This window comes from Liberiplasma polymorphum (assembly GCF_043951795.1).
Taxonomy (GTDB): domain Bacteria; phylum Bacillota_I; class Bacilli_A; order Izemoplasmatales; family Izemoplasmataceae; genus Liberiplasma; species Liberiplasma polymorphum.
In genome coordinates this window covers 1-57671 of sequence record NZ_JBIOAG010000010.1, presented here as the reverse complement: position 1 = coordinate 57671, position 57671 = coordinate 1, and the positions used below count along the sequence as shown (strand labels likewise).

The following is a 57671-nucleotide window of genomic DNA, read 5'->3' as shown; positions in this document are numbered from 1 at the left end:
AAAGTACTTCCTGGATGAGAAGACATTAGATAAGGCACTAAGTATTGATTTTTATCAAACTTCTTATTTAATAGATTGTATTTTTGGACAAAGGAATCATATAATGTTTGCGAAGGTTTTCCCATTAATTTTAATACATCATCATCAATGTGTTCTGGCGCTATTTTTAATTGACCAGAAATATGATGTTTAACTAAATCTTCAAAAAAGGCTGGGTTTTTATCATACATTAGATAATCATAACGAATACCAGAACGAACGAACACTTTCTTAACAGTCGGAATTGTTCTTAAATCTTGCAAAATATCTAAGTATTTATCATGAGAGACTTCAAGTTTTTCACAAGGGGTGTAGCCGATACAATCTTTATGGGTACAAACACCGTGTTTAACTTGTTTTTGGCAACTCATCTCATAAAAGTTTGCCGTAGGGCCACCAACATCATGAATATAACCTTTAAAATCTTTATCCATAGTAATTAAATGCGCTTCTTTTAAAAGAGATGGTTTACTTCTTGATTGAATGGTTCTACCTTGATGAAATGTTAAAGCACAAAAATTACACCCACCAAAACAACCACGGTTTGAAATCAGACTAAGTTTAACTTCTTCAATCGCAGGGATTGCCTCAGTATAAGAAGGATGGGGTGCACGTTGAAAGGGTAAATCATACGTTTGATCCATTTCTTCTTGAGAAAGCGCAAAGGCTGGTTGGTTTTGAATGACAATGTGTCTATTGTAATGTTCAACAAGTATTTTAGCAGTATGAGCATCGGTTTGTTTATATTGTAGTTGAAAACTTTTAACATAAGCTTTCTTATTTTCTAACACTTCATCATAACTGGGTAAAGTTATCGAATCAGTTGGTATTAATGCAGCATCTTTAGTTTTCCAAACTGTATTTCTTAAGAAGATAATATCCGATATATTTAAGCCTGATGCTAAGTAATCAGCTACTTCTACAATCGTTTTTTCAGCCATTCCATAAACAAGTAAATCCGCGCCAGAATCCAGTAATATAGAGCGTCTTACCGTATTATCCCAATAATCGTAATGAGAAAGCCTTCTTAATGATGCCTCAATCCCACCAATAATAATGGGAATATTACCAAACAATTCTCTTATTTTTTTACTATACTTAATTGTTGCACGATCAGGACGTTTATCATTTCTTCCCCCTGGTGTGTAAGCATCTTGTTTACGTCTTTTTTTTGCAACGGTGTAATGATTCACCATAGAATCAATATTACCAGCAGTGACTAAGAAACCATATTTAGGCGTACCAAGCATTAAAAAATCATTTGAGTCATTCATATTTGGTTGGGCAATAATTGCAACATTATAATTAAAGCGTTGTAGTGTTCGTGCAATTATGGCATGACCAAAAGAAGGATGATCAATATACGCATCCCCTGTAACTATAATAAAATCTGCTTGTTCAAATCCTTGTGCTTGCATTTCTTCTTTCGTCATTGCTATAAAACTGTTCATGATAATCACCTTTAGGCATTATAGCATAAAAATGAGTTATGCTCTAGAAAATCTTTTATATAGAACCTTTATTAAAACCGTATTATCCTTTATAATAGTTTGTGTAATTAAAGACTTAAACCAGGAGTTAACGATGATTGATTTTAGAAGTGACACGGTCACAAAACCAACTAATGCTATGAAAGAGGCAATGATGCATGCTAGTGTTGGTGATGATGTCTATGAAGATGACCTTACCATTAAACACTTAGAACAAGCTGCAGCAGATAAATTAGGAAAAGAAGCGGCTTTATTTGTTCCAAGTGGAACGATGGGGAATCAAATAGCCATTATGACACATACCAATCGTGGCGATGAAATTATTATTGGTGCACACTCACATATTAAAAACTATGAAGTTGGTGCTGCAGCAGTCCTTGCGGGTGTAAGTTATCACTTAGTGAATGAAACAAAAGGCATGATGGATATAAACGCAATTAAAGAAGGCATACGTGGAGAAGACATTCATTTTCCTAAAACCAGTTTAATTTGTATGGAAAATGCGCATGGTAGTGGTGTTGTAGGTTCGTTAGAATATATGAAAGAAGTGTATAACCTCGCTACTAAAAACGGTATTTATGTTCATCTTGATGGGGCACGAATTTTTAATGCAGCTACGCATCTTAATGTAGATGTCAAACTAATGGCTCAGTATGCAGATTCCATTATGTTTTGTTTATCAAAAGGGCTTGCAAGTCCAATAGGGAGTATATTAGTAGGGACTAAGGCTTTTATTTTAAAAGCTAGAAAATACCGAAAAATGCTCGGAGGCGGAATGCGACAAGTTGGCGTTTTAGGTGCACCTGGGTTAATTGCTTTAAATGAGATGACTAAACGTTTAAAAACCGATCATGATCATGCATTATATTTAGCGGATGAACTTGAAAAAATAGAGGGATTCAAAGTAAATAAAGAAGCATTAGATATCAATATGGTTTTTGTAAAAAGCACATATGATTTAAAAGTATTATCAGAGAAAATGCGTAAACATGATGTGCTTTTAGGTGGTTATAAAGGCGAATATATGCGTCTTGTTTGTCATAACGATATTACAAAGCCTATGATTGACACATTTATCCAATTATTAAATAAACTCATTAAATAAAGAAATTTTTAATCTATTACTGGAGGATAGTAATTATGACCGTAAAAAAACATTTACCCGCACAATTTAATGACCGTATAGCCGGATTTTCACTAGAGATGATGACAATTTTTTTCGCTATTTTAGTCGTTATTTTTAACTTATGGCATCCTTTAATTGAAGTCATGGTAGTAGTAGGATCTTTTTACGTAGCAACTTTACTACCAATGCATTTTTATAAAGGGCAAAGTTTTGGAAAAAAATGGACCCGTATTAGAATTGTTAATCTACAAAACGAACCCATTTCACTTAAAACGGCTTACTTAAGAGAATTTACAAAATGGGTACTTGGATTTATCACAATCGGAATTTATTTCATTGTTGCTTTTATAATTTTTAATAAACGTCTTGATAGAAGAACACCGCATGACCTACTATATAAAACACAAGTAGTTTTGGTTGATGATGTACTAGTTTAAAAACTTCTAAACGAAGTTTTTTCTTATACCAAAGATTTTATCTTGGATGATTTAACGAATTAGCATAAAATTACTTATGTATTTAATATATATAATACGTACCACCACACACTTAATTATATTTAAAGGAGAAAACACCATGATAGCATTTGCTAAATTAAGCGATTTTGAACAAATATTAAATTTTGTTATAAGACTAAATAAAGAAGTATCTTTTAATAGTGGGTATATGAGTTTAGATGAATCTAGCTTGCGAACTGATATCTATAATGCCATAGAAACTAAACAAGTATATGTATCTAAAGACGATGTAATTAATGGGATTATCTTTTTCCATGAAAACAAAGAACATCAAACATACGATGTAGCTGGCCCCTATGTAAAACAAGCGAACATATCCATTGGGTTGCAGTTAATTAATCACCTAATTAGTCAATTAAAAACCGGCTATCATTTACAGTTCTTCTTTAACGATAAAAGTGTTTACTATAAAGAACTAATGCAAATGACTCAGGCTATCTATAAAGGAAATGAATTCATTTTAAACCTAAGAAAACACAATTTTAAAAAAGTAAATCAATCAGTTGAAGTTACTACGTTAAACCCTGAATTCAAAGAAGCTGTTAAAGTCATGCATGATACAATATTTCCAGGTGTTTATATAACTGGTGAAGATGTTGTCCGAAGTGACCTCAGTAAAACGGTTTATGTGTTAATTGAAGAAAAGGTACCAATTGGATATGCACTCATTAAAGTAAAGAAAAATAAAGCCATGTTAGAAGTGTTTGCAATTACGCATGAAAAAAGAGGGAATAAATTATCAAAACCGTTTATCTCAGAAGTTATAGCATGCACCTATAAAGACATAACAGTCGATATGATTCAACTGGTTGTTGAAAATATTAATGCGCGTGCACTGAAAGTTTATTTAGATATGGGATTTGAAATTGATGTTGAAAATTCAACATTTGATATTCTAATAAAATAAAGCACACATTCCGGTGTGCTTTTTGCTTTTTAATAGACTAAAAAAGGCTTTAAACCTTAAAGTAAAGATGCTATAATAAAAACGTTATATCAAGCATAATCAGGAGGTTGGCATGGACATATTTAAAAAGTGCTATGATTTTAAACAAGCTGAAGAAGCAATCGAGTTAGGGATTTATCCATATTTTCATGCGTTAGAATCTAAACAAGATATTGAAGTTACCATGGAAGGCGCTAGAAAAATCATGATTGGTTCTAATAACTACTTAGGATTAACAGGTGATGCGCGTGTGATTGATGCAACAGTTAAAGCTGTTAAAGAATTTGGGAGTGGTGTATCAGGCTCGCGTTTTTTAAATGGAACTTTAACAACACATTTAACATTAGAAAAAGACTTAGCTGCCTTTTTAAATAAAGAGTCTTGCTTAATCTTTTCAACGGGTTTCCAAAGTAATTTAGGAATCATTAGTGCTGTTGCAGGGAGAAAAGACATTATTTTTTGTGACCGTGAAAACCATGCAAGTATTTATGATGGTACGAGGTTGAGTTATGCAGAAATGCTTAGATATAAGCATAATGATATGAAAGATTTAGAAAAACAATTAAAAAATGCTGATCCAAATAAAGGTAAAATCATCATTACTGATGGGGTGTTTAGTATGAGTGGTGATGTATGTAATTTACCGGAAATTGTTAGACTAGCAAAACTATATAATGCGCGTGTAATGGTCGATGATGCCCATGGATTTGGTGTTTTAGGCAAAGGCGGAAGAGGCACTGCATCGCACTTTGATTTAGAAGATGACGTCGATATTATTATGGGAACATTCTCAAAATCACTTGCAAGTTTAGGCGGATATATGGTTGCTAAACGTGAAATTGTCGAATTTGTTAAGCACAAAGCTAGACCATTTATTTTTAGTGCTGCCATTACCCCATCAAATGTAGCCGCAGCTCAAAAAGCATTAGATATTATAAAAGAAGAACCCCAAAGGGTTCAAAATTTATTAGATATAACCAATTATATGCGTAAACTATTAAAAGGATATAACATAGAAATTATGGATAATGATGTATCCCCTATTATTCCGATATATACTTACACGCCCATGCGGACATTAATTGCTTGTAAGTTACTTTATGAACACGGAGTTTATGTAAATCCTGTCTTACCACCTGCAGCACCAGAGGGTCTTTGTTTAATTAGAACTAGTTATACAGCAACCCATACAAAAGCACTAATGGATGAAGCCGCTGCCATTATCGCTAACGTTATGGAGATGATTCCTGAAAATGAAGAAGAAGTCATCGCAAAGTTTTTAAATGGCTAAAACCTATATTGTAACAGGAGCTTCTAGCGGTATTGGATATTTGCTTGCTAAAACGCTAACTGCAGCGAACCATCAAGTCATTGGGTGTTCGAGAAACCTTCCTAATGAAGCTTACGACTGGGAACATTTTAGTTGTGATTTATCAGATCCAAAAAGTATTAAGGCCTTTAGTGAGATTATTCATGAAAAATATGAATCAATCCATGGCATTATTCACGTGGCTGGTTATGGCATCGGAAATGCCATAGAGTATACAACGTTTGACGAAGCACTAAACTTATTTAAAGTTAATGTACTCGGAGCATCAGAACTTTCTAGACTCTGCTTAAATAAGTTAAGACAAACACAAATAAGTAAAATTATTTTCATAGGTTCGGTTGCTGGAGATATCACAATTCCTTTTCAAGGGTATTACTCAATGACAAAAGCTGCCTTAACCCATATGTCTAATGCTTTAAGAATGGAATTAAAACCTTTTAAAATAGATGTATCCATTGTTTTACCAGGAGATACTAAAACTGATTTTCCTACTAGAAGAGTTAGTAACTTAAATGAAGATCCGCTTTATAAAAACAGAATAAAACATTCGATTGAACGTATGACTTATGATGAATTAAATGGTATGCACCCAAAACATGTAGTAAAAGTTATTTGTAAGCAACTGAAAAAAAAGCGTATGAAAGCCAAAGTTACAGTAGGGATTAAATATAAAATCATAACCTTTTTATTTCACCTATTACCTTATAAATTTAAATACTGGATTATTTATAAACTCTACGCAAAATAGCCTGCTTAGGCTATTTTTTTTATAAATATAGTTTTTTATTGTACAAAGGTTTAAACTTTACAGGTTTTAGTGTATTATTTTCTTAAAGAGATTTACGAAGAAGGTGTCGATATGCATTTTACTCCGATTTACTTAATCTTGATTCCTATTTTAAGCAGTTTGATTATTTATTTAGTCAAAAATAAGTTTGTTAATTATATTGCTTTAATCTCGCAAACACTTCTAACTATACTTGCTATTTTATATTACACCACCTATCAAGTCCCTGGTGGCATAGATGCCCCTTTAGTACAAATCGGTGGCTGGGCAACGCGTGTAGGAATTAGTTTACGTGTAGATTCTCTTAGTATGTCATTCATCTTTTTAACTTTATTTAGTTGGTGGATGGTTTTAATCTACATTTTTGATCGAAAAAAACATGATTACAATTTGCTTTTCTTTTTAATATTCTTACAAGGTGTCTTTTTAGGAATTGTTCAAACCAATGACTTATTTAATATGTTTGTATTTGTTGAATTAACGACGATTATTGTAACCATTTTAATCGCTTATAATAAAACGGGTGCTTCATTTAGAGCGGCCATTTATTACTTATTATTAAATACATCTGGTGTATTGGCGTTTTTAATCGGGATTATCTTAGTTTATAATGTTTTTGGAACCATTAACATTCAGATAATTACTGAAAACATGGAACTATATAAAGACTATACAGTCATAAAATATGCCTTTGCATTAATGCTTGCTGGTGTTAGTGTTAAAGCGGCATTATTTCCGGTATTTACCTGGTTACCTAAAGCACACGGGACGGCTAAAAGTTCAATCAGTGCTTTGTTGAGTGGATTAATTGTAAAGGGTGGACTTTATTTATTTATCCGTATTAATCAAATGTTTGCTGCTGCAGAGTTTAATTACCAAGATTTCTTTTTTGTCATTGGTGCAGTAACAGCACTACTGGGTATTATTTTCGCAATTTCACAAAAAGATTTAAAACAAATGCTAGCCTATTCAACCATTAGTCAAGTTGGACTGATCATGGTTGGATTATCCAGTCAAGATCCTCAAGTATTTTATGGTGGTGTTTATCATATATTTAACCATGCGCTTTTTAAGATATTACTCTTCTTAAGTGTTGGGGTTATTATCAAAGTCTTTAGTTCTAAAAAAATCGACGAAATTAGAGGAATGTTTAGGACTATGCCGTTAATTAGTATCGCCATGATTATCGGAATGTTAGCAATTACTGGCGCACCACTTCTTAATGGCTTCATCAGTAAATCGATTATTATCTATGGTTTTAGAGGCACCAACATAAAATATTGGACACTATTTATCGCAAATATTGGAACAGCAACCTTGTTTATGAAAATGGCAGTGATCTTTTTTGGAAAAAAACAAGTTTCTTACCGTATGCATCATTGGAGTTATGACATTGTTTTATCCACTTTAGCACTTGCTTGTATTTTGCTAGGGAATTTATATATTCCAATTGCAAGAGGATTCTTCGGTGTAGATTTAAGTGCGATTAGAGCGTTTAGTCTAGGGGCATTATTTGATTATGCGCTAGTCTTGCTAATTGCTTTTTTACTTAATTATTTCTTTATTAAAAAAGATTACGCGCCCCTTAAAGCTTTGAGAAATTTCCAATTATCATTTGAGCACGCTAATTATATTTTTATTGGTTATATTGCCTTGCTTACTGCATATTTTGTACTAATATAAATCAACGGTTTACTGTTTTTATAGGTTTAGTATTCTTAAGAAAAATATATAAAGCTTATAAATTTGAAGTTGTTATTTTAAGTATTAAAAAAAATGAATCCAAATTCGGATTCATTTTTTAATTTATTTTTTTGGAAACCAAGGAACAAACTTGTTCGTCTTTTTAGCATAGGATTGAAAGGCTTCGTTGTCCTTATATTTCTTTTCAAGTAAAGGAACCCCAGATACAAATAGCAATAATAAGGTAATGAGTATCGGTCCAACAATACCGTAGAAAAGAACAGGTTCCAACATAGAAATTGAAGTAATAAATATCCCAAACCATAGGAGGCTTTCACCAAAGTAATTTGGATGTCGTGTATATTTCCATAAGCCACTTTGCATAATTTTGCCTTTATTATTAGGATCTTTTTTAAACGTTTTTAACTGAGCATCACCAACTGCTTCAAATAAGATTCCAGTTAGCCAAACTAAAATCCCAGTAATTAAAATAATGATAGAATATGTTTCGCTTTGAAAATAAAAACTAAATGCAATCGGTAACGATATAATATACAACAAGATTCCTTGTAAAATAAAAACTTTTAAATAAGCTTGAATTAAAGCAGACCTACCCCATTTTTTACGCATCGCTACATAACGATAGTCTTCACCTTTTTTATGGTTACGTAAAAAGATATAAAAACATAATCTCAAGCCCCAGATACTAACTAGAACTAATATAATCAAAGGCACTAAAAATAGTGTTTCATTAAGTTGATATTGATAGACAAAACTAGATATACCAATCACAATAAACCCAAGACCCCAAGCAACATCAGCTAAACTGTTATCTTTTTTAAGTTGTGCCAACACATAAAAAACCGTAAAAAATACCCACAAAACAACTGCGTTAAATAAAAACATTAGTTAAATACCCCCATATAGATTAAGTAAGTAAACACACTTACAACAGCACCTAAGGTTGTCCCCCAAATTAAATCGATAATCGTAATAAATATAGGCCAATCCTTGAGTGTTGCAAGATTTGTTAAGTCATAGGTTGCATAGGTAATAAATCCAAATAAAGCTCCTAGTAATAAGGCTTGTGTCCATAATCCTTTATCGACAGCTGGCATGATTGCGAAAAATACCAAACCACCAATAAATATTAAGTAAAAAATAATTGCCGCTATCCAGTTTACGTTTGATTTTAATAAATGCCCAAGATATTGATTATATAGATTTTTAGCTACAACGCCTAACCAAAGTAAATCAATCGCAAAAAATACAATAAACGCGATGCCATAAAGTTTTAAAAATACTGCCATTAGTCCACTTCCTTTCTTAAATACATTTTAACACGATTCTTTAAAAGCCTTGTTAAATAAACAATTAAATAACATAAGTTTTTCTTAGTATTTTACTTTTTTTTGATATAATAAATATGACAATAAAGGAGTAATGCATATGAAGCGATTATATTTTCTTTTAAAAACACGTATGATGATGCCAATCATTTTCATTGTTTTATTTGCCATGGCATTTATGTTTGATGATGTTACAACTATTTATCAGGGTTACATCAATATATTAAGAAGTCCAAGTGTCTTAATCAGTGATTATTTACATATCGGTGGACTAGGGGCAACATTATTTAATGTTGCAACAATTATGCTTATTAATATATTGATGTTACGCTATTTAAAACTAAAAATGACAGGGCCTATTTTTGCAGGACTACTCACCATTGCAGGATTTTCTTTTTTTGGTAAAAATATATTTAATACAATCCCTATTTATATTGGGATCTATTTACACGCTAGACATCAAAAATTAGAATTTAAGTCTTTTATCATCGTTGTTTTATTTTCAACAGGGATTTCTCCAATTGTAAGCTTTTTAATTTTCGGAACCAATTGGCCATATTATGTTGGTGTACCAGCAGGGATTGTAGTTGGGATGTTTACTGGGTATATTCTACCAGTGTTGTCTGCACACACAATTCGCTTTCATAAAGGGTATAATCTATATAATATCGGATTTGCGATGGGCATCTTATCGATGCTTTATGCGGCAATGTTAACAAGTTTATTTAAGTTTGATTTATTTAGATTTGATTCAACAACAAGCGAAGCGTATCATCTTGAGTTATATATATTAGTTGTTATCATATCTAGCATTTTCATAATTAGTGGGTTTTTAAATGATTCACAAGTTTACAAAAAATACCCAATCATATTAAAGAGTACTGGGCGTTTAGTTTCTGATTTTATCCGTGATGCTGGAAAAGATATTACGATGGTTAACGTTGGTGTAATGGGATTTATATCATTAATAGCAATTACTGCTTTAGGCATTCAAATAAACGGGGCTGTTATGGGTGGGATATTAACAGTTATGGGGTTTGGGGCATTTGGAAAACACCCAAGAAATTCAATCCCAGTCATGTTAGGAGCTACCATTTGGTATCTTATTGTTAGAGAAACAACAGGTGAAGTCGGTGTCGGCTTAGCCATTGCGATATTATTTGTTACTGCAGTTGCACCGATTGCCGGTAGACATGGTGTATTGTTTGGAATCATCGCTGGGTTTGTTCACATCGTCCTTACCCCATATACTTACGTATTCCAAGGGGGATTTGACTTGTACAACAATGGATTTGCTGCAGGATTTGTTGCTGCAATACTAATTCCCATATTTGATTTTATCAGAAAAGATAAACTTGAGGAGGATGTCACATGATTAACAAACAAGAAATTAGAATCGTCACAAAAATCATTAGAGAACTAAGTTTATTTTATATGATCCATGGATATAAACAATTTAATATAGATGTAAAATATGAAGATAAAGTTACTTATTTTGTTACAACGATATCGCCACCAAAATCTGATTTTATTGCGCGCATGAAAGAAAAAATTTCTCGAGAGCGAGAAATGGAAGTAGAAACATATGGATGGGAATTAATTGGTGATATAGATTCTAAAAGTGAACTTGAGATTATAGGGTTATTAATTGATGATATGATTGTCCAAGAAAAAGAAGATAAAGTCATCATTACATTAACAAGAATTAACCGATATAAAGGGTAAAAAAACACCATTTTTTATGGTGTTTTTCAATTAAATACGGCATAATTAAAGTAACAAAGATTAAAGAGGTGAAGTAATGAGTATAGCTATTATTTATGCAACAAAAACGGGTGTAACAAAAGATATTGTAACAAAAATAAAAACGAGTAGGCTTGATGTTGAAGTTATCGATTTAGTTCATACCAAGATAGTGGATTTATCAAACTACCACACAGTCATATTCGGTTCAGGAATTCGAATGGGTATGGTGTTATCGCCCATATCTAAATTTATTAAAAAAAATCAAGATAGTTTAATTCAAAAAAATATTGGCTTTTTTGTAAGTGGTGCGGATAGTCATGCTTTAATCTGTGATATTTTAGTAAAGACGATCCCTAAAGAGCTAGTAGAAAACGCTTTGTTTACCATCCATTGTGGCGGTGAGTTTCGATATGAAAGACTCGGACGTTTATCAAAAATGATTATAAAAATGGTTTCTAAACAAAAAGAAAAAACAGAAGATAAAGAAGAAGTTAATATTAATCAAAGCGCGGTTACTAAACTGATAGATGCTGTTAGTAACTTATGAAACGCATTGTAATAAGCTTAAGTATATTTTTCTTAATTATGCTAGTATTTATCATCCCGTTTTCAGTTTTTTTACTACGTGGAATGAACGATGTATTATCAGAAGAAATTACATCTATAGATATTACCTCTCTAGAAGATGGTGTTTATTTAGGAAGTTATACAAAGTATCGTTGGCAAAATACAATCGAAGTAACCATCTTAGATGGACAAATAACAAAGATTACCATAATTGATGATATGCGCATGCCTAATGAACAAGTTCAAACAATATTGTTTGAACGCATTATAGCAGACAACTCGATTGATGTTGATGTTGTAGCCTCAGCAACCGTTTCTAGTAAAGCGTACTTAAAAGCAATTGAGGACGCGCTTAAAGATTAAAAAAAGCAACGCATTAGTTACAATTGCGTTGCTTTTTGTGTGGTTTTAAAATGAACTTTTGCTATTTTTCTTAAAGTCTTTTCACCTTTAGTATCTAAAATGAATTTAGCAAGCTCATCAACTTTTCCTGAGGCTCCTTTTAACAAAGGGACACCAATTTTTTCACTGAGTTGATCTAACTTAGTTATAAAACTATATCGAGCAATTATACTCGCAACAGCGACACTTAAATAATAACTTTCTGCTTTGGTTTGAAAATGCGTTGGCATAATCAGCCCTTTAAAATCTTTAGTATAGTTTTTATACTGGGCTTCAGTACAAAATTGGTCTACAATAATCGGTACTTTTAAACCGATTTTTTTAGTTAAATGTTTATGACATTGTGCATGCAAATGGGCTTTTAACTTATGCGCATTATACCCTTTTTCAATCATTTGATTATATTTTTCATTGTCTAAAATTAACAATGAATAAGGGATTTTTTCTATTAACTGAACTGCGATCTTTTTAATTTCAACGTCTTTGATTAGTTTAGAATCTTTAATTTTCAAGGTTTTAAGCCAAGAAATGTGTTCTTCACCAACATAGGCTGCACAAACAGTTAATGGACCAAAATAGTCACCAACACCCGATTCATCACTACCAATCGATGGCAAGTAATAATCACTATGCATTTCTACTTTAATGGGTTGTTTAAAATCTTCTAATCCAAATTTTTCTTGCCAAAATAAAGCATGTTTCGCGGCAGTTTTACCTTGAAACACAACTTTGTTTGTGTGGTACACTGTAATGGTCAATTCGTTATCAGTAATAACACGTTTAATGTGTGTATTATCTGATGGTTCCGCTTCATTTTTATAGTAATCTAAAAAGAAAAGAACTTGCTCACTAGTTAATGAAAGGACAAAGTTCATAATTTTCACTTCCTTTACTGTATTTTACCATGAAATAGTGTAAAATGATATCGATAAGGAGTTGATTCTATGCGATTTGATATAAAAAAATTAGAATTTGACAAAATCGTTACGATGATAGCGAGTTATGCGGACACTGTTATCGGAAAAGAAAAAGTATTTGAATTGTCTCCAATGACCTTAAAAGAAGACATAGAAAAACATTTACTTGAAACCGATGAAGCAACCGGCTTTATCAAAGAACGTATCACCCCATCATTTGGTGGCATATATGATTTAAGAGAAGCGTTAAAACGCGCAAGAATTCAAGGGCTTTTAGCGATTCGAGATTTTTTAGATATTGCCAGTCATATAGAGGCTTCAAAAAGGATTAAAAAAGAACTCTACAGATTAAGTGAACGGTTAGAGCAACCTGTAAGTTTAGAACAATATGCAGAAGAAATATTTATCTTAAACGAATTAAGAAAAAACATTCTCGATGTCATGAATGAACAAGGTGAAATTTTATCAACTGCCTCAGCATCTTTAAAAAGCATTAGAAGTGATATAGAAGTTACCGAAAAACATATTAGAAGTGCATTAGATTCAGTCTTAAAAAAAGATGCGAAAAAATTAACTGAACAAATTGTAACCATACGATATAATCGTCATGTTGTTCCTGTTAAAATTTCAGAGAAAAACAACTTTAAAGGGACTATTTTAGATTACTCTAGCAGTGGAGAAACGGCCTATATTGAACCAGAAACTGTCAGAGATTTATCCAGTAAAAAACTCCGACTTGAAGCAGACGAGAAAAAAGAAATCGAACGTATTTTATATCAACTCACCTTGCATGTATATGAAAACTATGAAATGTTAACTCAAAATCAAACGATTATCGCCTACTTAGATTTCGTTTTTGCTAAAGCTAAATATGGATACCATACAGAATCCGTTAGACCTAAAATTGGTAAGACGATTCATTTAATTAAAGCACGACATCCGTTAATTTCAAAAGATGAGGTAGTTCCTAACAACATCACCTTTGATGAAAACATTAAAACATTAGTTATTACAGGATCAAATACAGGTGGAAAAACCGTTACACTAAAAACTGTTGGATTGCTAGCTATTATGATGCAAAGTGGGTGTTTAATTCCAACATTACCTGAGAGTAGTCTACCTATATTTAATCAAATTAGAGCAGATATTGGGGATGAACAAAGTATTGAACAATCACTTTCAACTTTTTCTTCTCATATGAGTAATATTGTTAGTATCGTCAATAACGTGACCCCACATAGTTTAATATTACTTGATGAGTTAGGTAGTGGTACTGATCCGAATGAAGGATCAAGCTTAGCTATGAGTATTTTAGATTATCTCGATCAAAAAGATGTGATTGTTTTAGCTACGACGCATTATCCAGAATTAAAAGCGTATGCTTATACAAAACCATCCATTATGAATGCTAGCGTAGAATTTGATGAGGTCTCATTAAAACCAACGTATCGATTACTACTTCGTACACCAGGAGAATCACATGCTTTTTTAATTAGTGATAGACTTGGTTTAAATTCTACGATTATTAAAGCGGCACAAACACGTGTTTTAACAACAAAAACTGAAATTAGTGATCTTATAACCACCCTAAGACAAGAAGGTAAGCGTCTTGATCAACTTATTCAGTCGTATGAAAAACTACTTAAAGAAAATTTAGAAGAACAATCAAAAGTAAGTCAACTAAAACAAACATTACAAGCGGAACGTTCTAAATTAAAAGAAAAACTGGCTTTAGAAAACCAACGTGTGCTAGATAAACTAAAAGAAGAAGCGCTAGAACTCATTCAAAATCTAGAAACATTGAAAACAAAATCTTTTAAAGAACACGAACTTGCAGAACTTAAATATTTAGCTAGAAATCTTACCGCAAAAACTGAAACTGCTAAATCAAAATTAGATCATGTTTATAACGTTGGCGATCAAGTTTACTTAATCAAGTACAATCGTTATGGTGAACTCATTAAAAAGCAAAAAAACAAGCAATGGCTTGTAAAAATGGGGGCACTTAATAGTGTCTTTAAAGAAGAAGATTTCGAATATGCAGAAGATCAAAATCAACAAACTGATAAAAAACCATTATCTAAAGCAAAAGCCATTAAAAAATCTGTCCCACCAGAACTCGATTTAAGAGGCTTGCGTGTGCATGAAGCAGAAGACGCCCTACAAAAATACTTAGATGATTGTGCAGTCGCAAACATGCCTTTTGCCAGTATTATTCACGGTTTTGGGACATTAGCACTTCGAAAAATGGTGCACGATCAAGTTAAATCTCATCCACTAGTTAAACAATTTCGCGATGGTGAAGCTGGAGAAGGTGGACAAGGGGTTACAATTATTTATTTTACTTAATAAACACAGTAGTGCAATTTGATTGTAATCGTGTATAATAATTAGTATAATGAGCGTGTAAATTAATTAAGGAGGAACATATCTTATGTCAAAAGTAGTATTTGCAGACAACACAAATTTAGAAGAACTAGTAAAATCAGAAGCGTTAGTCTTATTAGATTTCTATGCAGACTGGTGCGGACCATGCAAAATGATTGGTCCAGTATTAGAACAAGTAGCAAGTGAAAATCCGGATATTAAAGTTGTTAAAATAAACGTTGATGAAAACATCGGTTTAGCACAACAATATGGTGTTCAAGGCATTCCAGCATTATTTGTTTTAAAAGAAGGCGATGTCGTTGCTCAAAAAGCAGGATTTATGCCTAAAGATGCCCTTGTAAACTGGGTACGTAGTGTTTAAATTGTAATCAAAGCCTAACTCGTTAGGCTTTTTTTCTGCACGAAAACGAATGTTTTGTGACTTTTTATTGAAATAGTGTATAATATACACGGTGAAGAATATGGATGGAATTATTGTAATTAACAAACCACTTGGTTTAAGTAGTCACGACTGTGTTAGTAAACTAAGAAAAATTTATAAAACCAGAAAAATCGGTCATTCAGGTACGCTTGATGTAGAGGCAACTGGTGTCTTAGTTTTAGGCGTGAATAAAGGAACGAAACTCTTAAACTACCTAAATCAAGATGAAAAAACGTATGAGTTCGATGTTTATTTTGGCGTAGAAACTGATACGCTTGATCATACAGGGAAAGTCATAGGCGAAAACCCTATTTTTGATTTATCTAAAATCGATTCAGTAATCCAATCTTTTATTGGTGAATATCTTCAAACGCCACCTGCTTATTCTGCCGTAAAAGTTCAAGGAAGAAAACTCTATGAATATGCACGCAATGAAGAGACTATTCCTTATGTAGACCCTAGAAAAATTAAGGTGTATCATTTTGAACGCCTATCAGACGTTTCAAATACAGACACTTTACCCATAATTTCGTTTAAAGTCCATGCATCAAAAGGACTTTATGTTAGACAGTTAGCACTAGATCTTGCCCAAAAGCTTGATACGGTTGCTCATACGACGCGTATCCACCGCACTCAAGCAGGTGATTACACCTTAGATGATGCGATTAAACTAGATGAGGTTATAGTTGAAACCCCATTAATCAGTATGACCAATGCTTTAAGGAGTCTAGCATCAATTACGTTAGATGAAACGGATTATTTTGCCGTCAAAAACGGTCAAACACTTCCGTTAAACTGTAATGAAGACTTAGTAAAACTCGTTGATAAGCAAAATAACTTGCTCGCAATTTACGAACGTGAACAAGAAACGTATAAAGCAAAAAATGTATTTATGTAAAGAGGTTTAATTATGGAAATTATAAAACTTAATGGTATAAAAATTGCTCCAAACACCGTCGCCGCTATCGGTTTTTTTGATGGTGTCCATTTAGCCCATAAAACATTGATTGAAACAATGAAAAATCATGCAAAAGAACACGCTTTAAAAACAGCTATTATTACATTTGATATTCATCCAAAAAGTGTTTTATTTGATTTAGACTATACTTATATCACACCGATTGAAAGAAAAATAGAAAAAATTGCTACCTTAGGCGTTGATTATCTATATCTAATTGAATTTTCAAAAGATAAAGCGAAGTTATCCCCTGAGGCATTTATTGATACGTATTTAAACGGGCTTCACACGCTCGTGTGTGGGTTTGATTTTAAATTTGGGGTAAGAGCTAGTGGTACGGTTGAAACCCTTAAAAACCACAAAGAATTTAATACCATTGTTGTTGGTGAATTAACATACGAAGGCTACAAGATTGGTAGTACCCATATAAGAGACTTAATACTAAGTGGTCAAGTCAATCATGTTTTAGAAACATTAGGTGATTATTATTCAGTTCGTGGCGAAGTAATCCACGGAGAAAAAAAAGGTAGAGCAATTGGGTATCCCACTGCTAATATCGATACTGGGGATTATTTAATCCCTAAAAAAGGTGTTTATGCTACTAAAACCAAAGTAAATGACATTTGGTATCCTTCAATGTCAAGTATTGGACATAACCCAACTTTAAACTGTAAAACAGATTTGAGTGTAGAAAGTTATCTCTTTGATTTCGACCGTCAAATTTATGGTGAAATCATTGAGATTAAGTTCATAAAAAGACTCCGTGATGAAATTAAATTTAATAGTGTAGAAGCCTTAATCGATCAAATTAAGCAAGATGAAATTGAAACATTAAACATTTTAAAAAATATTGAATAAAACTTGCGTTTATTTTTAAGTATGCTATAATAATAATCGCGCCTAATTCATGGTTTTGCGAGACTCCAACGCACTTCTAAGAATCAGGGTAAAATAAGAAAATAAGGAGGAATAAACATGGCTTTAACTAAAGAAGCAAAACAAGCAATCGTTGAAGAATATCGCTTAAAAGATGGTGACACAGGTTCACCTGAGGTTCAAGTAGCTATTCTTACTAAAGAAATTCTTGAACTTAACGAGCATTTAAAAATTCATCGTCATGATCATGCATCACGTCGTGGATTATTAATGAAAGTTGGACAACGTCGTAACCTAATGAAATATTTAGCGAAAAAAGATGTTGTTCGTTACCAAACACTAGTTAAAAAACTTGGATTAAGACGATAAAAATAAGCGCTCGCGCTTATTTTTTTTTGAAATCAGTGTTTTTCTTTGATAGTCCTTTTAAAATAGGATGATTTGTTTTATAATAGCCGTAGATAAACACGAGAGGATTGATATGTTTTGACAAAAAAAGAGCGAAGAATTAACCAAATAACCACTTTGGCTATCGCGGCACTTATTTTATTAATTTTATTATTGGTGCGTGAACTTTTTTCAAATGCTATAGGGTTGTTTATGAAAGCATTTATAGCGATTTTATTACCATTTTCAATCGCTTTATTCATCAGTTATCTTGTTGCACCAGTGTTTAAGCTATTAGAAAAAAGAATCAAACAAAAAAATCGTTTAATTAATACAGTATTAGTATTTTCTGGGATTACCGTTTTATTAATATTGTTTGGACGATTTGCAGGGTTGTTAATCTATGAACAAGGCATTGCTTTTCTTCAAAATGACTGGCCAAGAATCATAGATTATTTTCAAACTACATTTAATGAAGATTCTATTTTCCATCCAATTTATCTATGGATAGAAGAACGTGTAACATTTGGAGACGGCGAACCAATTACAGTAGATATCTTTAGAATTTTTCAAAGCATAACGACGATTATTATTACGATTGTTTTAGTCCCAGTTTTTTTATTTTTCATTTTAAATGATCGTGAACGTATATTTGAAAGTTTAATATCGGTTATTCCTAAAAAGTACCGTGTTCATGCGATTGAATTAAGTAAACGCGCCAATCAAGTCGTTGAAAACTATTTTAACGGTAGATTTATTAGTATGTTTGTGATGGCAATATTCTTTACGATTGTATTTTTCATATTAGGGTTTAAAGAGCGTAGTGTTTTATTTGGATTTATGTTAGGATTCTTTGACGTTGTACCTTATGTAGGGCCTTTTATTGCTATTATCTTACCTGTTTTATATAGTTTTACAGAACGTGATACACTTATGTTTGGACAATATGCCCCATTAGCGATTTTAATAATTAACATTATTGGTCAAATGATTCAAAATAATATTGCCCAACCTTTATTTATGGCAAAAGAAACAAAAATTCATCCATTATTAGTATTAAGTGCATTTGTATTTTTCGGTTATTTATTTGGCGTTGTTGGATTAATTTTAGCCATCCCAATTACTGGTACGATTAAATCGACCCTTTTATATGTTCGCGAGTTGAACGAGGAAAAATTATTACTAGATAAAGAAGAAATGAAAAAAATCAGGGAGGCAAAAGAATGATAATCATCAAGAATGCACGACTTTATACGATGGAAGATATTTATAATGAGTTAGGTTTTATTGCTATTAAAGATGGAAAAATCCTTGAAGTTGGTAGAGAGTTTAATGCTGAAAATTATGAAGGATATGACATCATTGATGCTGAAGGTAAAATAGTAACGCCGGGGTTAGTAGACCCTCACTGTCATATCGGTGTTATGGAAGAAGCTATCCAATTTGAAGGCAATGATACAAACGAAATGACTAATCCTATTTATCCTGAATTAAGAGGATTAGACAGTGTTTTTCCTAATGATATGGCTTTTGGATATACCTATAAAAGTGGGATTACAAGTGTTGTTACAGGTCCAGGTAGCGCCAATGTTATTGGTGGAACATTTACCGCATTAAAAACGGTTGGAAACACCGTGGATGCGATGGTATTTAAAGAAGAAGTATGTATGAAAATGGCTTTAGGTGAAAATCCAAAACGTGTTTATAGTGGTCAAAAGAAAGCGCCTTCTACCCGCATGGCAAGCGCTGCATTAATGCGTGAATATTTAATGCGTGCAAGAGATTATCATATGCAGCTAAAAGCATTTGAATCAGGTGAAGAAAATGCAACTAAACCAAGTTTCGATATGAAACTACATAGTTTACAACGTGTATTTGATGGCATGCTTGTTAAAATTCATGCACATAGAAGCGATGATATTATGACTGCAATTAGAATTATTAAAGAGTTTAATCTTAATGCAACCATAGAACATGCAACAGAAGCTTACTTAATTGCTGATGCGGTTAAAGAAAGCAAAGTGCCTTTAATTATAGGGCCAACCTTAGGTGCAGCTTCTAAATATGAGTTAGTTAGAAAATCTTTTAAAAGCGCAAAAATTTTAGAGGATCATGATATTTTATTTGCGATTATGACAGATCATCCAGTCATAACCTTAGATACAACATTAGTTCAAGCTGCATTATTTGTAAAAGAAGGACTTTCTGAGAAGAAAGCATTAGAGGCATTAACAATCAATGCCGCAAAACTCAATCAAATTGAAGACCGAGTAGGGTCACTTAAGAAAGGTAAAGATGCCGATATTGTTATATGGGATAATGAATTATTCAACATAATGGTAAGACCAACACTAGTTATGATTGATGGTCAAATCGTGCATAAAATTTAGAAGGTGTAATTTTGGGAGATTTATTAGATAGTATTCATCCAATAGTATTATATATACTTATATTTGTTGTAAAAAGCTTTGAAGTTTCCTTAGCTACTGTACGTATTGTTTTAATTACGAAAGGTGAACGATTAAAAGGGGCTACAATAGGCTTTTTCGAAGTTATTATTTGGGTTGTTATCGCCGCAACGGTATTGACTAATGTTGCAGAAGACCCATTTAAAGTCGTTGTATATGCTGCTGCGTTTGCTTTAGGGAATTTTTCTGGTAGTAAAATTGAAGGTAAAATGGCGCTGGGAACAGTTAATATTGAAGCCATTGTCAAAAAAATTCACGGAAAAAAACTTTCTATTGAACTAAGAGAAATGGGCTTTGCAGTTACAGCAGTTGATGCTTATGGTAGAGACGATCGTAAAGAAATTTTATATATGCATATTCCACGTAAACGAACACAAGAAATTATTGATGTAATTAAGTCCTATCAAAAGGATGTCGTCATAACTGTTAATGACATTCGCCCAGTTTATGGTGGTCATGGAATTTTAAGAAAGTAAAGAGCGACTTTGTCGCTTTTTCTATACATTTACCATGTTTTATGGTATTATAATTAATTGTAGAAAATAGAAGATAAGAGAAAAGAGGAAAAAGAATGAGTGAAGCCAAAAGATTCACATTTGACTTCAATGGGAGAAACCTCGTAGTAGAAATCGGTGAACTAGCAAAACAAGCTACTGCTGCAGCGATTATACGTTATGATAAAACTGCCGTTTTAAGTGTTGCGCAAGCATCAAAAGAACCGTCAGAACTAGATTTCTTTCCATTAATGGTCATGTATACAGAAAAACTGTATGCAGCGGGAAAAATCCCAGGAGGCTTTTTAAAACGAGAAGGACGACCTTCCGAGTTAGAAACATTAACGGCGCGTTTAATTGACCGCCCACTACGTCCATTGTTTCCAGATGGATTTAAGTATGATATTCAAATTATTAACACTGTATTAAGTGGAGACATTAATTGTTCCCCACCAATGACAGCAATGTTTGGTAGTAGTTTAGCTTTAGGGTTAAGCCCAATGCCATTTAAAGGCCCAATCGCAGGTGTTTTAGTAGGGCGTGTTGATGGAGAGTTTGTTGTTAACCCAACCGAAGAACAACTTGTACGTTCAGATATCGATTTAATTGTTGCAGGAACTAAAGATGCAATCAATATGGTTGAAGCTGGCGCAAAACAAGTTTCTGAAAAGGACATGCTTGAAGCAATTATGTATGGTCATGATTGGATTAAAAAACTCGTGGCATTCCAGGAAGAAATTATTGCTGAACTAGGTCAAGAAAAAATTGCATGGGTAAAACCAGAAGAAAACGAAACCGTTGTTTCGTATATAGAAAAAAATGCTGAAAAAGAACTTATTGTAGCTGCTGGGATTCATGATCGTACTGAAAGATCTACAGTAGTTAAAGCGATTCAAGAAAAAGTAATTACAGCACTTGAAGCGCAGTTTTCAGATTTAGATAAAGACGACCGTAAAAAACTTTTAAAAACCGCAAAATCTTTAATGGATGATGTAATTAAAAAAGAAGTCCGTCGTTTAATTATCGAAGAAAAAGTTAGACCTGATGGTCGTGATTTAGCAGAACTTCGTGCATTAAATTCTAAAGTAGATATTTTAGAATTAACACACGGAAGTGCTTTATTTACACGTGGACAAACACAAGCATTAAGTATTACAACACTTGGTGCTTTAGGAGAAAGTCAGTATATTGACGGACTTGGTGAAACTGATAATAAACGTTTCATGCTTCATTATAATTTCCCAGCATACAGTGTTGGAGAAACAGGACGTTACGGTCCACCAGGTAGAAGAGAAGTCGGTCACGGTGCTTTAGGTGAGCGTGCGTTAATTCAGGTTTTACCTAATGAAGAAGATTTTCCTTATACGATTCGTATCGTATCTGAGATTCTTGAAAGCAATGGTTCTACAAGTCAAGCAAGTATTTGTGCGGGTTGTATGAGTTTAATGGCTGCAGGGGTTCCAATTTCTGCACCAGTTGCAGGAATTGCAATGGGATTAATTAGTGATGGAAAAACCTCACGTGTATTAACCGATATTCAAGGGTTAGAAGATCATCTAGGGGACATGGACTTTAAAGTTGCTGGAACTAAAGATGGGATTACTGCCTTACAAATGGATATTAAAATTGATGGATTATCAAGAGATATCCTAGAAGAAGCTTTAGAACAAGCACGTATTGGACGCTTACAAATATTAGAAAACATGTTACAAGCAATTCCAGAAGCGCGTAAAGAAGTATCTAAATATGCGCCTAAAGTTAAAGTCATGCTTATTGATCCTGATAAGATTCGTGATGTTATTGGCCCAGGTGGGAAACAAATTACACAAATTATTGAAAAATGTAATGACGTTAAAATCGATATTGAACAAGATGGTCGTGTTACATTAATGCATATTGAAATGGCACCGATTGAGTGTGCGGTTAAGTTTATCGAAAACATTGTTAGAGTAGCTAAAGTTGGCGAAGTTTACAAAGGTAAAGTTGTACGAATTGAAAAGTTTGGATGCTTTGTTGAGTTATGGAAAGGTACTGACGGATTATGTCACATATCAAAACTTGCTCATGACCGTGTAAACAAAGTTGAAGATATCGTCAAACTTGGTCAATTAATCGATGTTAAAGTTATCGGTATTGATGACAGAGGACGTATAGATTTATCTCATGCTGCAACGATACCTAAACCAGAAAAACAAGAAAAAGCTCCAACTGACAAAAAAGAATAATGATTGACGAACCAACGCTCGTTTGTTATTGTGAACTTGTCACAGAAGATACGATTATAAAAGCAATAAAATCTGGTGCTAAAACACCAGAAGAAATTACGAAAAAAACCCATGCAGGACGTGCATGCGGCTCTTGTATAGAAACAATAGAAATACTTATAGAAAACTCTAAATAACCTTTCGTTTGGGGTAATCGAGCCTATCTTGAATAGGTTAGGAAAGTCCATGCTAGCACAAGCTGGGATGCTTGTAGTGATTGTGATAGCGGAAACCATAACGCTATGCACCTTTATTGGTGACGGCTGAGAAAATACCTGTTAAATGGTATGAGTATCTTTAAAAGTGCCACAGAGACGAGCTTAAGAAGAAATTCTTAAGGTGGAACGGGTAAACCCCGCAAGTTAGAAACCCAAATATTGGTAGGGGCACTTTTCAAGGGGAATTGAACCTAAGAAAAGGCGGAAACGCAGATAAATGATTACCACCGGAAACGGGACAGAACATGGCTTACAAGAACGAGAGGAAAAAAGACGCATTCGTGCGTCTTTTTTAAATGAAAATAATTGAAAAAAAAGTGTAAGTAGTGTAAAATAACTAGAGCGTTTGAAAGGAAGATGACGATGTCAAAACAACTTGATATTGAAGCGATTAAAAGTCGTCAAAAAATGATAAGAAATTTTTCTATCATTGCCCACATTGATCACGGTAAAAGCACACTGGCAGACCGTATTTTAGAACACACTAAATCTGTTACTGCTCGCGAAATGAAAGAACAGTTACTCGATTCTATGGATTTAGAGCGTGAACGTGGGATTACCATTAAATTAAATGCCGTTGAAATTAATTATTTACATACCGATGGCGAACAATATATTTTTCATTTAATCGACACCCCAGGGCATGTCGATTTTACGTATGAAGTATCTAGAAGTTTAGCGGCCTGTGAAGGGGCGCTTTTAGTAGTTGATGCTGCGCAAGGAATTGAAGCTCAAACGCTTGCGAATGTATATTTAGCCATAGATAACAATCTAGAAATTTTACCAGTTATAAATAAAATAGATTTACCCAGTGCAGACATTCCAAAAGTTAAAAAAGATATTGAGGATGTTATTGGCCTAGATGCTAGTGATGCGATATTAGCAAGTGCTAAAGAAGGCATCGGTATTGACGAAATAATGAACCAAGTTATTAAAAAAATCCCTTCACCAAAAGGGGATCCTGAAGCGCCACTTAAAGCACTTATCTTTGATTCTTATTATGACCCTTACAAAGGAATTATTCCTTCAATTAGAATTGTTGAAGGTACCGTTCAAAAAGGAGACGTTATTAAAATGATGTCTACCGGAAAATGTTTCGAAGTGATTGAAGTAGGTGTTACCACCCCTAAACAAGAAAAAAGAGAATATTTGGCTCCAGGTGATGTAGGTTACTTAACCGCAGCCATCCGTTCAGTTGAAGATGTTCGTGTTGGTGATACAATTACCCAACAAAAACCAAGTGCAAAAGAGCCACTACCTGGTTATAGACAACTAAATCCAATGGTGTTTTGCGGATTATATCCAATTGATTCTAATGAGTATGTTGATTTAAGAGAAGCCTTAGAACGGCTAAAACTAAATGATGCCAGCTTAATTTTTGAACCTGAAAATTCTCAAGCTTTAGGCTTTGGATTTAGAACAGGATTTTTAGGCATGTTACATATGGAAATTATTCAAGAACGTATTGAAAGAGAATTCGGTATTAGTCTAATTGCGACTGCACCAAGTGTTATTTACAATGTTTATATGGAAAATGGGGATGTTAAAACCATTGATAACCCTAGTTTATTACCTGAGATGCAGTATATTGATCGAATTGAAGAACCTTATGTAGAAGCTGTACTAATGACCCCTAAAGAATATGTCGGTAATGTGATGGAATTATGTCAAAATAAACGTGGTTTATTCCAAGACATGAAATATTTGGGTGATACACGTGTTCAAATTACCTATCATTTACCATTACTTGAAATCGTTTATGATTTCTTCGATAAATTAAAGTCCTCAACGAAAGGGTATGCCTCATTAGATTATGAATTCTACGGATATAAACCAAGTAAACTTGTAAAAATGGACATTTTGATTAACGGTATTGTCGTAGATGCCCTATCTACGATTGTGCATAAAGATTTTGCCTTTAAAAGAGGAAAAACTATTACTGAAAAACTTAAAGATTTGATTCCTAGACATATGTTTGAAGTGCCTATACAAGCGGCGCTCGGTCATAAAATTATTGCTAGAAGTAGTATAAAAGCAATGCGTAAAAATGTATTAGCTAAGTGTTATGGTGGCGATATAACCCGTAAGAAAAAACTTCTTGAAAAACAAAAAGAAGGTAAGAAGCGTATGAAAAATGTTGGTAATGTTGAAGTACCACAAGAAGCATTCTTATCTGTACTATCCCTCGATGACTAACACGCTTTTTGCGTGTTTTTCTTTCTACAACATTGTGACTGTGATAAAATAATATGTTAAAATAAGAAGGTGTAAGTATGCTTGGTTTATATATTCATATTCCATTTTGTACCGTACTTTGTACATATTGCGATTTTGTTAAAGAAATTGCTAAACCAGAAAAAAAATCAACTTATGTTGATGCGCTTATATATGAGTTAAAACTTTTCACTAAATATTATAAACAATTTGATACCATCTATATTGGTGGTGGGACACCGAGTAGTTTAAGTGATGATGATTTGACAAAATTACTTGGAGCCATTCAAAACGAAATCGATATTAAACATGTGAAAGAGTATACCATTGAATGTAATCCAAATGATTTAACGATAAAAAAAGCAATGATTTTTAAGAAATACGGCATTAACCGTGTTAGTTTAGGTGTTCAAACATTTAATGAAAAACAGTTAAAGTTTTTAAATCGTTTGCATACGAACGAACATGTGTTTAATACAGTTAACATGCTAAAAGCTGTTGGAATTACAAACATTAGTGTTGATCTCATTTTTAGTTTAATTAATCAAACCATTGATGAAGTACTTGAAGATATCACACAAGTTGTAAAACTCGACATCAATCATATCTCTTACTACAGCTTAATCCTTGAAGAACGTACAAGACTCCATCATTTAGTTTCGATAGGTAAAGTTAAAATGAATGAAAATGATTTAGAAGGCTTAATGTATGAAACCATCATTGATAAACTAACTGAACATGGTTATACGCATTATGAAGTTAGTAATTATGCAAAAGATAACCATGAATCCTTACATAATAAAATTTACTGGTTAAACCACGATTATATTGGTATTGGTGCAGGTGCTCATGGTAAAATTCATGAAGAACGATACTATAACATTAGTTCAGTAAAAAAATACATAGAAACAGTTAAAGACCATAAAAGACCTATTGATACTATTTATCCTTATGAAGGGTTGCGTGATGAAATGCTTATGGGATTAAGACTCTTAAAAGGCATCCATGTACCAACAGTAAATGATAAATATGCCATTGATTTATTTAACCGTTATCCAAAACTAACTGACTTTATTGAACAAGGCTACTTACAGTTAAAGTCTGAGTATCTAAGCTTTACACGCAAAGGATTATTATTAGGTAATCATATTTTTGAAATATTTTAAGAGGATAAACTATGTTAAAACAACTGTTAAAAGAATTTGAATATGAACTTAAATCTACGCATCAAATGAGTAAAAACTCTGTTGAAGCGTATTTAGGTGATTTAAAACATTACTTAAAATATCTCGAGTTCAAAGGGATAACTGATCCTAAATTTATTACAAAAGACATTGTTAAAAGCTATTTAATGAATTTAAGGAAACATCAAACTGCCGCAAGTACAGTTAACCGTAAGTTAAGTTCAATGAAAAAGTTTCATCAGTTTTTATTACAAGAAAAACTAGTGGATGATAATATCATCTTATTAATTAATCGTCCTAAAAAAGCGAAAAGATTACCGGATGTTTTATCCCTTGAAGAAATTGAACGCATGATTAAAATCGCATCGGTTAATACGTTGTTAATGAAAAGAAATTTAGCGATGATAGAATTACTTTATGGGTCTGGATTAAGAATTAGTGAACTACTCGATCTTAAAATAAATGACTTACATATTAATATGGGATTTATTAATGTTATTGGAAAAGGTTCTAAAGAACGCATTGTGCCAATCGGTTCTGAAGCGGCCAGCGCTCTTAAAAAATATTTAGAAAGTAGTCGATTAGAACTAAGTAAAAAATCTACACCCTATGTATTTTTAAACCGCTTTGGTGCACCAATTAGTAGGGTAGGATTTTATAAAATCCTAAAAGAAATCGCTAAAGAAGCGCAAATTGCTAAAGATGTAAGTCCACATACCTTGCGTCATAGTTTTGCGACGCACTTATTAGAAAATGGTGTAGATTTAAGATATGTTCAAGAAATGTTAGGACATAGCGATGTATCAACCACAGAAATCTACACCCATATAAATAAAAAACAACTAATTGCTGTGTATGATGCTTTTCATCCACATGCGAAAAAGGAGAAGTGATCCAATGTATAAAAGAATATTTTTGATTGTCATTGATAGTGTTGGAATTGGTGAAATGCCAGATGCAAAAGATTATGGAGATGTTGGCGCAAATACTATTAGGAACATTAGTTTAGCTACAAACGGGATAACACTACCTAATATGGAAGCACTAGGCTATGGAAACTTAACTGAAATTAAAGGCGTGAACCCTGTTTCTAATCCAAAAGGTTACTATACTAAAATGGCTGAAATAAGTGTCGGAAAAGATACTATGACAGGACATTGGGAGTTAATGGGACTTAGAATTGACACCCCATTTCAGACTTTTACAGATACGGGCTTTCCTGAATCTCTCATTAAAGAGTTAGAAGAAAAAACAGGTAGAAAAATTGTTGGAAATAAAGCAAGTAGTGGAACGGTAATTCTAGATGAATATGGTGAGCATCACTTAAAAACGGGTGATTTAATTGTTTATACTAGTGCGGATTCTGTTTTACAGATTGCAGCACATGAAGAAGTTGTTAGTGTAGAAGAACTCTATAAAGCTTGTGAGATTGCTAGAGAACTTACACTTGCTGATGCGTATAAAGTTGGTCGAGTAATTGCTCGTCCATTCCTCGGTGATAGAGTTGGTGAATTTAAACGCACTTCTAATCGCCATGATTACGCATTAAAACCATTTGGAAAAACTACTTTAAATTATTTAGAAGAAGCTGGTTATGATGTGGTATCATTTGGTAAAATTAAAGATATTTATGACGGCGAAGGCATTACTGAAAGTTATAAACAAGACGCAAACAAAGATGGGATGGAAAACTTTACTAACTTTACAGAAAAAGATTTTAAAGGTCTTGCATTCTTAAATCTTGTTGATTTTGATGCGTTATATGGTCATAGAAGAGATCCACAAGGCTATAAAGAAGCACTTGAAGAGTTTGATGCTCAATTAGAAGTCTTAATAGGGAAGTTAAAAGAAGACGATTTATTGATGATTACTGCTGATCACGGAAATGATCCAACTCATGAAGGAACTGATCATACAAGAGAGTATGTACCATTACTAGTTTATAACAAAAAATTAAAAGGTGGCCCTTTAACTCAGCGTGATACCTTTGCAGATATTGGGGCAACCATCTCTGAAAACTTTAATGTAAAACAAACACGTTTAGGCACAAGCTTTTTAAAAGAATTAAAATAAAAAAAATCGCTATTTATAGCGATTTTTTTAATATTTTTGCTCAATTTCAGTTCGTTTTGTTTTGTATTGTTCATGCAATGTTTTATGAATGGCTTTTTGTTTAGTATTTTGAGAAGAACTTGAAGCTTTTAAGAAGCGTTTATAGGCTCTAATTGTTGAATCTAGGTGTTTATTAATACTTTTAATTTTACTGTCAATATGATTAATATGACTTTGGGTTTCTGCCTCAACTTTTTGCAGAATTTTTTTATAATCTGCTTTATGAGTTGTTTCAAGTTGTTTGGCTTTTTGCAACTTAGCTAATAGCCTTTCATCATTTAATGTATTGTTTTTTACTTGAGTGAGTAAATTTTCGGCATTTTTAATTTGAGTTAAGTAATCACTACTTTTTTCTTCAATGATTTCAATAGATTCTAATAATTGTTTTTTAAGACTTTCTATCGTTTCACTATGATTACTATGTGCTAGTTCCATGGCTTCGAATATACGTATTTCTTCTTTAGAGTCTTCTTTAACTAATGATTTTAGTTGTTCGTTAAGTTCTTCAATACGGTTTTTTGGTTTTTCTAATTTTTCAGCTAATTGCGCATCCGCTTCTTTTAAAGCATCATCTAAACGCTCTTGAGCTGTCACATTTGCTTCTGATTCGATATAAGGCACTAAAGTTTCTTCATGTTTTTTCGAGAATAATTCTAATTTATCCTGACTTTGTTGGAGTAGTTCATTGAATGTGTCTATTGTTTTATCACGAAGCTTAACAGCATCTTCAATGGCTTTATCTGCTCGTTTCTGCGAGGCATCAATTTGTTTTGAATAACGAATGATTTGAGGGTCATTGGCTTCGTTTTGATCGATTGTTCCAATTAACCCGTTATAAGTTGCATTAATTTGATCTTCTTGATCTTTTAATTTTTTACGGTCCTTTTGTTCTGTGAATAAAGCCATTCTATAAGCAAGTGTTTCAAGTTTTTGATCACGTTCTTTTATTAATTGATTGCGATCATATAAGTATTTTTGCTTGGCTGTATTTAATTTTTGTTGAGCGTAGCTTATTTCTTGTTCTTTAGAACGTTCAATATTTTCAAGACGGGCTTCAAATTCTTTTTCAGCAAATTTAATTTGCTGCTGAGCAAAGTGAATTTGACTTTCAACCGTCGTTTTAACCATTGCTTCATTAACACCAATCCCAATATTTAAACGTTCAGCTTGACTCTTTGTCAAATCAACTTCACTTTCAAATAAAGATTGAATTTTAATAAGCTGTAACTCGTGTTCTTTCTCAGCAATCTCAACTAATGCATGTTGATAAATTAACTCGTTTTTAGCTTCTTCCTGAGCTCGTATGGTTTCAACTTCAGTAAGCTTTTCATCGGTTACCTTACGTTTTAACAACTGTTTTACGATGTGTTGATGATCAACATTTTCAGTCATAACATCAAAGGCATGGGCTAATTTTAAAGAAAAGATTTCTTCATCAAAGGCTTTTTTTCTTAAGTCTTTTGCAAGCATTAATTGAAGACTTTTAATTTCATTGTTAAGTGGCTGAATGAGTTCTAGTTGCTCAACTTCATTTTTCATAAACGTAATCGTTTGAGAGATGATTAATGATTCAATCGCATCCGCAAACTTTAATAAATCTTTCTTATAGTTTAGTAAGTTTTGATGGAATTTTTTTAAGTCAGTTGCTAGTTGTGTATTTACTTTTTTATCATTTTCCATCGATTTTTGATCTTCGCGTAATTTAAATAAGGAACGCGATTCATTAAACTTAATTTTTTCAATTTCTAATTGATAACGTTGCTTAAATAAGTCTTCTTCATGCTTGAGTTCTAATGCTTTTCGCTGTTTTATTAAGTTATCTTTGTCTTTTTTTGTTTGTGATGCTGCAAGTTGTTTAACTTTTTCTTCATATAAACTTAGATTTTTCTTTTCTAAATCATCATATTTTTTCATTAACGTTTGTAGTTTTTTAATATCTTTTTGCTTTTCAGCCATCATGATGTCGAATTTCATTTGCTTTAAATCTTCTTGTAGCGTTTCACGCATTTGCTTTTCTTCTTTTAAACGTTTTTCATATTTTGCTTTTAATTTTTTAATGGTATCTTTTTCAATCGTAACCATTTGTTCATCAATTTGATTACGTTTTTCAATAAAAATTTCATCAATTGACTTAATTTTTTGTTCTATCTTTTCAACAGCCTTTTGATAAAGCGCTGTAATTTTGTCATTTAAAATATCATCATCGACACTTTGGTAGAAGAAGTGTTGTCTGGACTCAGTTAACTCCTTAAATGCACTATGAAGTTGTTCAAAGAGTGATTGAATGGTATCGTCTTGATTGTAATAACCAGATAGTTTTTTCTCGAGTTCAGCTTCATCAGATAAAAAGACTTTTTCAAGCATGACTTGATTATTATAAAATAATCGCTCAACCCAAGTCATAAGGGTATCTTTAAGCGGAATGAAATAAGAATCACTGAGTTGATCTTCATGCGTTTTTTCTTCTGTGATGATATCAATAATGCGGTTTTTTAAAATTGTTAAATGGGTTTGAACAGGATGATCAATGTGATAACGACTGTCAAAAAGACGCATTGTGTTTAATGCATCAAATATTTGATCTTTTGATTGTAAGAGGTAATTAAACTGCTCAATCGTAGTTTCTTGATCTTTTTGATCGATATCTTGTTTTAAAGAATCAATTGCAGCGTTAATTATTTTTAGACGATCTTGTGTTTCTTGTACACGCTTTATATGACTTTCTTTAACTTTTTGATTGGCTTCATAAACCTCTTTGATGAGTTTTTGTAGGAGTTCGGATTCCTTTTGTAAATCCTCATCAATTAGCAAAGCAAGATCTTTATTCACTTTTGAAAGGGTTGCAATTTCATATTTGTTTTTTGCCATCAAGATCAACCTTTCTTAGTCTCGGTGAATGATATCCTCAATTGTTTTGTCAATTAATTTTTGAACAAAGGATTTAGTATTTGATACGATCGGTTCAACTAATGATAAAGCATCTTGAGTTTTAAATGTATCAGAATGATCATAACTTGAACGGGCTTGAACAAGCGATAATTCTAATTGCTTTATCGCATCAGATATGACTGCGTTAAGCGTAGCTTCTTGAGTACGTAATTGATCAAGAATGTGATTAAACTGTTGACGTTTTAAGCTGGCTTCTTGATCGACTTTTCTTGAGGCTTCTTCAATAAACTGATCAAGTCTTGGTAAACTAGATAAAACCAGTTCTTCAAGTTCTGTGTTTCGTTTATCAAGATTTAATTGAGATTCTTTTAATCGACCTTCTTTAGTACTTTTTAGTTTATCAATATGACTTTGAAGCACACGGCTTTGTGCTTCGTAATTCATTTCATGTTGACTGAAGGCTTCTTGTTTTAAATTTTCTAAATGTTCAATCTCATTTTGATGCATTTTTTGTTCGTAGTTTAGAATATTTTTTGCATCATCTAAACGAGAAAGCAGTTTTTGAACTTTTTGTTTGGTTTGGGCTTCAAGTTGTGTTTGTGATTGTTCAAATTCTTGATCAATCAACACTTTTGCTTCTTTATATTCATATTCAACTTGTTTTTCTTTATCTTTAAAACGTTCTAAGTAATGATTTTTTTGTTCCATGTGTGACTGAATATTTTCTCTTATTAAGGCGATTTCTTTTTCTATAGACTCTAAATCTTTTTGATTGGCTATTGATAATTGTTCTTTAAATTCTTTTACAGACTTTTCATAACTTTCTTTATAAGTTTGTGTTTTATTTTCATAGGGTTTAATTTCATTTTCATAACGTTTTACTTCTTGCTCATAAGCTTTTTGATGATTTTCTTTCGCACGATTAATTAATGTTTCATCATTTTGATATAAAGCCGCAAACAATGCTTTTATTGAAGTGCTTATTTGCTTAGTTAAAGTATTTGCACGTTCTAGTAATAACTCGCAAAGGGGTTTAATAATCACGCGAATACTTTGTAAAGTTGCATTCTTTTCATTTTGAATAAGCGTTTTAGCGTTTTGGATACGCTCTAACGCAACTTGTTTTAATGCATCAGCATCTTTGTCAGCTTTTTGAATTATTTTTTCATAATCGCTATTTTCTTTTTGAATGAGTTGCTGACGTTTACGTTCTGATGCAATTTCAGTTGCATACTGTTTAAGTTTTATCTCATGTATGAAGGTTAAACTTTCTTTATATACTTCATACGATTGCTTAACATATTGCTCAAATGTTTTAATAAACGGTGTGCCAACGATTGGTAGCAGGAGTTTAAAGGATGATTCAGGATTAGATATGGCTTTATCAACATCTAGTAAAGGGCCTTGAACGTAGTTTAAACTATCTTTTAATAATGTAACTCTATGTAAAACTAATTGCTTAATTTCTTTAATGTGTTTTAAGGGTTGTTCGGTTTCTTTTTCTAGTGCTCGGTTGATAAATGCAATTTTTTCTTGATGATTTTTTTTAGCGATTTTAAGAAGGGATTCGGTTTCCTTAATTTGTTCATCTTGTTTTTCTTTAAAACGCTCAATTTCTTGATTTGTATTTAGTTTAAAGCGTTCTTCTAATTTGCGTTTCTTTTCGAGCATTAAGTTAAGGGATAATTTTAATTGCTCGATTTCATAGGTGTGTTGTACGGTAGCTTCTTCAGTTTCGCGTTCTAAATCAATCAAGCTTAGTTGATAATCTTTAGACATTGTTAGTAATTTAATATTTTTTTCTATTTGAAGTTTTTCTTTTTCAAGTTCTTGTCGTGCTTTTGTAAGTTCTATATCACGATTAAAGTGATTTTCTCTTAACGCGAAAACAGCGTCTGAATAGGCGCTTTTTTCTTCGATATCTATTTTATTTAAGTTATATTGGTGTTGACTTAATAAATCTTGATAATTTTGCTCTTCTTTAGCGTAAGTCATATCATTTAAATACGTTTGTTCTTCTAATCTAAGCTCGTGATCAATGATTTTTTTAGTGAGTTCGAAAGTCAGGTTGGCATCTTGAATTTCTAGTTTAATTGAAGCATCTTCTTGTTCAATTTTTATTTTTTGTCTACTGATTTCGATTTCTTTTAAGGGTTCTACAGTATCTAAATAAATCGTTATGTCATCAAGTTCTTGAATTAAAGGTAGGGTATTTTTTGTAAAGTTGATATGGGCTTTAAGTCGTTCGATTTCAAAGGCTTTTATACCATCAAAGACTTCTTTAACTAATAATTTTACCGCAGCCATTTTATTAGCAAATAAAGTGGCTGTTTCTGTTTCAGAGAGTTGTTTGGTTGTTAGAGATATATAGTTTTCGATTGTAGAAAAAATATCCTTAATAGCATTGTGTTGCTCTTTTATTAAGGTTTCATAATCGTTAAAAATTTTGGTTAAACTCGTTTTTTCAAAATCTAGTGAAGACTCTAAATATTTAACTTCTTCATCTAAGAATCGCTCGATGGCGTTTAATTGTTCGATTAGGGTGTTTTTTCTTAATTCTGCAAGTTTTAAACGTGCCTTAATGTCTTTAATTTGTTTAGCATCGAGTGGATCTTGGTCTTTTTTAGGGGCTAGTGCCTTCTCAGTACGTGCAGACTCAAAAATGAAATCTTGTTCAATGGCAGTTAAAGTATCACTAGTATGCCCTTTAATTGTCGTTGAAAATTGTTGTAGATGTTTACCAAACGTAAAAAATGGTGCTTCAATTTGGCTACGTGTTTTAGATAAGAGTGAGTCGACATTTTTAAGCTGAACGTTTAACTCTTTTCTAAACTGATTCATTTTATGGAGAAAATCTTTTTCGTAATTATCTAAATTATTTGATCCTTTTACAAAGGCTTGAGATACTATCTTTTGATAAGCTTCTAAGTTGGTCTCAAATAATTTATGTTGTTCAAACCCTTCACTTTTTAAAGCTTCAAGAGAATCTTCTAAGGTTTTAATGGTTTGTTCGAATTTATTTTTAGTTTCTTCTTGATTTTTGGAGAGATTCTTTTTAAATAGTTGAAGCTTATCTTCATAAATAGAAGTATTAGACAAATATTTTCTTTCAATTTCTTTTAAAGTGAGCTCTTTTTCTTGCTTGAGTGTTTCAAGATCATTTTCTAACATGATGATTGATTTCTTGTGATCTAGTTTCAGTGCTTCTAATTGTTCTTTTAATGTTTTTTTAGAATGAGTTAAATTGTCTAAAGCCTGTTTTTTTTCAGATTCCTGAGTAATTTTTAACTCGTTTCTTTTACGGTCAAAAGAGGCTTCTAATGCACTTTTGTCTTTGACGAATTGACGTTCTTGAGATTCGTATTGTTTTTCTGCAAGGGTCGTGATTTCGTCATAGCGTTTATTCAATTTTTCGATATTTTGATATTCTTTATTTATGTCTTGATTTATCGATTTTTCGATTTCATAACGGGCTTTATCTTGTGGGGCTTTCGACTTGAATAAAGTTTTTAGCATCATATTCCTCCTTTTGTGTAATTTACGTTAGATTTATTTTACCATAGAATATTTATTTAGACAATCAAAGAAGACATGATAAATAAGGGTTTTCTGTTGTAAATGGTACACTTTCGTGTATAATTTTAACTGAGGTGTTAGTATGAGTGAACGATTAGTATCGAGTGAGCGATTAGGTGAAGATATTGAAACGCTTAGTTTAAGACCTAAAACGCTAAGTGAATACATTGGACAAGACCATGTTAAAGAGATGATGGACATTTTTATTCGTGCCGCAAAAAGTCGTAATGAATCTTTAGATCACGTCTTATTATACGGCCCACCAGGGCTTGGCAAAACCACACTAGCTAACATAGTTGCGAATGAAATTGGTGTTGCGATTAAAGTAACGAGTGGGCCGAGTATTGAAAAAAGTGGTGATTTAGCCGTATTACTTACGAGTTTAGAACCTGGTGACATTTTATTTATTGATGAAATTCATCGTTTACCTAGAGTTGTTGAAGAAGTGCTATATCCTGCAATGGAAGATTTTGCCATTGATTTAATTGTTGGTAAAGACGAAACAAGTCGTTCAATTCGTGTGGATTTACCACCGTTTACTTTAATTGGTGCTACAACGCGTTTTGGAGATTTAACAGCGCCTTTAAGAGATCGTTTTGGTGTTGTCCATAAATTAGAATATTATGACCAAGATGCACTTGAAAAAATATGTTCTCGTACCGCACGTATATATGAGGCTGATATTGCTGATGAAAGTATTATTGAAATCGCTAGAAGAAGCCGCGGAACACCACGTATTACAAACCGACTATTCAGACGTATTCGTGATTTCGCAGATGTATTAAATGATGGTATCATTAGTATAGATATTACCAAAATGGCTTTAGATAAACTAGGCATAGACCCATTAGGACTCGATCAAAAAGACTATGATTATTTACGTGGTTTAATTGAAAAATTTAATGGGGGCCCTGTTGGGGTTGAGAGTTTAGCCTCGTCGATTGCAGAAGAAGTCACAACCATCGAAGATGTTTATGAGCCTTTCTTATTGAAACTTGGGTTTATTAAACGTACTCCTAGAGGAAGAGTGGCTACAGATAAAGCGTACAAACATTTAAAAATACCGTATCAAGGTGGTTTGTTTTAATGAAGTTAAAAGATTTTAGTTATAAATTACCAGAAGAATTAGTTGCTCAAAGTCCATTAAAAAATAGAACCGATTCTCGTTTACTTGTAGTTGATAAAACTGAAGGGACTTTAATTGACACTGGATTTAAGCATTTAGAAGATTATTTAGTTAAAGGCGATGTATTGGTTTTAAATGATACAGCGGTTTTACCTGCAAGACTTATTGGTAAAAAAACAGATACTTCAGCGGTCATTGAGATATTGCTTTTAAAACAAGAAAGTGATGACAGCTGGGAATGTTTGGTCAAAAAGTCAAAAAAAATAAAAGTAGGAACAAAAATCACATTTGGAAACGATGATATTGTTGCTGAATGTGTTGAAGTCAAAGAAGAAGGATTAAGACGGTTTAAAATGCACTATGAAGGTGTGTTTTATGAAATATTAGACCGCTTAGGTGAAATGCCTTTACCGCCTTATATTCATGAAAGACTCGTTGAAAAAGAGCGTTACCAAACGGTTTATAGAAAACATAAAGGAAGTGCGGCTGCACCAACTGCAGGACTTCATTTCACAACCGATTATTTAACGCACCTACAAAATAAAGGGATTGAAATCGTTTATGTAACGTTACATGTAGGGCTTGGAACCTTTAGACCGGTAACCGTAGAAGATGTAAAAACCCATAAAATGCATGAAGAATACTATACTGTAACCGAAGAGGCGGCTTTAAAAATTAATCAAGCAAAAAAAACTAACCGCCGCGTGATTGCAGTGGGGACGACTTCACTTAGAACCCTTGAAACTGTGGCAACACAAAAAGGGGTTATTCAGGCACAAAGCGGGTTTAGTGATTTGTTTATATATCCAGGCTTTGAGTTTAAAATTGTAGATAGTTTATTAACAAACTTTCATTTACCTGAATCAACGTTATTAATGCTTGTATCAGCTTTTTCAAGCAAAACCATTATCTTTAATGCCTATCAGTATGCCATTGAAAACAAGTATCGATTTTTTTCATTTGGTGATGCGATGTTTCTAACTAATTTAATAAAAAAAGTGTGAGTTTTAATTAAAATTCACACTTTTATTTTATAAAGATTCAAGTAATAAGTTTACACGTTTACCCTTAATCATGATATAGAAGGGAATAGCCCCAACAATACAGACGAGTAACACTAACATAGATAGACCACTGTATTCTAAAATCATCCCCGCTAGAATATACGATATTGGCATTAAACCAGCACTTAGTGTGCCCATAATCGATAATACACGACCTCTTACATAAGGTTCAACAGATCTTACAATCCCTGTGCTAAATGGAATGTTTAACCACATATTGCCTACAGCGCTTAAAAAGAAAACAGGTAAAAATATACTCATAAACATAGGATAACTCATCCAACTAGATGATACTAAATGCAATAGTAAACTAACCGTTAATAAACCGATACCAGTAATCATCATACCGTGTTTAATGGAAGTTTTAATCGCGACCTTATTGCCTAATGAACCAACCAGTACCCCACCGAGGATCATCCCTGTTGAAAATATTATATGGACAACCGATAAATGCATGGGGGTTTTATTGAGTTCTAAGTTGAATAAATAAGGCAGTGCATTAGCAAATATAGGCGCTGATGCAAAATTAATAAATAGTGCCGCAAACATAAACTGAAGAAGTCCTGTTTTGTTTTTCATATAAGCAAGACCTTCTAAAAAGTCTGTTTTTACTGAGTTTGCGTTTATTTGACCCGTAGGTTTTTTATAATGCGTACGAATAAACATTTCACTAAAAGCACTAATTATGAAACTTATTCCGTTAATAATAAATATCCATTCAATGCCAAGTAATGTATAAAATAATCCAGCAAGCAATACACCAATAATGGTTTGAACACTGCCAATTAAACTAAAGAAAGCATTCGCTTGATTGAGCTCGCTATCTTCTACAACCTCAGGCATTAAAGCACTTGCTGCTGGAAAGAAAAGCGCATTGTTTAGTGCTAGAATGATGGTGATAATGTAAAGTAATAATAACAGATAAGTTTCTTGATTAAACATAAAAATGAATAAGCCACCGCATATAACTGTGATCCCTCGAATATAATCTGTGATGTAGAGGGTTCGCACCTTATTTAAACGGTCTGCTAACACGCCACCTAAAGGGGAAACAATGAGTTCAATAATAGCCCCTAATGCGATATAAATTGCCATTTTTAAAGGAGATGCAGTAAGGGTTAAAATAAACCATCCTACTGCAAAATTGTAAAATGTACTCCCAATACGAGAAACGAAATTTCCCGTAAAAAGTAATGTAAAATTCCTGTTTTTTAGTAAATTAATCATTGTTATTCGATAACGATTTCAACTTTATCGCCGTCGCCACTTTCAATGTCAACGATTTTACCAAGGGTTCCACGTTCGATCATATCAAGTATCATATCAAAGTCGATATCAACATCCATCTCATTTAATTTATCAAACTTCATGAACCCGCCTTTTCTACCGCCACTTTTTAAAGCGACTTTAGCAAACTCAAGCGGAATTTGGACATTTACTTTATCTCCATCGGCACTTAATATACGCACTTTAAACATTTTAAACGCTTCTTTTTTAGCGATTTTGATATGACCTTTAGAATCGCTGTCAATTGCTTTTAAAAGTTCAGCCCCTTCAGATGGGGTAATGATCTTACTGCCAATCATTTCTAATATTTTAAGTTTTTCTTGACTCATAATATTCACCTACTTCAATAATTTTAGAGCTTCTTCAGAAGTAATCTTACCATCTGCAAGTTGCTGTAAAATCTCGTCTTTCTTTGGATTGTTTTCTTCATCATCAACCACGGTATAACCTAAACTAATGATGACTTCATCAAGCATTTTTTTAACCGTTGGATATGAGATGTTTAACTCTTTTTCTAATTGCTTAATACTCCCTTTATTTTTAATAAATAATTCAATAAAGTATAAGTGTTCTTTAGATAAATAGTTAAATTTAGATAGTTGGAACTGTCCACTAATTTCTGTGTGACAATTGGTGCATTCAAGTTTAGTAACAAACAAATCATGTTTACAAATAGGGCATTCGCCAATGACATGTCTTTGCATAATAGCATTCTCCTTTTTTATTTTATTATAATACGAATAACGGCATCGTTTGATTCGACTTTAATTCTAGTCCCTTTAGCATATTTTAGTAGTGCTTTGATTTCATCGAGTGAGATTTCATCTGTGAATTCATGTTTACCATGATGAGAACCAGCCTTCTTACCTGCAATATTTAATCCCCATCTTGCGATAAAAAGAGGTATGGGTAAAGCGAACAATATTTTTAAAAATGTGTTTAATTTTCTTGACTCATTCGGTAGATGGATACGCATTTTAATAAAACGCGCACGCTTAAGTAATTTAGTATTTATCTTAGGAACGAGTAGTTCGTGTGCTTGTGATGCGCTTAATTCGCCATTATAGACCTTTTCGCACACTTGGAGTTGATTCATGTTATCACCTCATATACGTTATCACTTTGATACCCTTATTTTAAATAGTGTCAATAAAAAAGTCAAGCAAAAAGTTAAATAAATTAATTTCAACATTAATAAAATTAATTTTTATGTAAAAAAGAATTAATTCTAACAGAGTTTATATTCTTTCATCTTTGTTTAGAAAACGTTTTATGTATATAGTAATTTTACCTGTTTTAATATATAATAGTTAAGAAATCAATTGGTAAAGTGCAGGGAGATAGGTGACAATATGAGTTTACGCATAGGGATAGATGTAGGGAGTACAACGATAAAGGTTGTTGTAATAGATCAAAATGATAAAATGATTTTTAAATTATATAAACGTCACTTAAGTAGTGTGTCTAAGTCTTTAAACACACTTTTAGATACGTTAAAAGATGAAATTGGTAATCAAAAAGCACATTTTAACTTCACAGGTAGTGCAGGACTAAGATTAGCTAAGTATATTGGCGTACAGTTCACGCAAGAAGTGATTAGTGCAACCACCGCATTAAAACATCATATTGAGGATATTGATGTGTGTATTGAACTTGGTGGAGAGGATGCTAAGATCATCTTTTTTGATGGACTAAACATTGAACAACGTATGAACGGTACGTGTGCGGGTGGTACTGGAGCCTTTATTGATCAAATGGCTTCACTACTTGATACGGATGCAGCGGGCATTAATGCTTATGCAAAAGATTATGAAAAACTTTATGATATTGCCTCCCGTTGTGGGGTATTTGCTAAAACCGATATTCAACCCTTACTTAATCAAGGAGCAAGAAAAGAAGATATATCTGCATCCATTTATCAAGCCATTGTCAATCAGACGATTGCTGGGTTATCACAAGGGAGAAAAATCAAAGGAAAAGTCGCTTTTTTAGGTGGACCCCTTACTTTTTCAAGTGAACTTAGAAAACGATTTATTGAGTTTTTAGATTTAAAAGATGTCTTTATTCCAAAAGATGGAGAAGTCTTTGTTGCATACGGTGCAGCCTTAGAAGCAAAAGGCGAGTTACTTACTATAGAAGAAGTACGTAGTGCGGTGCTTGATTACCGTAAACAGTTTAAAGAAAATTTGCGTAAAACAATGAAACCTTTATTTGAAAACGAACAAGATTATAAACTGTTTAAAGCGCGTCATGATAAAGCGCGTATTGATTCTATTGATCCTTTATCTTATCACGGAAATGCGTATTTAGGGATTGATGCAGGCAGTACAACAACAAAGTTAGTGCTCTTATCAGAAAACAATGAAATCTTGTATCACTATTATTCACACAATAAAGGGAATCCTGTTGCAATGGTAAAAAGTGCCCTCATTCACATGTATGACCAACTCCATGATGGCATTTTGATTCAACATGCCTATTCAACTGGTTATGGTGAGGCCCTCATTCAACATGCATTTCATTTAGATGGTGGTGAAGTAGAAACCATCTGTCATTATGAGGCTGCGAAATATTTTAATAAAGATGTTTCCTTTGTCATTGATATCGGCGGACAAGATATGAAATGCTTTAAAATAGAAAACAATGTTATAACCTCTATTGTGCTTAATGAAGCATGCAGTAGTGGTTGTGGTAGTTTTATTGAAACCTTTGCAGAATCACTTGGTCATGACGTCCAAACATTCGCTGATATGGCTGTTGCCGCAAAACAACCTGTAGATTTAGGCTCAAGATGTACGGTATTTATGAACTCAAGTGTTAAACAAGCCCAATCTGAGGCTGCAAGTTCAAAAGACATTAGTGCAGGACTTGCTGTAAGTGTTGTAAAAAATGCTTTATATAAAGTTATCCGTGCACACGATGTTGAAGAAGAATATGGAAAAAATATTATCGTTCAAGGCGGTACTTTTAAAAACGATGCGGTGTTACGTGCTTTTGAACAAGAAACAAATATAGAAGTTACAAGACCAAATATCGCAGGATTAATGGGTGCGTTTGGCGCTGCATTAATTGCTAAAAATAACCATGTAGATAGCGGGACGACGCTTTTAGATAAAGCAGCACTTGAAACATTTACATTTGCAAGTAAACGTGCAACCTGTCATAAATGTTTAAATTTATGTGCCTTAACCATCAATATATTTAATGATGGTAAACGTTATATTAGCGGGAATCGTTGTGAAAAAGGTGCAGGAATTAGTGTAAGTTATGATGATGTACCTAACTTATATTTGTATAAGTATGACAGAATCTTGTCTTATCAATCTAATGGACAAACCAATTATCAAAAAACCGTTGGGATTCCACTTGTTTTAAATATGTATGAAAACATGCCTTTTTGGCAACCATTTTTTGAGGCTTTAAATATTAAAGTCGTCTTAAGTGAGCGTTCAAATAAAGCGTTATATGAAAAAGGGCAAGACACCATTCCAAGTGATACCATCTGTTATCCTGCAAAACTTGTCCATGGGCATATGGAATCATTATTTGAAAAAGAAGTAGATTTTATATTTTATCCAAATATCCCTTTTAACTTTTTAGAAAAAGATTATGCAGACAACCATTATAATTGTCCAATTGTTGCGCATTATCCAGAAGTGATTAATGCAAATATGGATCATTTAGATATGTCTAAATTTTTACAACCTTATTTAACATTAAACCATGAGCAAAAATTCGTTGATACCATATACAAATTATTATCTCCGCACATAAACACTAATAAAAAAATCTTGAAAAAAGCTTTTAATAAAGGCATGATAAGTTATTTTGATTTTAGAACTGACGTTCAAAAAGAAGGAGAACGTGCGATTAGATTTGCACGTAAACACGCACTCAATATGATTGTTTTAGCAGGAAGACCATATCACATAGACCCTGAAATTAATCACGGGATTCCAAAAATGATCCGCAGCTTAAATGTTGTTGTCTTAAGTGAAGACGCTCTCAATCATCTTGCAGTAAAAAAAGATGTAAAAGTACTAAACCAATGGACATATCACACAAGACTTTATGATACCGCGCGTTATGTGGCTATGCAAGAAGATATGAACTTAGTTCAACTTGTGTCTTTTGGATGTGGTCTTGATGCAATCACCACAGATGAGGTAAAGCAAATTTTAGAAGATAATCATAAACTATATACCCAAATAAAAATTGATGAGATATCGAATTTAGGGGCTGTAAACATACGTTTAAGAAGCCTTCTTTCAACGATGAGGAGGGGTTGATTATGACACAATTAGTTTATCAGGATGACCGATTACTCTTCACAGAAGAAATGCGTAAAGAATATACCATACTAGTTCCTCAAATGGCGCCTTATCACTTTGAACATTTCGTGAATGCATTTACAAGCGAAGGGTACAAGGCAGAGCTTTTAAGAACAGCTGATTATGATTTGATTCATGAGGGGATGAAGTATGCCCATAACGATATTTGTGTCCCAGCAATGTTAGTCGTTGGGCAATTTATTGATGCGTTAAAGAAAAAAGGATTAGATGCCCATAAAGTGGCTTTAATTATTACGCAAACTGGTGGCGGATGTCGTGCAAGTAATTATATAGCGATTTTAAGAAAAGCATTGATTAAAGCTGGATTTCCTTATGTTCCAGTGATTTCTTTAAATGCCAATGGATTTGAAAAAAATCCTGGATTTAAAATGACACCAAGATTGCTACATAAACTTCATGATGCCATGTTGTTTGGTGATTTAATGATGGCACTTGTCAATCAAATCCGTCCTTATGAAGTTAACAAAGGACAAACTAATCAGTTGATGCTAGAAATTAACGAAACATTAAAAGAATATTTTCAACATAGTTTAGTATTCTCATGGAAAATGCATAAGAAAGTATGTAAAAACATGATTAAACAATTTAGTCAAATTCCTACGGATAAAACTAAGAAAAAGCCTAAAGTGGGCATTGTAGGCGAAATTTATGTTAAATATTCACCACTTGGAAATAATCATTTAGAAGCAACATTAGAAAACGAAGGCTGTGAAGTCGTTACACCACCAATCTATGATTTCTTCATATACAGTTTTGATTCAAGAGCGCATGACATTAAGCGCTATGGTGGACCTAAAAAAGAACGTCTTGCGTTAAAAATCATTATTTGGTATATTGAATTACGCAGACAAAAACTAAGAAAACTCATGCATAAGGCTGGGTATTTTCCAGGGATTCCATATAAAGATTTAAGGAACTTGGTAGCTGGATTTATTGATGTTGGGACTCATACGGGTGAGGGCTGGCTATTAACCGCTGAAATGATTGATTTAATCGAACACGGGGCTCCAAATATTGTTTGTACACAGCCATTTGGTTGTTTGCCTAATCATATTGCAGGTAAAGGCATGATTAAAAAACTTAAAAAATATTATCCAGAAAGTAATATCGTCGCAATAGATTACGATACTAGTGCCTCGAAAATTAATCAACTGAACCGTATTAATTTAATGGTCTCTAATGCGTTTAGACAATTAGAAAAGAGTGAATAAACATGAAAATAACTTATGAACTAATTCATACGTGCAAACAAAGTGGGGCAAGATATGGCATATTGCATACACCTCACGGATCTTTTGAAACGCCAATATTTATGCCAGTTGGAACACAAGCTACCGTTAAAACACTAGATGTTAGTGAAGTAAACGAAGCCAGTGATGGCTTAATTTTAGGGAATACTTATCACTTATGGTTGCAACCAGGTGAAGCTATTGTTGAAGCGCATGGCGGAATTCGCGGGTTTATGAAATGGGATAAAGCCTTACTCACAGATAGTGGTGGTTATCAAGTATTTAGCTTAAGTGAAATGCGAAAAATCACAGAAGAAGGCGTCCATTTTAGACATCATAAAAGTGGCGAAAGATTATTTTTATCTCCTGAGAAAAGCATTCAAATTCAGGAAAAACTTGGTGCAGATATCATTATGAGTTTTGATGAATGTCCTCCGTTTGATGCGAGTCATGAATATATGAAAGCCTCAGTTGAGCGTACTTTACGCTGGGCACAAAGAGGAAAAGATACACATCAATTAAAAGATCAAAGTTTATTTGGTATTATCCAAGGGGGGCCTTACATTGATTTAAGGTTACACTCTTTAAAAGAAACACTAAAAATCGGTTTTGATGGCATTGCAATTGGCGGTTTAAGTGTCGGAGAAACCAAAGAAGAAATGTATAAAGTTTTAGACGCGATTAAAGATGACTTACCTGTTGATTTACCGCATTATTTAATGGGTGTTGGGACACCTGATGATTTAATTGAAGGTGTTATTAGAAAAATTGATATGTTTGATTGTGTCAACCCAACCCGTCTTGCAAGACATGGAAGTGCTTATACTCATGAAGGCAGAATAACCATTAAAGCAGCTAAGTTTGAAAAAGATTATGGGCCGCTTGATTCGGGATGTGATTGTAAAGTATGTACGACTTATACCCGCAGTTATCTTAGACATTTATTTAAAGCCGAAGAGATGTTAGGACAACGCTTAGTAAGTTATCACAACCTCTATTTTTTAAAGAGATTAATGAAAGAAATTCGTGAAGCAATTAAAGAAGACAGGTTAATTGATTACAAAAATGACTTTTTTAAACGTTTCTATACGAAATAAGTTATATAAACTAGTTTTAATATCGCATTAAATACGTTATAATAGGCTTAAAGATTTATTGGAGGTCATACTATGTTTGAACAAAATGATCATTTTAGTCAGAAACCCTCTATAAAAGTAATCGGTGTAGGTGGTGGCGGAGGAAACGCTGTCAACCGCATGATTGAAAATGAAGTTCAAGGGGTAGAGTTTGTGGCCGTGAATACGGATGCACAAGTCTTAAGACAATCAAAAGCAAATGTACGCTTACAAATTGGTAAGCTTTTAACACGTGGACTAGGGGCTGGGGCAGACCCAGAAGTTGGAAGACGCGCAGCCTTAGAATCAGAAGATGAATTACGTGAATTATTAAAGGATACAGATATGGTCTTTATCACTGCTGGTATGGGTGGTGGAACTGGGACTGGTGCAGCCCCTGTAATCGCAAAAGTTTCTAGAGAGATGGGTTGTTTAACAGTAGGTATTGTTACTAAACCGTTTAAATTTGAAGGTAGAAGACGTGTCGCAACGGCTTTAGAAGGCTTAGATGCTTTAAAGCCTTATGTTGATACACTAATCATCGTCCCTAATGACCGTTTACTCTATGTAACAGATCGAAATACTTCAATGCTTGAAGCATTTAGAGAAGCTGATAATGTTTTAAGACAAGGGGTTCAAGGAATTGCTGAAGTCATCACAGTACCAGGGCTTATTAATTTAGATTTTGCTGATGTTAAAACTGTTTTAAAAGATAAAGGAACCGCATTAATGGGTATTGGAATATCAGACGGTGAAAACCGTGCGGTTGAAGCGGCTAAAAAAGCGATTCATTCCCCATTACTTGATGCCCACATAGACGGAGCAACTGATGCGATTGTCAATGTCACTAGTGGACCGAATATTGCTTTATGGGAAATTACTGAAGCCATTGAAGCCATCCAAGCTGCTAGTTCAACTGAAATTAATGTCATCTACGGAACGACCATCAACCAAGATTTAGATAACGAAGTTATTGTGACAGTTATTGCAGCTGGATTTGATGAAAACCGTAAAATCGAATTAGAAACATTAGGAGCTAACGATTACGTTCGACCAACCGATGCACCTGATTTAGACGATGAAGATGATGACGATCTTAGCGCTGCAGAGAAAAAAGCTGCTAAAAAGAAAAAGAAAAAAGATAAAGGGAAACCTAAAGAAGTAGAAGTTGAAGATGAACCAAACAAAACAAACATTCCTTCTTGGTTAAAATCTCGCTTTAAATAAAGGGATAAAGAAAGTATGAACATTCATACTTTCTTATTTTATGATATAATTATTTTGGTGATAGATGTGAAAATGGTGTATAATTTAATTTATCTAGTCAGTGTATTAACCATCATAGTGGTGTTTATTGTTTTTAAAGATAGAAGCACCTCTTTAGAATGGCTTTTAAGCATCATTTTACTCATTATGACTGCGATTTTCACTTATATGAACAGGAGGCAACGACGTGAATAAAAAACTCATAGAAGCCATCCAGGCAAGTTATCCTAATGTTCACATTGTCATGGCAAGTAAATATTTAGAAACATTTGCTGATTTTAAACCGTTTTTAGATAATGATTTTTACCATTTTGGTGAAAATAGAGTAGAAGCGATTTTAGAAAAGCAATTATTTTTAAAAGATTATCCAATTAAATGGCATTTTATAGGCACCTTACAAACAAAAAAAGTTAAAAAAGTCATTAACGATATCGATACCCTTCATTCACTTGATCGGTATAAACTAGCAGAAGAAATCGAAAAAAGACGTGAAAAAGTGTTACCCTGTTATATTCAAGTAAATATTTCGGACGAAACATCTAAACACGGCCTAGATAGTCATGCAGTCGAAAGCTTTGTAGATTCTATCAAAGATTTTAAAAAAATTAAAGTTATCGGGCTAATGGGTATGGCTGCTGAGACATCTGATCATGCTTTAATAAAAAAACAGTTCACAAAGTTAAAAGATTTAAGAGATACACTTAATAATAAATATAAAGATATCAATGGATTATCCATAGGCATGTCTTCAGATTATCAAATTGCTTTAGAAGTTGGGGCGACCGTGTTAAGATTAGGTCGAATATTATTATCGGAGGGTTCGTAATGGGAAAAAAACTTAAACCGGCTTATGATCGTACAGAGTTTATTAAAATGACAGATGAGGTCGATGTATTTGACCTTGCTAACATGCTAATGTTAAGAAAACCAGTTATTGTTAACTTTGAAGATTATAATGTGATTGAAAGCAATCGCGTAATTATCTTTTTAAGTGGTGTTATATATGCCCTTGATGGAGAAGTTGAACTAATCCGTGAAAAAATCTTTGTGTTTGCGACTAAAGATGATATAAAAGATAAAACATTACGTAAATTTATTGCGAAATATAAGGAGTAAATTATGGCTATAGCACTGAGTATTTTATACTATATCTTGAGAATCTATTTTTATGTCCTCATTGCTTATGTTTTATTAAGTTGGATTCCAGAGATTAGACAAAGTAAATTTTATTTTTATCTCCATCAAATAGCAGATCCTTATTTAAGATTGTTTAGAGGAATAATCGTTATCGGATATATGGATTTTACCCCAATTGTTGGGTTTGTTATTTATGGATTCGGACTACAAGCATTTGGCATGTTTATTAATTCACTATAGAAAGGCTGGAGATTATGTTATTAGATTTTAAAATAAACCGAATTATATTTTTTATTGGGATGGTTATCCTATTTGGAATAACGTATTACTTAGTTACAGTACATGAAGCCTCTACAGGAATGATATTAGTTGTTGCGCTTATCTTTGTATTTGTGATGAACTTTACCATGAAGCGTGTTGCGAATAATATGTACCGCTATATGCATCAATTACTTTATGTTTATGCTGATGGTGAAGGCTATTTAGAACAAGTTGAATCACTATATAAAAGATCAGCAAGAGGGCGTAAACTCTTACAAGGGGCTAAATTACAAAACCTTGTAATGGCATATATTTTTGCAGGAGACTTAGTAAAGGCCAATGAACTAAACGATACCCTTCAAAACAAATTTGGAAATGCAATTCAACAGCAACCCCAAATGAGATTTTCACAAAAACTGATTGATGTCATGCTTGTGATGTTTGATTATGAGAAAGAAGCATTTAATGAAAAGTTTGAAGATTTAGGTAAAGAAGTTGATACCTTGCAAGCTGAAACACAAGAATACGTTAAAAATAATCCTTACTCAATCTACTATATGATTGATAAAACAAAATCATTTATAGAAACAGAAACGATTACTTTAGAAGAACTAGAAGAAGCTTTAAAAGATGAGAATGAGTTTTTAAAAACATCAGTTATCTATACTTTAAGCCGTTTAGATAAATTATCTTTTGATATTCCTGAAACTTTAAGTAGAAAAGATGGGAATACCTTGTTTTATAAAGATAATGAAAGAAAGTTTTAATACTTGAAAAAAAAGTAAAATTTGGTATAATTACAAAGAAATCGATGATACGGACACGTTTTAAATAACCCGATTATTAACAGAGACCAAGGAAGCTGAGAACTTGGAATAATCATTTTAAAATATCACCGTTGAGATGGTAATTGCAAAGATTATCCGTATGTCTGCGTTAAAGACTTTAAGCGCTAGGAAACTAGAACTAAGGTGGTACCGCGGATTTTAATTCGTCCTTTTTAAGGGCGATTTTTTTATTTTAAAAAAGGAGTGTGACTGTATGAAAGATTACAAAGACACATTATTAATGCCAAAAACAGATTTTCCTATGAGAGGAAATTTAGGTCAAAACGAACCCCATCGTATTGCATTTTGGAATCAGGAAAATATTTATGACGCACGTTTAAACAAAAATAAAGATAATAAAGCATTTGTATTACCCGATGGGCCACCTTATGCAAACGGCGATATTCATATCGGACATGCATTAAATAAAGTCTTAAAAGACATTATCGTACGTGATAAAAACATGCGCGGACTATATACTCGCTATGTACCAGGTTGGGATACACATGGTTTACCGATTGAATCAGCTTTAACTAATAAAGAAAAAGTCGATCGTAAAAAACTTTCACTCGTTGAATTTAGAGAAAAATGTGAAGATTATGCTTTACGTCAAGTAGATCGCCAACGTGAACAATTTAAACGTTTAGGTATTTTAGGTGAGTGGGATAATCCGTATATTACTTTGGATAAGAAATATGAATCTAGTCAGCTAAAAGTGTTTGCTACTATGGTTGAAAAAGATTTAATTTTCAAAGGATTAAAACCTGTTTTTTGGTCGCCATCATCTGAGACTGCTTTAGCTGAGGCTGAGATTGAATATCAAGATAAAAAATCACCATCAATTTATGTGAAATTTGATGCTGTAAATAAAGGAGATTTTAAGGAAGATTTTTCTTTCTTAATTTGGACAACAACCCCATGGACCATTCCTGCAAATTTAGCGGTTGCAGTCAATGAACAACTCAATTACGTCTTTGCAAGAGTAAACAATGAAATCTATGTTTTTGCTGAGGCTTTAAAACAAACTTTAATTGATACATTAAACTTTGAATCAGTTGAAATTATTCGTACAGTTAGTGGGATTGAACTTCTTGGGTTAACCTATAAACATCCCCTATATGATAGAGTTAGTTCAATCGTTAGTGGTCATCACGTTACGATTGAATCTGGAACTGGGTTAGTGCATACAGCACCAGGACATGGTGAAGATGACTTTATCATAGGACAAGCGAATAATTTAGAAGTATTATGTCCAGTTGACGCATCAGGTTTTATGACAAAAGAAGCCTTACAATATGAAGGCCTATTTATCGATGATTGTTCCAAAGCGGTTGTAAAAGATTTAGAAGAAAACAACCATTTACTAAAAATGAACTGGATTACCCATAGTTATCCACATGATTGGCGAACCAAACAACCTGTTATTTTCCGTGCAACTGATCAATGGTTTGCCTCAATTGAATCTTTAAAAGATTTAATGTTAAAAGCCGTGAAAGAAATTGACTGGATCCCATCATGGGGTGAGGTTCGCATGGAAAACATGATTAAGGATCGTGGGTCTTGGTGTATTAGTCGTCAACGTGCTTGGGGCGTACCGATTCCTGTTTTTTATCATGAAGATAACACCCCAATTTTAGATGCGAAAATCATTAATCATGTTGCGGATTTATTTGAAGAACATGGCTCAAATATCTGGTTTACATGGGAAGCTAAAGATTTACTCCCTAAAGGCTTTGAAAATAAAACTTTAAGCCCAAATGATAATTTTAGAAAAGAAACAGATATTTTAGATGTATGGTTTGATTCTGGAACTAGTCACCACGGCGGAATGAAAGATTTTGGATTACCTTATCCAGCGGATTTATACTTAGAAGGTTCAGATCAATACCGTGGCTGGTTTAATTCAAGTTTATCTACAGGATTAGCCGCAACAGGTAAAAGTCCATACAAAGGATGTTTAACACATGGCTTTGTATTAGATGGTAATGGCCGTAAAATGAGTAAGTCTTTAGGGAATGTCGTTGATCCTATTAAGGTAATGAATCAACTAGGTGCTGATATATTACGTTTATGGGTGGCTAGTGTTGATTATCAAAGTGATGTCCGTATTAGTGATGAAATGATGAAACAAGTCAGTGAACATTACCGAAAAATACGCAACACATTTAAATTCATGCTAGGGGCTATCGATGGCTTTAATAAAGAAGACCATACCATTGCTTATCATGATATGCCAGCAACCGATCGCTACATGATGTTAAAATTAGACGAACTTATCGAAAAAACAAGTAAAGCGTATGAGCGCTATCAGTTTGATGATGTTACGCGTTTAGTAACGAACTTTGTTAGTAGAGAACTTAGTGCCTTTTATCTAGATTATACGAAAGATATTTTATACATCGAAAAAGCCCAAGATGTTAAACGACTAAGTGCTCAAACGGTAATCTATGATACACTTTATGCGCTGCTTCGCATGCTTACACCAATTATTCCACATACCACTGAAGAAGCGTATCAGTTCTTACCAAATAAAAAAGAAGTAAGTGTTTACTTAGAAAACATGCCTATTTCAAGATTTGAAAAAGACATAGACTTGTTAAAGCAATATGATCAATTTATGCAACTTCGTGATTATGTGTTAAAAGCATTAGAAGAAGCACGAAATGCCAAAGTGATTGGTAAAAGTTTACAAGCACATGTCGTACTTTATCCAAAAAAAGAAACCAAAGCGTTCCTTGAATCGTTTAATGCACTTAATAAACTATTTATCGTTAGTGATGTATCAATCAAAGAAGGGTCTGGCGCATATGAATTTAAAGACTTATCGATTGATATTTTAAAAGCAGACGGTGAGACGTGTGCACGCTGTTGGCATGTAACTGAAATTAACGAAGAAGAACTTTGCGAAAGATGTAATAACATTGTAAATGGCTAATGATTCATCCCATGATGAATCATTGCAATTTACTTTAAAATCAAGTAAAATAATACGTGATTATAAATAGAAAAATGCTTAAACATGAAGCGGTGGGTGAAATGAATGGTTGTCGAATACTCAATAAAAAACACCGTGATGTATTTAGCTGGATGTACAGCAATTGCGCTTGGGGTTGCACTTGTAATACGTAGTGAGTTTGGGACAAGCCCCTATGATACCTTGCATGTTGCTTTGCATTTAACAACAGGTATTACCGTTGGTACAGCAACGATATTAGTAGCATTATTTACAACTTTACTTGTAATGATACTTCAAAAACGTATGAAGTATATTTTCATGGCCATACCAATTTTAATTGTTGGCGGACTCATTGACTTTTTTAATCTAATTTTATTAAAAGATTTCTTTCCAGATGCCTTATCGATTAGAGCAATCTTATTTCTTAGTTCAGTATTATTGCTTCCTTTAGGTGGGGCACTGTTAATACTTTCGACCTATCCCGCTGGTGTTTTTGATGAATTAATGCTAGCTTTAATGCGGGTATTTAAAACCACCAAAATGGTAAGACTTAGAATTATACTAGATTTTGTACCAGTCATTATCGCCTTAACACTCACATGGTCTATAAACAATAATATTGGAAGTTTACAACTGGGAACATTTATATTTATCGTAAGTGTTGGCCCATTATTAAAAAGATATTTAGTAATCATTAGGAGGCAAATTATGAAAATGAACAAATACATTGATCACACCTACTTAAAAGCCGTTGGAACAAAAGAAGACATTAATCAATTACTTGATGAAGCCATCACTTATGATTTTAAAAGTGTATGTGTTAATCCAACATGGGTTGCCTATGCAGCAGAAAGTTTAAAAAAATCTGATGTATTAGTCTGTACGGTTATAGGATTCCCGCTTGGGGCATCAACAACTAAAACAAAAGTATTTGAAACAGAAGATGCTTTAAAAAATGGTGCTGATGAAATTGACATGGTAATAAATGTTGGTTGGGTTAAAGAAGGACTTTATGATGATATTCGTGATGAGATTAAAACAATTAAAGATGTTTGTCAAAATCATGTCTTAAAAGTTATCTTAGAAATTTGTTATCTAACAGAGGATGAAATCCGCCTAGCAAGTCAAGCCGCAATGGATGCCGGTGCAGACTTTGTTAAAACAAGTACTGGTTTTGGTACTGGTGGCGCAACGTTAACAGCAGTTAAAATCATGGCTGAAATTGCTAAAGGAAAAGGTGTTAAAGCAAGTGGTGGGGTTAGAACCCGTGAAGACTTTGACATGATGGTTGAAGCCGGTGCTACTAGAATTGGAACAAGTAATGGTGTTTCGCTTATGAAAGGCGAAAACAGCGAAGAAAGTTATTAGGAGGATTTATTTATGAGTATACCAACCCCGCATATTGAAGCGAAAAAAGGCGAGATTGCCAAAACAGTTTTAATGCCAGGCGATCCACTTCGTGCAAAGTTTATTGCAGATACTTATTTAAAAAACGTAAAACAATTTAATACAGTGAGAAACATGTTTGGTTATACAGGGACTTATAACGGAAAAGAAATTAGTGTCATGGGTAGTGGAATGGGGATGCCAAGTATTGGGATTTATTCATTCGAACTCTATAAATTTTACGATGTAGAAAACATCATCCGTATTGGTTCATGTGGGGCATACACTGACCAAATAAAATTATATGATGTATTATTAGCAACTAGTGCTTATAGCGAATCTAGTTACGCACTTACACAAGCAGGTAATTATAATGAAGCCTATACTTACCCAAGTACAGTGCTTAATGATAAAATAGAAGCAAGCGCTAAAGACTTAAATATTCCAATCACTAAAGGGGTCATTCATTCAAGTGACGTATTTTATCGCGAAAATTTTGATGACTACAAAACAATATTTGAAAAACATCATGCGATTGCAGTAGAGATGGAATCATTTGCACTATTCCATAATGCAAAAGTAACCGGTAAACACGCAGCGTGTTTACTCACCGTTTCTGACTCTTTAGTTACCCATGAAGCAACGTCTTCTGAAGAACGTCAAAACGCATTTACACGTATGATGGAGATTGCTTTGACATTAGCATAATAAAAATAAAGTGCTTCGGCACTTTTTTTTGGAGGCATTATGAAACTACAAACATTTAAAGAAAACAATACTACTTATCAATATATTCACACAAATCAGTTTAAATCACGAATCTTAACGATTCGCTTTTTCACTGATTTAAATAGTGAAAATATAACCGCTAGAAACTTAATGCTTTCTATGTTAAGAGCTAAAAACCGTGTAACACCCACAAGAAAAGCTCAAAGTAAATATTTAGAATCTTTATATGATTCTTTATTATTAACTCAAGCACTTAAATTTGGCACAAAACACATCAATCAAATTACAATGGTTATGATTGATGATCGTTTTACCATTGAAAAAACACTATTTCATGAAGCATTAACCTATTTAAAACACGTCTTATATGAACCCTTATTCGATGAAAAAACACTAGAAGAAGAAAAACAGTTTTTAAAAGATTATTTTAAAGCTGAATTTGCGAATAAAACCCGTTTTGCAAGTAAACGTTATAATCAGTATTTAATGGAAGAACACCCTTATAATCAACACGCATTTGGTAAAGAAGAAGCGATTGATCTTGTAACCTTAGATATGATTAAAGATAGCTACAACCAAATGTTAAATGAAAACGAAGTGTTTATAAGCGTTGTTGGAAACTTTGATGAGCAAAAAATACATCATGAAATTTTAACAAGTTTACCGATTAAAAGTGTTGTAAAACCATTACCGATTTTATATCGTCATGACTTTATAAAAAAAGACCGTATTTTTGAAGCATACGATGTGACACAAAATAGAATATTTATTACGCTAAAAACAGGAATCTTTTACCGTGATGAAGATTATTTTACTATGCTAGTATTAAATGCTTTACTTGGTGAGGGTTCAGATTCATTACTATTTAAAACTGTAAGAGAACACCATAGTTTAGCCTATTATGTTTATTCTAGTTATTCACCCTTTAACGGCCTTATAACAATGGCCTCAGGTATGGATGAAAAGAACATTGAAAAAGGAAAAGCCATGATGCTATCTTGCTTAGCACTCATTCAAAACGGCTCATTTTCTGATGAAGACTTAACCCTAGCAAAAACTCATCTAATTACTGGGTTTAAGCAAAGTTATGATTCACAAGGTAGTTTATCACAAAAAGCATTACGCGCAGCACTTTTTAACTTACCATTTAACGAAGAAAGTGTATTATCTAACATTGCAAATGTGACAAAAGAAGCCCTCACAAGAGTAGCCAATCAATGCCATCAAATTTTTGAATATGAACTTGGAGGGATTAAACATGAAAACGAAACTCTATAAAGCGTTTAATGAATCGTTTACGCAGTTTAAGTTGTTTGACCGACTCAATGTGTTTATTATTTTAAAACCATCATTTCATAAAACCTATGTAACACTTTCTACACCAATCGGTTCAATAAATCGTGCGTATAAAGATGAACTTGGAAAAGTAATCCCCGTACCTGCAGGGATTGCCCATTTTCTAGAGCATAAAGTCTTTGAAGTTGATGGAGAAGATATTTCGCGATTATTCGCATTAGAAGAAGCGCAAATCAATGCTTACACAGAACATAATCGGACCACATATTTATTTAGTGCAACCGATAAAATTATTGAAAACACATCGAGACTTATTAATATGTTTTTTAACCCGAAATTTACAGCTTCGGGCATTGAAAAAGAAAAAAACATTATTAAAGAAGAACTCAATATGCATTTAGATGATCCTTATCATATTCAATATTATAAATTACTTCAAAATATGTTTTTAAATCATCCGATTAAAGATGATATTTTAGGGGACAATACCTCGATTGATGCCATTGATATTAAAGCGTTAAAAGCAATGCATAAAGCTTATTACCAACCAGAAGAATCCTTACTAATTATGATTGGAGATCTTGATGTAAATGCGTTAAAAAATCAGTTAGAAAAAGCGATTACCCTTCCAAAGAAAACATTATATAAACCCTCAGACATAACTGAAAAAGAACCCAAAACTGTGGTTAAAGATAAAGAGGTTTTAAAGTTAGATGTATTAATGCCTAGTGTGTTAATAGGGATTAAACGTATGCCTTCATACACCAACAAAACCAAATATTTTAAAGATAACTTGTCGTTTTCAATCTACATGGATTTAGTGTATGGAAGAAGCAGTGATTTTTACGAACTGTGGATGAATGAAAAATTAATTAATGATTCATATGGTCTTGATCTAAGCTTAGAATCATCTTATGGTTATGCTTTAATAGGAAGTGAAACCAGTGATCCAGAACGTCTTTATGAGAAAATTGTAAACTCATTGATTGAACATGATAAGATTTCTATTCATAAAGAAGATTTTGAACGTATTAAAAAACAAATGATAGGGAGCTTTGTGATGGGGCTAGATAGTTTAGAATATTTAGCACATGAAACCAGTCGTTTAGCACACGAAGATATGATTATTTATGATGTACTAGACATTGCAAAAGCCATTACTTACGAAGAAGTGATTGCTCATAAAAGCACCATGCATAAAGAATGTTTAACCGGCATTATAGTTTTACCAAAATAAAAATCAGGAATTTTCCTGATTTTTTAAGTTTCTTTAATTAATATTTCTAATATATCGCCCATCACTTCATCACGATTAATCTCATTTAATAACTCATGGCGGACATTAGGGTAAACTTTATAATTTAAATTCGTAAAACCGCTTTTAAAATATAAACCATATAATTTTTTAATGCCTTCTCCGTAATTACATAAAGCATCCTCTTCGCCACATATAATGTGAACTAAACGACCGTTTGCGGTCTTTTTTAGTTCATTATAAGCTTGAGCTTTAAGCATTAATTTGAAAATATCGCTTTGTGCACTAATTGTAAATGGGGCATTACTAAGTGTATCAGATTTTAACAGCTTTTGACGCGTTATATCACTTGTTACCCATTCATGGCGTTCATGAATTAATCCACGTTTTTTCATTGATTTGTAAGGTTTATCTTGCGTTTGACTTGTCATGAAAGGACTGATATAATCATACCCTTTAAATTTCATAATCCATTTAGAAGTTAGTAAAGCAAGTTTGATTTTTAAAGGTGAAAACACCGTTGAACCGATTAAAATATGCCCATCAAATAAGTCTTTTCTTGTCGTCATAAGTGCTCTTACAATAAATGTTCCCATCGAGTGAGCAATCACAAAGATTGGTAAACTTGGTTGGATGCCCGAGGCATACTCATGGACTAAAACTAACCCATCCGTAAGGAGTTTGTCTCCATTTTCTTTAGCAAAAACAACTCTATCAGCTAGTAGTTTACTCTTCCCATGACCAAATTGATCATAACTTACCACATAAAATCCGTTTTCTGTTAAATAGTTTGCAAACTCATCATACTTACGTGCATGTTCACCCGCACCATGAACCAATAAAACAATCCCTTTTGCTTCAACACTTGGTTCAAATGTGTATAGATGTAAAACATTTCCTAAACGATGTGTTAATACCGTCTCCTTCATAGTATCCCTCCCATTTATCTATTATATCATGAACAAAAAGTATCATTCAATCTCTTTTATTTATCCGTGTTATCAGCTATAGATAAGTTTATGATACAATGAATATT

51 protein-coding genes, 1 other RNA gene, 1 pseudogene and 1 other annotated feature (1 of these 54 running past the window's edge) are annotated in these 57671 nt (G+C 33.0%); of the genes and pseudogenes, 42 read left to right on the top strand and 11 right to left on the bottom strand.

What is annotated here, in order from left to right; genetic code table 11:
* On the bottom strand, positions 1-1490 hold the 5' portion of the coding sequence (locus ACHAJD_RS03660) for a YgiQ family radical SAM protein (RefSeq protein ID WP_435584509.1). Its footprint begins 325 nt before the window's first position; the window shows 1490 of its 1815 coding nt (coding positions 1-1490); the start codon lies at positions 1488-1490; its stop codon lies off the left edge, out of view.
* A 133-nt stretch (positions 1491-1623) separates the two neighbouring features.
* Here ACHAJD_RS03660 and ltaE point away from each other — a divergent pair, with 133 nt between their 5' ends.
* From ltaE to ACHAJD_RS03630, 6 genes are all read left to right on the top strand, one after another.
* Positions 1624-2634 (top strand): low-specificity L-threonine aldolase, encoded by a 1011-nt coding sequence (gene ltaE, locus ACHAJD_RS03655; protein ID WP_435584508.1) that lies wholly within the window; start codon positions 1624-1626, stop codon positions 2632-2634.
* Between the two features lie 35 nt (positions 2635-2669).
* A complete protein-coding gene (locus ACHAJD_RS03650; protein ID WP_435584507.1) occupies positions 2670-3092 on the top strand; it encodes an RDD family protein in 423 nt (140 codons plus the stop codon).
* A 139-nt stretch (positions 3093-3231) separates the two neighbouring features.
* Complete coding sequence (locus ACHAJD_RS03645; protein ID WP_435584506.1) at positions 3232-4080, top strand: hypothetical protein; 849 nt, start codon at positions 3232-3234, stop codon at positions 4078-4080.
* Between the two features lie 112 nt (positions 4081-4192).
* Positions 4193-5410 carry an aminotransferase class I/II-fold pyridoxal phosphate-dependent enzyme gene (locus tag ACHAJD_RS03640; RefSeq protein WP_435584505.1) on the top strand — a complete coding sequence of 406 codons (1218 nt, stop codon included), beginning with the start codon at positions 4193-4195 and terminating at the stop codon, positions 5408-5410.
* A complete protein-coding gene (locus ACHAJD_RS03635; protein ID WP_435584504.1) occupies positions 5403-6197 on the top strand; it encodes an SDR family NAD(P)-dependent oxidoreductase in 795 nt (264 codons plus the stop codon). The genes ACHAJD_RS03640 and ACHAJD_RS03635 overlap by 8 nt, the downstream gene beginning before the upstream one ends.
* A 111-nt stretch (positions 6198-6308) precedes the next feature.
* Positions 6309-7919: a complex I subunit 5 family protein gene (locus ACHAJD_RS03630; protein WP_435584503.1), complete on the top strand. Its 1611-nt coding sequence runs from the start codon at positions 6309-6311 to the stop codon at positions 7917-7919.
* 123 nt (positions 7920-8042) lie between these two features.
* Here the strand turns inward: ACHAJD_RS03630 and ACHAJD_RS03625 are convergent, their stop codons facing one another.
* Positions 8043-8825, bottom strand: coding sequence for a DUF1295 domain-containing protein (locus tag ACHAJD_RS03625; protein WP_435584502.1), 783 nt, complete (start codon positions 8823-8825; stop codon positions 8043-8045).
* Complete coding sequence (locus tag ACHAJD_RS03620; protein ID WP_435584501.1) at positions 8825-9229, bottom strand: DUF2177 family protein; 405 nt, start codon at positions 9227-9229, stop codon at positions 8825-8827. Before ACHAJD_RS03620 ends, ACHAJD_RS03625 begins: the two co-directional genes overlap by 1 nt.
* Before the next feature lie 139 nt (positions 9230-9368).
* On the opposite strand from ACHAJD_RS03620, the gene ACHAJD_RS03615 reads away from it, so the two are divergent.
* The 4 genes from ACHAJD_RS03615 (at position 9369) to ACHAJD_RS03600 (ending at position 11944) form a co-directional block, all read left to right on the top strand.
* Entirely contained in the window at positions 9369-10643 is a 1275-nt protein-coding gene (locus tag ACHAJD_RS03615) for a DUF1576 domain-containing protein (RefSeq protein WP_435584500.1), read from the top strand.
* Positions 10640-10993, top strand: coding sequence for a hypothetical protein (locus tag ACHAJD_RS03610; protein ID WP_435584499.1), 354 nt, complete (start codon positions 10640-10642; stop codon positions 10991-10993). Before ACHAJD_RS03615 ends, ACHAJD_RS03610 begins: the two co-directional genes overlap by 4 nt.
* 76 nt (positions 10994-11069) lie before the next feature.
* Complete coding sequence (locus tag ACHAJD_RS03605; RefSeq protein ID WP_435584498.1) at positions 11070-11561, top strand: flavodoxin domain-containing protein; 492 nt, start codon at positions 11070-11072, stop codon at positions 11559-11561.
* Positions 11558-11944, top strand: coding sequence for an FMN-binding protein (locus ACHAJD_RS03600; RefSeq protein ID WP_435584497.1), 387 nt, complete (start codon positions 11558-11560; stop codon positions 11942-11944). The genes ACHAJD_RS03605 and ACHAJD_RS03600 overlap by 4 nt, the downstream gene beginning before the upstream one ends.
* Before the next feature lie 17 nt (positions 11945-11961).
* Here ACHAJD_RS03600 and rnhC read toward each other — a convergent pair whose 3' ends face one another.
* The gene (gene rnhC / locus ACHAJD_RS03595; RefSeq protein ID WP_435584496.1) at positions 11962-12858 is read right to left on the bottom strand and encodes a ribonuclease HIII; all 897 of its coding nucleotides are present in this window, start codon (positions 12856-12858) and stop codon (positions 11962-11964) included.
* 69 nt (positions 12859-12927) lie between these two features.
* On the opposite strand from rnhC, the gene ACHAJD_RS03590 reads away from it, so the two are divergent.
* From ACHAJD_RS03590 to deoB, 15 genes are all read left to right on the top strand, one after another.
* On the top strand, positions 12928-15249 hold the full coding sequence (locus tag ACHAJD_RS03590; protein WP_435584495.1) for an endonuclease MutS2: 2322 nt from the start codon (positions 12928-12930) through the stop codon (positions 15247-15249).
* Positions 15250-15334: 85 nt separating this feature from the next.
* Entirely contained in the window at positions 15335-15649 is a 315-nt protein-coding gene (gene trxA, locus ACHAJD_RS03585; RefSeq protein ID WP_435584494.1) for a thioredoxin, read from the top strand.
* Positions 15650-15749: 100 nt separating this feature from the next.
* On the top strand, positions 15750-16607 hold the full coding sequence (truB, locus tag ACHAJD_RS03580) for a tRNA pseudouridine(55) synthase TruB (RefSeq protein WP_435584493.1): 858 nt from the start codon (positions 15750-15752) through the stop codon (positions 16605-16607).
* A gap of 12 nt (positions 16608-16619) precedes the next feature.
* A complete protein-coding gene (locus tag ACHAJD_RS03575; protein WP_435584492.1) occupies positions 16620-17525 on the top strand; it encodes a bifunctional riboflavin kinase/FAD synthetase in 906 nt (301 codons plus the stop codon).
* A 117-nt stretch (positions 17526-17642) separates the two neighbouring features.
* Positions 17643-17912 (top strand): 30S ribosomal protein S15, encoded by a 270-nt coding sequence (rpsO, locus tag ACHAJD_RS03570; RefSeq protein WP_435584491.1) that lies wholly within the window; start codon positions 17643-17645, stop codon positions 17910-17912.
* Positions 17913-18107: 195 nt separating this feature from the next.
* Entirely contained in the window at positions 18108-19157 is a 1050-nt protein-coding gene (locus ACHAJD_RS03565; protein ID WP_494337900.1) for an AI-2E family transporter, read from the top strand.
* Positions 19154-20320 (top strand): amidohydrolase, encoded by a 1167-nt coding sequence (locus ACHAJD_RS03560; RefSeq protein ID WP_435584489.1) that lies wholly within the window; start codon positions 19154-19156, stop codon positions 20318-20320. The genes ACHAJD_RS03565 and ACHAJD_RS03560 overlap by 4 nt, the downstream gene beginning before the upstream one ends.
* An 11-nt stretch (positions 20321-20331) precedes the next feature.
* Positions 20332-20874, top strand: coding sequence for a DUF2179 domain-containing protein (locus ACHAJD_RS03555; protein ID WP_435584488.1), 543 nt, complete (start codon positions 20332-20334; stop codon positions 20872-20874).
* 95 nt (positions 20875-20969) lie between these two features.
* Positions 20970-23117 (top strand): polyribonucleotide nucleotidyltransferase, encoded by a 2148-nt coding sequence (locus ACHAJD_RS03550; protein WP_435584487.1) that lies wholly within the window; start codon positions 20970-20972, stop codon positions 23115-23117.
* A complete protein-coding gene (locus ACHAJD_RS03545) occupies positions 23117-23293 on the top strand; it encodes a (2Fe-2S)-binding protein (protein WP_435584486.1) in 177 nt (58 codons plus the stop codon). Before ACHAJD_RS03550 ends, ACHAJD_RS03545 begins: the two co-directional genes overlap by 1 nt.
* A 5-nt stretch (positions 23294-23298) precedes the next feature.
* Positions 23299-23632, top strand: an RNA gene (rnpB, locus tag ACHAJD_RS03540) — RNase P RNA component class B.
* 105 nt (positions 23633-23737) lie between these two features.
* Complete coding sequence (lepA, locus tag ACHAJD_RS03535) at positions 23738-25570, top strand: translation elongation factor 4 (RefSeq protein WP_435584485.1); 1833 nt, start codon at positions 23738-23740, stop codon at positions 25568-25570.
* Positions 25571-25647: 77 nt separating this feature from the next.
* Positions 25648-26754 (top strand): radical SAM family heme chaperone HemW, encoded by a 1107-nt coding sequence (gene hemW / locus ACHAJD_RS03530; protein ID WP_435584484.1) that lies wholly within the window; start codon positions 25648-25650, stop codon positions 26752-26754.
* A gap of 11 nt (positions 26755-26765) precedes the next feature.
* Positions 26766-27665 carry a site-specific tyrosine recombinase XerD gene (gene xerD / locus ACHAJD_RS03525; protein WP_435584483.1) on the top strand — a complete coding sequence of 300 codons (900 nt, stop codon included), beginning with the start codon at positions 26766-26768 and terminating at the stop codon, positions 27663-27665.
* Positions 27666-27669: 4 nt separating this feature from the next.
* Positions 27670-28845: a phosphopentomutase gene (gene deoB / locus ACHAJD_RS03520; RefSeq protein WP_435584482.1), complete on the top strand. Its 1176-nt coding sequence runs from the start codon at positions 27670-27672 to the stop codon at positions 28843-28845.
* 27 nt (positions 28846-28872) lie between these two features.
* Here the strand turns inward: deoB and ACHAJD_RS03515 are convergent, their stop codons facing one another.
* Together ACHAJD_RS03515 and ACHAJD_RS03510 are read right to left on the bottom strand one after the other, a co-directional pair.
* Positions 28873-31752: a coiled-coil domain-containing protein gene (locus tag ACHAJD_RS03515; protein WP_435584481.1), complete on the bottom strand. Its 2880-nt coding sequence runs from the start codon at positions 31750-31752 to the stop codon at positions 28873-28875.
* A gap of 15 nt (positions 31753-31767) precedes the next feature.
* Positions 31768-35289 carry a hypothetical protein gene (locus ACHAJD_RS03510; protein WP_435584480.1) on the bottom strand — a complete coding sequence of 1174 codons (3522 nt, stop codon included), beginning with the start codon at positions 35287-35289 and terminating at the stop codon, positions 31768-31770.
* Positions 35290-35431: 142 nt separating this feature from the next.
* Here ACHAJD_RS03510 and ruvB point away from each other — a divergent pair, with 142 nt between their 5' ends.
* A complete protein-coding gene (gene ruvB, locus ACHAJD_RS03505) occupies positions 35432-36436 on the top strand; it encodes a Holliday junction branch migration DNA helicase RuvB (RefSeq protein WP_435584479.1) in 1005 nt (334 codons plus the stop codon).
* Positions 36436-37479 (top strand): tRNA preQ1(34) S-adenosylmethionine ribosyltransferase-isomerase QueA, encoded by a 1044-nt coding sequence (gene queA / locus ACHAJD_RS03500; protein WP_435584478.1) that lies wholly within the window; start codon positions 36436-36438, stop codon positions 37477-37479. The genes ruvB and queA overlap by 1 nt, the downstream gene beginning before the upstream one ends.
* A gap of 27 nt (positions 37480-37506) precedes the next feature.
* On the opposite strand, the gene ACHAJD_RS03495 is transcribed toward queA, so the two are convergent.
* Genes ACHAJD_RS03495 through ACHAJD_RS03480 form a run of 4 tightly spaced genes read right to left on the bottom strand, consistent with a single transcriptional unit; the run spans position 37507 to position 39922 of the window.
* Positions 37507-38766: an MFS transporter gene (locus ACHAJD_RS03495; RefSeq protein WP_435584477.1), complete on the bottom strand. Its 1260-nt coding sequence runs from the start codon at positions 38764-38766 to the stop codon at positions 37507-37509.
* A gap of 2 nt (positions 38767-38768) precedes the next feature.
* On the bottom strand, positions 38769-39155 hold the full coding sequence (locus ACHAJD_RS03490; RefSeq protein ID WP_435584476.1) for an SHOCT-like domain-containing protein: 387 nt from the start codon (positions 39153-39155) through the stop codon (positions 38769-38771).
* Between the two features lie 9 nt (positions 39156-39164).
* Positions 39165-39530, bottom strand: a complete 366-nt coding sequence (locus ACHAJD_RS03485) for a DUF2089 domain-containing protein (protein WP_435584475.1) — start codon at positions 39528-39530, stop codon at positions 39165-39167.
* A gap of 17 nt (positions 39531-39547) precedes the next feature.
* The gene (locus tag ACHAJD_RS03480) at positions 39548-39922 is read right to left on the bottom strand and encodes a hypothetical protein (RefSeq protein ID WP_435584474.1); all 375 of its coding nucleotides are present in this window, start codon (positions 39920-39922) and stop codon (positions 39548-39550) included.
* A gap of 256 nt (positions 39923-40178) precedes the next feature.
* Here ACHAJD_RS03480 and ACHAJD_RS03475 point away from each other — a divergent pair, with 256 nt between their 5' ends.
* The 15 genes and pseudogenes from ACHAJD_RS03475 to yfmH all read left to right on the top strand — a co-directional run bounded on the left by ACHAJD_RS03475 (position 40179) and on the right by yfmH (position 56617).
* Complete coding sequence (locus tag ACHAJD_RS03475; RefSeq protein WP_435584473.1) at positions 40179-43115, top strand: acyl-CoA dehydratase activase; 2937 nt, start codon at positions 40179-40181, stop codon at positions 43113-43115.
* Positions 43116-43117: 2 nt separating this feature from the next.
* Positions 43118-44389, top strand: a complete 1272-nt coding sequence (locus ACHAJD_RS03470; protein WP_435584472.1) for a 2-hydroxyglutaryl-CoA dehydratase — start codon at positions 43118-43120, stop codon at positions 44387-44389.
* 2 nt (positions 44390-44391) lie between these two features.
* Positions 44392-45504 (top strand): tRNA guanosine(34) transglycosylase Tgt, encoded by a 1113-nt coding sequence (tgt, locus tag ACHAJD_RS03465; protein ID WP_435584471.1) that lies wholly within the window; start codon positions 44392-44394, stop codon positions 45502-45504.
* Positions 45505-45576: 72 nt separating this feature from the next.
* A complete protein-coding gene (gene ftsZ / locus ACHAJD_RS03460) occupies positions 45577-46749 on the top strand; it encodes a cell division protein FtsZ (RefSeq protein ID WP_435584470.1) in 1173 nt (390 codons plus the stop codon).
* Between the two features lie 72 nt (positions 46750-46821).
* Entirely contained in the window at positions 46822-46983 is a 162-nt protein-coding gene (locus ACHAJD_RS03455) for a hypothetical protein (RefSeq protein WP_435584469.1), read from the top strand.
* On the top strand, positions 46976-47614 hold the full coding sequence (locus ACHAJD_RS03450; RefSeq protein ID WP_435584468.1) for a YggS family pyridoxal phosphate-dependent enzyme: 639 nt from the start codon (positions 46976-46978) through the stop codon (positions 47612-47614). The genes ACHAJD_RS03455 and ACHAJD_RS03450 overlap by 8 nt, the downstream gene beginning before the upstream one ends.
* Positions 47614-47904, top strand: a complete 291-nt coding sequence (gene sepF, locus ACHAJD_RS03445) for a cell division protein SepF (RefSeq protein WP_435584467.1) — start codon at positions 47614-47616, stop codon at positions 47902-47904. Before ACHAJD_RS03450 ends, sepF begins: the two co-directional genes overlap by 1 nt.
* A gap of 3 nt (positions 47905-47907) precedes the next feature.
* Positions 47908-48165: a YggT family protein gene (locus ACHAJD_RS03440; RefSeq protein ID WP_435584466.1), complete on the top strand. Its 258-nt coding sequence runs from the start codon at positions 47908-47910 to the stop codon at positions 48163-48165.
* A gap of 14 nt (positions 48166-48179) precedes the next feature.
* Complete coding sequence (locus ACHAJD_RS03435) at positions 48180-48953, top strand: hypothetical protein (RefSeq protein ID WP_435584465.1); 774 nt, start codon at positions 48180-48182, stop codon at positions 48951-48953.
* A gap of 35 nt (positions 48954-48988) precedes the next feature.
* Positions 48989-49188, top strand: a binding site (T-box leader).
* Between the two features lie 39 nt (positions 49189-49227).
* A complete protein-coding gene (ileS, locus tag ACHAJD_RS03430; RefSeq protein WP_435584464.1) occupies positions 49228-51948 on the top strand; it encodes an isoleucine--tRNA ligase in 2721 nt (906 codons plus the stop codon).
* A gap of 105 nt (positions 51949-52053) precedes the next feature.
* Positions 52054-52638, top strand: a pseudogene (locus ACHAJD_RS09840) (DUF6198 family protein); the annotation flags it as partial.
* A 39-nt stretch (positions 52639-52677) separates the two neighbouring features.
* Positions 52678-53337 (top strand): deoxyribose-phosphate aldolase, encoded by a 660-nt coding sequence (gene deoC, locus ACHAJD_RS03425; RefSeq protein WP_435584513.1) that lies wholly within the window; start codon positions 52678-52680, stop codon positions 53335-53337.
* Between the two features lie 18 nt (positions 53338-53355).
* Positions 53356-54063, top strand: coding sequence for a purine-nucleoside phosphorylase (deoD, locus tag ACHAJD_RS03420; RefSeq protein ID WP_435584512.1), 708 nt, complete (start codon positions 53356-53358; stop codon positions 54061-54063).
* 39 nt (positions 54064-54102) lie between these two features.
* On the top strand, positions 54103-55362 hold the full coding sequence (locus ACHAJD_RS03415; RefSeq protein ID WP_435584463.1) for a M16 family metallopeptidase: 1260 nt from the start codon (positions 54103-54105) through the stop codon (positions 55360-55362).
* A complete protein-coding gene (yfmH, locus tag ACHAJD_RS03410; RefSeq protein ID WP_435584462.1) occupies positions 55343-56617 on the top strand; it encodes an EF-P 5-aminopentanol modification-associated protein YfmH in 1275 nt (424 codons plus the stop codon). Before ACHAJD_RS03415 ends, yfmH begins: the two co-directional genes overlap by 20 nt.
* 23 nt (positions 56618-56640) lie before the next feature.
* Here yfmH and ACHAJD_RS03405 read toward each other — a convergent pair whose 3' ends face one another.
* Positions 56641-57564 (bottom strand): alpha/beta fold hydrolase, encoded by a 924-nt coding sequence (locus tag ACHAJD_RS03405; RefSeq protein ID WP_435584461.1) that lies wholly within the window; start codon positions 57562-57564, stop codon positions 56641-56643.
* Between the last annotated feature and the right edge of the window lie 107 nt (positions 57565-57671).

Excerpts from the sequence above, each read along its gene's own strand:
- ACHAJD_RS03485 (WP_435584475.1), bottom strand. The coding sequence starts at position 39,530 with ATGCAAAGACATGTCATTGGCGAATGCCCTATTTGTAAACATGATTTG.
- ACHAJD_RS03575 (WP_435584492.1), top strand. The coding sequence starts at position 16,620 with ATGGAAATTATAAAACTTAATGGTATAAAAATTGCTCCAAACACCGTC.
- truB (WP_435584493.1), top strand. The coding sequence starts at position 15,750 with ATGGATGGAATTATTGTAATTAACAAACCACTTGGTTTAAGTAGTCAC.
- yfmH (WP_435584462.1), top strand. The coding sequence starts at position 55,343 with ATGAAAACGAAACTCTATAAAGCGTTTAATGAATCGTTTACGCAGTTT.
- ACHAJD_RS03405 (WP_435584461.1), bottom strand. The coding sequence starts at position 57,564 with ATGAAGGAGACGGTATTAACACATCGTTTAGGAAATGTTTTACATCTA.
- ACHAJD_RS03645 (WP_435584506.1), top strand. The coding sequence starts at position 3,232 with ATGATAGCATTTGCTAAATTAAGCGATTTTGAACAAATATTAAATTTT.
- ACHAJD_RS03560 (WP_435584489.1), top strand. The coding sequence starts at position 19,154 with ATGATAATCATCAAGAATGCACGACTTTATACGATGGAAGATATTTAT.
- trxA (WP_435584494.1), top strand. The coding sequence starts at position 15,335 with ATGTCAAAAGTAGTATTTGCAGACAACACAAATTTAGAAGAACTAGTA.
- ruvB (WP_435584479.1), top strand. The coding sequence starts at position 35,432 with ATGAGTGAACGATTAGTATCGAGTGAGCGATTAGGTGAAGATATTGAA.
- ACHAJD_RS03550 (WP_435584487.1), top strand. The coding sequence starts at position 20,970 with ATGAGTGAAGCCAAAAGATTCACATTTGACTTCAATGGGAGAAACCTC.
- ACHAJD_RS03635 (WP_435584504.1), top strand. The coding sequence starts at position 5,403 with ATGGCTAAAACCTATATTGTAACAGGAGCTTCTAGCGGTATTGGATAT.
- ACHAJD_RS03545 (WP_435584486.1), top strand. The coding sequence starts at position 23,117 with ATGATTGACGAACCAACGCTCGTTTGTTATTGTGAACTTGTCACAGAA.
- sepF (WP_435584467.1), top strand. The coding sequence starts at position 47,614 with ATGGGAAAAAAACTTAAACCGGCTTATGATCGTACAGAGTTTATTAAA.
- ACHAJD_RS03605 (WP_435584498.1), top strand. The coding sequence starts at position 11,070 with ATGAGTATAGCTATTATTTATGCAACAAAAACGGGTGTAACAAAAGAT.
- tgt (WP_435584471.1), top strand. The coding sequence starts at position 44,392 with ATGAAAATAACTTATGAACTAATTCATACGTGCAAACAAAGTGGGGCA.
- ACHAJD_RS03650 (WP_435584507.1), top strand. The coding sequence starts at position 2,670 with ATGACCGTAAAAAAACATTTACCCGCACAATTTAATGACCGTATAGCC.
- ACHAJD_RS03440 (WP_435584466.1), top strand. The coding sequence starts at position 47,908 with ATGGCTATAGCACTGAGTATTTTATACTATATCTTGAGAATCTATTTT.
- ACHAJD_RS03610 (WP_435584499.1), top strand. The coding sequence starts at position 10,640 with ATGATTAACAAACAAGAAATTAGAATCGTCACAAAAATCATTAGAGAA.
- ACHAJD_RS03415 (WP_435584463.1), top strand. The coding sequence starts at position 54,103 with ATGAAACTACAAACATTTAAAGAAAACAATACTACTTATCAATATATT.
- ACHAJD_RS03475 (WP_435584473.1), top strand. The coding sequence starts at position 40,179 with ATGAGTTTACGCATAGGGATAGATGTAGGGAGTACAACGATAAAGGTT.
- ACHAJD_RS03625 (WP_435584502.1), bottom strand. The coding sequence starts at position 8,825 with ATGTTTTTATTTAACGCAGTTGTTTTGTGGGTATTTTTTACGGTTTTT.
- ACHAJD_RS03515 (WP_435584481.1), bottom strand. The coding sequence starts at position 31,752 with ATGGCAAAAAACAAATATGAAATTGCAACCCTTTCAAAAGTGAATAAA.
- ACHAJD_RS03455 (WP_435584469.1), top strand. The coding sequence starts at position 46,822 with ATGGTGTATAATTTAATTTATCTAGTCAGTGTATTAACCATCATAGTG.
- ACHAJD_RS03640 (WP_435584505.1), top strand. The coding sequence starts at position 4,193 with ATGGACATATTTAAAAAGTGCTATGATTTTAAACAAGCTGAAGAAGCA.
- ACHAJD_RS03615 (WP_435584500.1), top strand. The coding sequence starts at position 9,369 with ATGAAGCGATTATATTTTCTTTTAAAAACACGTATGATGATGCCAATC.
- hemW (WP_435584484.1), top strand. The coding sequence starts at position 25,648 with ATGCTTGGTTTATATATTCATATTCCATTTTGTACCGTACTTTGTACA.
- xerD (WP_435584483.1), top strand. The coding sequence starts at position 26,766 with ATGTTAAAACAACTGTTAAAAGAATTTGAATATGAACTTAAATCTACG.
- ACHAJD_RS03630 (WP_435584503.1), top strand. The coding sequence starts at position 6,309 with ATGCATTTTACTCCGATTTACTTAATCTTGATTCCTATTTTAAGCAGT.
- ileS (WP_435584464.1), top strand. The coding sequence starts at position 49,228 with ATGAAAGATTACAAAGACACATTATTAATGCCAAAAACAGATTTTCCT.
- deoC (WP_435584513.1), top strand. The coding sequence starts at position 52,678 with ATGAAAATGAACAAATACATTGATCACACCTACTTAAAAGCCGTTGGA.
- ACHAJD_RS03510 (WP_435584480.1), bottom strand. The coding sequence starts at position 35,289 with ATGCTAAAAACTTTATTCAAGTCGAAAGCCCCACAAGATAAAGCCCGT.
- ftsZ (WP_435584470.1), top strand. The coding sequence starts at position 45,577 with ATGTTTGAACAAAATGATCATTTTAGTCAGAAACCCTCTATAAAAGTA.
- ACHAJD_RS03480 (WP_435584474.1), bottom strand. The coding sequence starts at position 39,922 with ATGAATCAACTCCAAGTGTGCGAAAAGGTCTATAATGGCGAATTAAGC.
- ACHAJD_RS03495 (WP_435584477.1), bottom strand. The coding sequence starts at position 38,766 with ATGATTAATTTACTAAAAAACAGGAATTTTACATTACTTTTTACGGGA.
- deoB (WP_435584482.1), top strand. The coding sequence starts at position 27,670 with ATGTATAAAAGAATATTTTTGATTGTCATTGATAGTGTTGGAATTGGT.
- ACHAJD_RS03600 (WP_435584497.1), top strand. The coding sequence starts at position 11,558 with ATGAAACGCATTGTAATAAGCTTAAGTATATTTTTCTTAATTATGCTA.
- ACHAJD_RS03620 (WP_435584501.1), bottom strand. The coding sequence starts at position 9,229 with ATGGCAGTATTTTTAAAACTTTATGGCATCGCGTTTATTGTATTTTTT.
- ltaE (WP_435584508.1), top strand. The coding sequence starts at position 1,624 with ATGATTGATTTTAGAAGTGACACGGTCACAAAACCAACTAATGCTATG.
- lepA (WP_435584485.1), top strand. The coding sequence starts at position 23,738 with ATGTCAAAACAACTTGATATTGAAGCGATTAAAAGTCGTCAAAAAATG.
- queA (WP_435584478.1), top strand. The coding sequence starts at position 36,436 with ATGAAGTTAAAAGATTTTAGTTATAAATTACCAGAAGAATTAGTTGCT.
- ACHAJD_RS03435 (WP_435584465.1), top strand. The coding sequence starts at position 48,180 with ATGTTATTAGATTTTAAAATAAACCGAATTATATTTTTTATTGGGATG.
- ACHAJD_RS03590 (WP_435584495.1), top strand. The coding sequence starts at position 12,928 with ATGCGATTTGATATAAAAAAATTAGAATTTGACAAAATCGTTACGATG.
- rpsO (WP_435584491.1), top strand. The coding sequence starts at position 17,643 with ATGGCTTTAACTAAAGAAGCAAAACAAGCAATCGTTGAAGAATATCGC.
- rnhC (WP_435584496.1), bottom strand. The coding sequence starts at position 12,858 with ATGAACTTTGTCCTTTCATTAACTAGTGAGCAAGTTCTTTTCTTTTTA.
- ACHAJD_RS03490 (WP_435584476.1), bottom strand. The coding sequence starts at position 39,155 with ATGAGTCAAGAAAAACTTAAAATATTAGAAATGATTGGCAGTAAGATC.
- ACHAJD_RS03470 (WP_435584472.1), top strand. The coding sequence starts at position 43,118 with ATGACACAATTAGTTTATCAGGATGACCGATTACTCTTCACAGAAGAA.